Source organism: Candidatus Methylomirabilota bacterium (assembly GCA_036002485.1).
Taxonomy (GTDB): domain Bacteria; phylum Methylomirabilota; class Methylomirabilia; order Rokubacteriales; family CSP1-6; genus AR37.
Genome location: DASYTI010000014.1, coordinates 1 through 48,364 on the forward strand (window position 1 = coordinate 1; position 48,364 = coordinate 48,364).

The following is a 48,364-nucleotide window of genomic DNA, read 5'->3' on the forward strand; positions in this document are numbered from 1 at the left end:
GACGTGGTGCCGGCGGAAGCCGAGATCTACCAGGGCCTCGTCGAGGCCTTCCGGGCGCGACGCATCGGCGTGCCCGTCAGCGCGCACGAGGTCAGGCTTCTCGAAGCCGCCGTCTCGCGCTAGGCAGGCGGCTCAAAAAGGTCCAGATGCGAGGCATCGCCCCGCTGTTCGAGTTGAGCGGCGGCCCCTGGCCGTCGCGAGACGAGAGCTGAGTTGATCCGCAGGTGAGGCGTACTTTCCGTACGTTGAACCTGCGGTCGAGGGCGCCGTCTTATGATTGCGTGGACGTGGCTGACACCGCCCAGCGGTCGGGTCTCTTCGCGCAAGCGCTCATCGCCGCAGATGGGCCTTTTTCAGCCGCCTGCTCTCACTCCACGATTCTGCGCGTCACCGACCGCGTGGCGCCAAAGGTCGGGATGAAGGCCGAGTGCTTGCCCGCGCCGCCCGCCACGATGACCATGATGTCCCGCCAGTCGCGGGCGATTCGCAGCAACGCATCGGAAGACCTGTCCGTGAAGCCCTCCGGGTATATCGCCTCGAAGCGCGTGAGGTTCTCGGAGGTGAAGCGTCCTCGCGGCACGCCGGCCGCTTCCCACACGGCCCGTCTGAAGTCGTCCTTCTTCCAGCCCGTGGACGCCACGGTCGCCGCGTGCTCGGGCCCCAGGACAATCAGCGGCTCGCCGCCCAGATAGATGTTGTTGGATCCCGTGGTCGCCGCGGTGCCCACCACGGTGGCCACGATCCCCTCGGGCGTGACGGTGCCATGATCGTTGATATTGTGGGGCGCCTCCGATCCGCACACGGTCACCGTGCTGTCATCGGGGGAGAAGCCGCGCTCGACCGAGAGCGGTTCCCATGGCGAGGCCGCCTCGTTCTCGCCGACGCAGTAGGCGTACTTGCCCGGGTGCCCGTGGGTCGCCCGGTCCTCCTTGCCGGGGCGCGCGCCGCCCACGTTCTGGAGCGTCAGCCTCACCGCCCGACCGATGGCGGCATTGGCCCGCGCGCCCTGTCCGAGGGCATTGCCCGCGGCATTGATCCCGAGCCGACGCATGATGGGACCATTGACGATGAGGAGGGGCGAGCAGGGATGGGTCGTGGTCTGAACGGCCTGCAGATTGAAAGACGGGTCCGCCAGGGCTTCGAGCGCCGCCAGGATCACCGGCATGTGCTCAGGCAGCGCTCCCGCCATGACGGCATTGGCCGCGACGGCTTCCATGGTCGCCCTCCCGAGCCTCGGCACGAGAACGGCCACCACCTCATCGGGCTTGCGTCGCGTCAGGGCGAGCATCCGCTTCACGCGCTCCGCCGTGGGCGGAATGGCGGGCAGGCCATCGCCCCATCCCCGCTCCATCAGCCAGCTCTGAAACTCATCGAGATCAGAGGGCGCCCCATGGATGCCGTCAGGGCCGGCGCCCGCCGCCGCGGTGGCGAGTGGCGGAGAGGTCAGCGCGCGAAGAACGCTCGGGGCCACGGGCTCCGCCTTGGCCGCGGCCGCGCCCGGTAAGATGCCGCCTATGGGATGCGGCACCGTGACCACGGGAAGCTCCGGCAGCCCTCGCGCCGCGGACTGAGCCCGAGCCAGCGGAAGGAATTCATCGGTGCCCACCACGACGCAGGCCACGCCCCTCGCCTCCAGCTCCGCGGCGTCGTGGACACTCCACGACGTGCACGACCCTCAGTCGGCCGAGGCCGTGAGGGCGACGCGCGAGCTGCTCGCGATCTCCTCGAGGACGGAAGTCGCGGCGCTGATCGATGAGCCGGGCTTGCTCCACACGCGCACGGCGCGGGCGCCACCCTGGGCGGCGAGCAGCGCGCCCAGGCGCTCGAGCAAGACCCTCGCATTGGGCTTCGAATTGTCGAGCAGCGCGATGGTCACGCCTTCGAGCGAGCCCGGGCGCACGGCCAGGTTCCGCGCGGTGGCGGCGGAGGAGCCGGCGGGATCGACGATGTCCATGTCAGGTCACCATGACGGGCGACGGTAGAGCCCTGTCTCACGGGTGAAGGCGGCCGGGAAGCTACCGATCATGTCCAGCATCTTGCCCATGATCACGGGCATGAGCAAGCTCTCCGCGACGCGGAAGGTATTGACGGCCAGGCAGAAGGGCGATGAGGGCCGCGCTCGCGCAGACGAAGGCCGCGGCGTCGAACGTGAAGCGGAAGGCGGGCAGAAAGCCGAGGGTCGCCGAGCGCGCGCCAAAGAGCCACGCGGCGCTCTGCACACCGATCACCACGCCGAGGGTACGGGAAAGAAAAGCAAAGCCGCCGGCCGCCCCCTGCTGGCGCGCCGGGAATGCGGCCATGGCCTGCGCGATGTTCGGTACCTGAAAGACGCCGAGGCCGAAGCCCACGAGAGCAAGCGCCGCGCCCACCAGCGGGAGCGGAGTGGTGGCGCCACAGCGCGCGACCATCGCGAGGCCGGCCGCCTCGACGATCAGGCCCAGGACCATGGGCCCGCGCCGCCCCCAGCCATCGGTGGCGCGCCCACTCACGGGCGCCGCCACGGCCGTGGCGAGCGGGGTCAACATGAAGAGAAGTCCCCCCACCGCGGGCGAGACTCCGCGCTCGGTCACGAGATAGAACGGCGCCAGGAGCCAGACCGCGAACTGGGCGAAGTTGGCGAGAAAGGCCAGCAGGCCCGCGTGGATGACGGGCCAGCGGAAGATGTCAGCGGGGGCGACCATCCGCCACGTCGCCGCCGAGGCGCGGCGAGGCTCGCGTGTCCACGCGGCGAGGGCGACGATGGCCGCCGCGACGGGCACGCGATAAAGAAAGACGCCCTTCCAGCCGAACGCATCGACGAGAAAGCCTCCGATGAGCGGGCTCACGCCGAGGCCCAAGCCCAGACCGAAGCTTGCCCAGCCCAGCCCCCAGCCGTGTCGCGAGGAGGGCAGGGCCAGCGTCACCAGCGCCGGCGCGGCGCCGTAAATGAGCCCCCCGCTCACGCCCTGGAGCACGCGGACGACGAGGAGCACCCCGAAGGAAGGCACGATGGCGAAGCCGAGGAAGGAGAGGAGGGACAGGAGCAAGCCCGCGCGCACGACGCGCCCGGCCCCGAGCCGGTCGGCGAGCACGCCGGCGGCGAAGGCCGTCACCGAATACGTCCCGACATAGCAGATGATGACCCAGCGGATGGTGGTGGGGCCGACCTCGAAGGCGGCCGCCATGGCGGGAAACGCGATGTTGAGGGAGCCGTCGAGCCCGACGAGCAGAAAGCCTGCCGCGGCCAGGAGGACGGGCATGCGACCGAGTATACGGTTGCCGCCGGCGCCGCGTTGCCAGAGTCGAGATGCTCCCGCGCAGGGAAATGCTACGATGGGACGATTTGCATCGGACAGACCTTCACCGCTGGCATGACGACCATCCGAAAGGGGATCGGCCAATGCGTCAAATCTGGTTCCTCGCATTACTCGCGGGTCTTGTTTTCGTTGTCGCTACCCCGGGGGCGGCCGAGCTCGTACCTCTGGGGACGCTCCGGGCCATGGATCCGAAAGACTCCGCGGCCGTGACCGTCGAGTGCGAGAAGAGCGCCGACGGCAGCCAGATGACGTGCGGATTCGTCCACGTGAAAGTGTCTCGGGTGAAGACCCCGGAAGCGGCGCGGGCTGAGCTCGAGAAAAACCTCAAGCAGCAGCCGCTCGAGGCAACCACCAAGGCGGTGTGCGGCAACGAAAAGGAATTCACCACCCAGTACAGGGACCTGGCCGCCTCCCCCCGCGTGGGCGAGAACCAGAAGGCCTTCATGACCCAGACCATGCAGCGCATGAGGACCTTCTGCGCCAAGCCTTCCCTGCAGAGCCTTCGAGAGTTCAGCTGGTTCATGCTGAGCAAGGACACGAGGACCTGTAAGCTCCGGACCAGCTCGTGGCGGGAGACCTTCATCCAGAACGCCTCTCGCGTGTGGGTGAGCAATCGCGGACCCGCCGGAGCCTGCGGGGTCATCAGCGTGTCGACTCTGGAAGAGAGACCGATGGATCCGAATGCCAAGAGCAAGGCGGCCTCCTGGATCTACGAGGCACAGAAGATCCTGACCACGAAGACGGGCGCCTGCAATCAGGCCGACGATGAAGGCAAGGTTCGCTATTCCATCAGTGGCCTCAACCCAACCTTCGGGTGTGAGTTCATGGAGTTCTGAGACGGTTTGCCAATGCCCGATACGGCCGAGTGATTGACGCGGCCGCGGGAGTCGGGTAGAAGAGAGGCGCCATGGCCCTCACGCCCGGCCTCACCGGCGAGTTCGAGCAGCTCGTCATGCCTGAGCTGACCGCGGACGCCCTCGGCAACAAGGGCGTGCAGGTCTTCGCCACGCCCTTCGTGATCAATCTCATGGAGCTCACCTGCAATGCGGCGATGAAGCCTCACCTGCCCACGGGAGCTTCCTCCGTCGGCACCATGGTGGAGATGAAGCATCTGGCCGCCTCGCCCGTGGGCATGAAGGTCCGGGCCAAGGCGACGCTGCTCGAGACGGACGGCAAGCGCTGCCGCTTCGAGGTCACGGTGTGGGACGAGACGGAGAAGATCGGGGAAGGGCGACACGAGCGATTTGTCGTCCCAAACCTCGAGAAGTTCCTGTCGCGGGCCATGAGCAAGCGAGGCGCCTGATGCCCATCCAGATCAATCATGGCGTCAAGGGCAAGGAGTATCCGCCCTATGCCGTCACCGTGGAGCGCGGCAAGATCAAGGAGTTCGCCCGCGCCATTGGCGACGAGTCACCCTTCTATCTGGACGACGAGGTCGGCCGCGGGTCACCATGGGGCGACATCATCGCGCCGCCCACCTTTCCCGTCACCTTCCGCAACGACAGGGCGGGCACGGAGACGCTGCTCCATGATCTCGGCGTCGACATCGGGCGCATCCTCCACGGCGAGCAGGAGTTCGAGCACTTCAAGCCCATCCTGCCCGGACGCACCTATCTCTGCCGGGGCCGCATCACCGACATCTACGAGAAGACGGGGAAGTCCGGGCCCATGGCCTTCGTGGTGCGCGAGACCACCATCACCGACGGCGACAACGACATCGTGTGCGTGATGCGACACATCACTGTGGTGCGCCTGTGAAATACGCCAAGGTCTACGCAGAGGACATCCAGATCGGCACGGAGATGCCGCCGCTCGTCAAGCCGCCCGTCCAGCAGATCCAGCTCACCCGCTATGCCGGCGCCTCGGGAGACTTCAACCCCATCCACCAGGACGCGGCCTTCGCCAAGGCCTCCGGCATGGGCGACGTCTTCGCCCACGGCATGCTGTCCATGGGCTTCGTGGCGCAGTCAGTCACCGACTGGCTCGGCGTGGGCACGGTCCGCAAGATCGGCGTGCGCTTCGCGGCCCTCGTACGTCTGGGCGACGTCATCACCTGCCGCGGCCGCGTGGTCGCCAAGCGCCCACCGAAAGAAGACGACGGTCCCCACCTCGTGGATCTGGAGCTCTGGGCCGAGAATCAGAAGGGCGAGAAGGTCATCACCGGCAAGGCCACCGCCACCCTCTCCTCACGCGGGTAGAGATCAGCGGCTTCTGGTTCGGTGTAATCTAGTGTATCTAAGGGTGAACATTGACGGCACCTGGCCATCGCCGTCAACATCTCGAATGTGACGCGGGAAGCATGGAGCACGGAACAATGCCGACGCGAGCGGTCCTGACCTACAGCGACTATGCGGCCCTTCCCGCCGACGGGCGGCACTACGAGCTGCATCGGGGCGAGCTGTCGGTGACGCCGGCGCCGGGCACCCGCCATCAGGAAGCCGTCATCTCGCTCGGTTCGAAGCTATATGAGCACGTGAGGTCGCGAGGCCTCGGTAAGGTCTTCGTGGCGCCGACGGACTGCATCCTGAGCAGCGTGACCGTGGTGCAACCAGATATCCTGTACGTGGCCTCCGAGCGGTTGTCGATCGTCAGCGAGCGTGGGATCGAAGGCGCGCCGACCTTGGTGATCGAGGTGCTCTCTCCGTCGACGGCCAGCCTCGATCGCGAACGAAAGGTCAGGTTGTACGCCGAGCATGGCGTTCCGTACTACTGGATCGCGGATCCGGACAGCCGATCGGTGGAGGCGTACGCGCTCGCCGGGGCGGACTACGCGCTCGCTCGTCGCGTGACGACCGACCCGGCCGCCCTGCCGCCGCTCAGCGGCCTGACCCTCGATCCTGCCTCGATCTGGTCCTGACCTCGCGTCATGCACATAGGTTTGAGCGTCGTCAGCTCTCCCTAACAAATTCGGTTGGTGCCGATCATCGGTCTCGATCGATCGTGGCCGGACAATGGGCGTTCTGCGCCCTCGCCGAATCGAGCAAACCCTCACGCCATTGCTCGCCGTTGTAGCTGCCCGAGGCAGGATCGGGGTCGGCCGCGCCCTCGCCGGCATAGAGACTGCTCACCTGGAGGCGGGTGATCGCTCCCAGGTACACGGTGGCCGCGATCTGGCGCGTGCGACCCGGGTGGAAGAGAAGGACGAGATAGCACGGCGGTGCCGTGCGGGTCCCGTTGAGCATGCCCGTCCGCCAGCCCGGTCCGAGCTGAGGTGACATGATTCGGACCCGCGCCTGCATGCGGGGGAGCGCGGGGACTGGGGTCTCCCCTTCAGGGAGGCGCTCGGCCATCCGGGCCGTCGAGCGGGCCAAGTCTCTCAACTGTTGCAGGTCGATCGATTTTTCTGAGAGCAGGCCCGAGCCGAGACACCGACTGGCCGTGACCACTCCGGGAGAGGCCGTGGCCGTTCCGAAAACGACGAACCGTTGCCCGATCCTCGGCTCCACCGGAGGCAAGAAGTATTCGCAATCGCTGGCCGAGATCGTCACGCGGACCTCGGCGCTCGGCGCACCCTTGAAGAATTCGATGACCCGAAATCGCGCCTCGGACAGCGGCGCAAAGGCGACTGTCTCGCCGACAAACACCAGGTCGCTCAGCTGGAGTCTTCGCGCGACGTCGAGCTGCATGCAATCACAGGCCAGCGCCGCACTGGAGCCGGCCATGAGCATGAGGCCGACGAGGGAAAGACCCAGGCAAAGATGTCTGGCCACGATGCCGAGAACTTCTAGCGCCGCGGGTCCTTGCCGTTCAGAAAGGCGCGGAGGGCCTCGGTGGTGGAGGGGAAGGCCAGCTCCCCCCACGGAATATCGCCAGGCGCCACCCACTCGACGCGGTCGTTCTCCCAGCACGTGCGCAGCTCGCCGCCGATCACGCGCGCGCGGTAGACGACGATGACGATGGGCGTGCCCGGATAGGAGTAGACGCCGAGGAGGCCGTCCAGGTCCACCTCGAGGCCCGTCTCCTCGCGCGTCTCGCGGACCGCCGCGGCTTCCACGGCCTCGCCCCAGTCGACGAAACCGCCCGGATAGGTCCACTTGCCCCGCGAGGGCTCGATGTTCCGCCGCGTCATGAGGACCCGGCCGTCCAGCTCGGGAATGGTCCCGGCCACCACCTTGTGGTTGAGATAGAAGATGAACGCGCAGCCGTCACAAACCATCTCATGCTTGCCTTCAGGGGGGACGGGCTGCCGCGCGAGCGCGCCGCCGCAGAGCGGGCAGAAGCGTATGCTCGAGGGAGACAGGCCGTGGTGATGATGCGTGTCGCTCATGGCTGCGCCCAGTCTATCACCGTGCTGCGGATACTGGCTCTTGCCCATCGGGCCTGCGTGCTGGAAAATGGTCGTCTCGTGCTGTCTGGGCCCGCACGAGAGCTTCTGGCGGACGACCGGCTCAAAAAGTCGCAGGCTGCTCAAAAGGGTCCAGATGCGAGGCGGCGCCCCGCAGTTCGAGTTGAGCGGCGGCCCTTGGCCGACGTGAGACGAGGGCTGAGTGGGTTCGAGTTGAGTGGCGGCGGTCTCTGGCCGTCGCGAGACGAGGGCTGGGTTGATTCGCAGGTGAGGCGTACTCTCTGTACGTTGAACCTGCGGTCGAGGGCGCCGCACTCCCGCAGATGGGCCCTTTTCAGCAGCCTGCCAGGAGGACTCGATGCAGATCAACCGCAAGCGGCTCGAAGAGAGCATGGCGGCGCTGGGGCGCATCGGGGAGACGCCCGCGGGCGGCCTCTCCCGGCTCGCCCTCACCGACGAAGACCGGCGCGGCCGCGATCTCCTCGTCCAGTGGATGCGCGCGGCCGGGCTCACGGTCACGGTCGACCGCATGGGCAATATCTTCGCCGAGCGCCCAGGCCGCGAGACCCTGCCCCCCGTCATGATGGGCTCGCATGCCGACTCGGTGCCCACCGGGGGCAAGTACGACGGCCCGCTCGGCGTCCTCTGTGCTCTCGAGACCATCCGCACCCTCAACGACAACAAGACAGCCACGCGGCACCCGGTGGCCATGGCCATCTTCACCAATGAGGAGGGCGCGCGCTTCCAGCCCGCCATGATCGGCTCCGGTGTCATGGCCGGCCAGATCGCCCTCGAAGACGCCTACAACGCGCGCGACCGGGATGGCATCCGGCTGGGCGACGAGCTCGAGCGCATCGGCTACCTCGGCCCCGAGCCCTGCATCCCCCGCCCCATCCGCGCGTACCTCGAGCTCCACATCGAGCAGGGGCCCATCCTGGAGGAGCAGCACCTCTCGGTGGGCGTGGTCGAGGGCATCGTGGCCATCTCCTGGTCCCGGCTCGTGCTCACGGGCGTGCAGGACCACGCGGGGCCCACGCCCATGCGGATCCGCAAGGACGCCCTCGTGGCGGCGGCGGACATCGTCCGCGGCGTGCGCGAGATCCCGCGGAAGATCGGCGGCGACATGGTCTCGACCGTCGGCCGGCTGGACGTCACCCCCAATATCCCGAACGCCATCCCCGGCAAGGTCATCATGTCCATCGATCTGCGCGCGCCCGACGAGCACCACGTCACGCGCGCCCTGGGGCTCCTCGACCGCCTCGTCAAGGACAGCGCCCGTGCCGAAGGCGTGCGGTACGAGCTCGACCACTACTGGCGCGTGCCCCGCACCCACTTCGACATCGAGGTCGTGGACACGATCGAGCGGGCGGCCAAGGATACGGGCGCCCGCTATCGCCGCTTGCTCTCGGGGGCCGGCCACGACGCTCAGTACATGGCGGCCATCTGTCCCACCGGCATGATCTTCGTGCCCTCGAAGGACGGCCGCAGCCACTGCGAGCAGGAGTTCACGCCGATGGACGACATCGAGGAGGGCGCCAATACGCTGCTCCTCGCCGCCTCCCGGCTGGCCGGCGCCGACTGAGGACCATGCCGACACGGCCTCGCGAGGCCCTGCTTGCCTCGGTGCGCGAGTTCGTGGCCAAGGAGGTCATCCCGGCCGCGCCGGCCCTCGAGCACGCCGATATCTATCCCCATGAGCTGGTGGCGCGCATGCGCGAGCTTGGGCTCTTCGGTGCCCTCGTCCCCGCGGAGCATGGTGGGCTCGGGCTCGACGTCACCACCTATGCCCGGGTCATCGAGGAGATCTGCCGGGGCTTCATGTCGCTGGCGGGGGTCCTCAACAGCCACACCATGGCCGCCCTCATCGTGCTCCACCACGGCACCGACGAGCAGCGCGGGCGCCTGCTCCCGCGCTTCGCGAGCGGCGAGGCGCGCGGCGGCCTCTGCCTGACCGAGCCCCATGCCGGCTCCGATGTCCAGGCCATCCGCACGGTGGCCCGGCGCGATGGCGATGGCTATCGCATCTCCGGCTCCAAGATGTTCGTCACCAACGGCCGCGAGGGCAATACCTTCGCCCTCCTGGCCCTGACGGATCCCTCGGCCCGGCCGCCTCACAAAGGCATGTCCTGCTTCATCGTCGAGAAGGGAGAGCCCGGCCTTCACGTGGTCAAGTCGATCGCCAAGCTCGGCTACAAGGGCGTGGACACGGCCGAGCTCCTCTTCGAGGACTTCCCCGTTCCCGCCTCCAACCTCGTCGGTGGCGTGCCCGGCCGCGGCTTCAAGCACGTCATGTCGGGGCTCGAGACGGGGCGGATCAATATCGCCGCGCGCGCGGTGGGCGTGGCCCAGGCCGCGCTCGACGAGGCGGCGCGGGAGGCCTCGGCAGCGGGGGCGACGCTGCCCGAACTCGCCGAGATCGCCACACGGGTCGAGGCGGCGCGGCTCCTGACCTACTGGGCGGCGGGCATGAAGGACCGGAACGAGCGCTGCGATCTCGAAGCGGGCATGGCCAAGCTCTACGCGTCGGAAAGCGCCCAGGACGTGGCCGTCCTGAGCATGAAGCTCCTGGGGCCGACGGCGCAGGCTCCGAGCCGCGTCGCCGAGCGGCTCTATCGCGACACACCGCTCATGATCATCGGCGAGGGCACCAACGAGATCCAGCGGACCATCATCTGCAAGAACCTGCTCCAGCGCTATGGCGAGCGGCCGGGCGCCCTCGTCTCCCGAGATGGCCTCCCCACCGAGCAGAAACAAATGGTCCTCCTCGTTCGCCAGGCGGTCGAGAAGGAAGTCATCCCGGCCGTCAATGACTACGAGCCGTCGGGCGCCTTTCCCGCGCCCATCATCGAGAAGCTCGGCGAGCTCGGCATCCTCGGCATGCTCGTCCCCGCCGAGTACGGAGGCCTCGGCCTCGATATCGTGACGTTCGCCATGATCGTGGAAGAGCTGGCGCGCGGCTGGACCACGGTGGCCGGACTCATCGCCAGCCACGCTGCCGCCGCCCACGCCATTGCCCGCATGGAAGCGGCGGACCTGAGCGAACGCTGGCTGCCCGCCCTCACCCGCGGCGCGCGCTGGGCCTGTCTCATCGCGCCCCTGGATGTGACAGCGGAGCACATGAAGGGCGGCTGGGCTCTGAGCGGCGGCGGCGTGTTCGTGGATTCTGGCGGGCGTGCCGACGTACACGTCGTGCTGGCCCACCGGCCCGACAAGCGGCTCGCGGCCTTCGTCGTCGAGCAGGGCGCGCGCGGGTTTTCCCTCGATGTCACTCACGAGACACTCGGCGCCCGGGGACTCGCTCTCCATCTTGTCAGGCTCGACGAGGTGCCTGCTCAGGGCGGCTCACCTATCGGCGCCTCCACCCTCGGGCTCGCCCGGATCGCCGCTGCCGCCACCGCGGTGGGCCTGGCTCAGGCCGCCTTCGAGGCCGCCCTGCGCTACTCGCAGCAGCGCTCGGCCTTCGGCGTACCCATCTGCCAGCACCAGGCCATACAGCTCAAGCTCGCCGACATGGCGACGCGGATCACCGCGGGCCGCCTCCTGACCCATCGAGCCGCCGAGCGACTCGATGTGGAGGCCGGCGACGATGCCGGGAGTATCATGGCTAGGCTGGACACAGCAGAGACCGCCTATGCGGTCACCCTCGAGGCCATGCGCATTCACGGCGGCTACGGCTATACCAAGGAGTTCCCCGTCGAGCGCTACTACCGGGACGCCTCGCGCTTCCTGACGGCAGCGGTCGAGCTGGAGATTGACCGCCGCCAGCTCGCTCGGCACCTCGTGGGGGCGCCGGCATGAGCTACGGGCGCTACTTCGAGGAATTCGCGGTCGGGCAGAGCTTCAAGCACTGGCCCGGGCGCACCATCACCGAGGCCGACTGCACGTGGTTCGCGCTCCTGACCATGAACCAGCACCCTCTGCACTCCGATGCCCACTACGCGGAGACATATACCCAGCACAAGCAGCGCGTGGTGATGGGCCCGCTCGTTTTCAGCATGGTCATCGGCATGAGCGTGGCCGATATCTCGGGGCGCGCCATCGCCAATCTCGAAGTGAATGCGCTCAAGCACGAGAAGCCCACCTTCATCGGCGATACCCTCTATGCCCAGAGCCGCGTGCTCGAGCTTCACGAATCGCGGCAGGGCGACCGGGGGGTGGTGACCGTGGAGACCACGGGGCTCAATCAGCGCGGCGAGCAGGTATGCTCGTATACGCGCAAGGTGCTCGTGCCGAAGCGGAACCACCCCACGCTGGGCGAAGGAAAGCTTCCCTACTGACATGAGTACGGATCCTCACCCGCTCGGTTCGACCCCCTCACCCCGGCCCTCTCCTCTGAGGGGAGAGGGAGACTTTCTGGAACCCTCGCCCCCGTCGAGGGGGAGAGGGCCGCAGTTCGAGCCGAGGCGCTCCCCGCTGTTCGAGCTGAGCGGCGGCCCCTGGCCGACGCGAGACGAGGGCTGAATGAATCCCGTAGGTGAGGAGAGCGACGAGGTGAGGGCTGAGACAGGTGAGGGGGCCACTGGGACTCGGAGACCACCGCTCGAAGGCGTGCGCATCCTGGCCGTCTCGCAATTCGGCGCAGGCCCTTTCGGCACCCAGGTGCTCGCGGACCTGGGCGCCGAGATCATCAAGATCGAGGACCCGGGAGTGGGCGGAGACATCTCTCGCTATGTCCCGCCCTTCCAGCACGAGCGGGACTCGCTGTACTTTCAGTCCTTCAACCGTGGCAAGAAATCGCTCACCCTCAACCTCCGGCATCCCGCGGGCCAGGCAGTGCTCCAGGATCTCGCCAAGGTTTCCGACGCGGTCTTCAACAACCTGCGCGGCGATCTGCCGGCCAAGCTCGGTCTGACCTACGAGACCGTCAAGGCCGTCAATCCACGCATCGTCTGCTGCTCGCTCACGGGCTTCGGCACCACGGGACCCCGCGCGGCCGAGCCCGCCTACGATTATCTGATCCAGGGCTATGCCGGCTACATGGCGGTGACGGGTGAGCCGGACGGCCCCCCCGGCAAGTGCGGCGTGTCCGTCATCGATTTCGCGGGAGGCTATGCCGCCATGGTCGGGCTCATGGTCGGTCTCTTCGACGCCCAGCGTACCGGGATAGGGCGCGATGTCGACGTCTCGCTCCTCGACACCGCCGTGAGCATGCTCTCCTATTTCGCCATCTGGACCCTCAACCGCGAGTGGCAGCCCGAGCGGGTGGCCGACTCCGGGCACCAGACACTGGTGCCGGCGCAGAACTTCCCGACACAGGACGGCTGGATCGTCATCTTCTGCAACAAGGACAAGTTCTGGCAGAGCCTGGTCGAGAAGATGGGCCTGGCGGCGCTCGGGCGGGATCCGCGCTTCACCGGTTTCGCCGATCGCCTGAGCCACAAGGCCGAGCTCGTCCAGATCCTGGCCAATCGGTTCAAGGAGAGGACCACGGCCGCCTGGCTCGATCTTCTGCGCGGCCATGTCCCCTGCGCGCCCGTCAACACGGTGGCCCAGGCGCTCGAGGACGCCCAGGTGCGGGCCCGCGAGATGATCCTCGAAGTGGAGCACCCGCAGTGGGGCACGATCCGCGAGGTGGCGAGCCCCGTCAAGACCGAGGGGGCCATCCGCAACCCGGCGCCGGCGCCCGAGCTCGGTCAGCACACGGAGGCGATTCTCGCGGATATCCTGGGGTACGGCAGCCAGACCATCGCCCGGCTTCGCGCGGATGGGGTCATAGGCAAGTGAACGACGAGCGTTTCAAGGCCATCGGCATGGACGACATGACCATGCCCGGGGGCTGGTCCGTCTCCGACGGGCAGACCTTTCTCTACACGCCGGCCGAGCGGGAGCTCATGCACCAGGCGCGGGCCTTCGCCCAGAAGGACATCCTGCCGCGCGCGGCGGCCGCCCATCAGGAGGTCAAGCAGATCAAGGCGCGCTTCGAGGGCCGGGAGCGCCGAGGCAAGCTGCGCGCGATCGCCCAGGCCTATCTCAAGCAGCTCGGCGATGCCGGCATCACGGGGGCCCTCTTCCCCGAGGAGTACGGCGGCAATGGGCGCGGGGTCGTGGCCGAGTGCATCATCGACGAGGAGCTGAGCGCGGCCGGCCACCCTGCCGATACCATCCGCTCGGTCTCCCTCACCCTCGGCACCATCTCCATCCTCCGCTACGGCACCCCGGAGCAGAAGGAGCGCCACATTCCCCCTCGCCTGCGCGGCGAGGAGCTGGCCGCCCTCGCCATCACCGAGCCCCAGATCGGCTCGGACACCTCGCGCATGCAGACGCGCGCCACCTTGAAGGGGGACCGCTGGGTCATCAACGGTCAGAAGCGGTTCATCACCGGGGGCGGCCTCGCCGACCACCTCACCCTCTTCGCCATCACGGAGGACGGCGTCCATCCGCACAAGGGGATGTCCACCTTCATCGTGCCCATGGACCATCCGGGCGTCACCATCCGGCGCCAGCTCGACGAGGTCATCATGGCGGACTGGATGGACAATGCCTGGATCGACTTCAACGACGTGGACATCCCGAAGGCCAACCTGCTCGGGCCCCTCCACGGCGGCTATCACGTGCTCATGGACGAGCTCGACACGGAGCGCGTCACGTACTGCATGGCCGCCCTCGGCTCCGCTCGCCGGGCGCTGGAGATCGCCGCCGAGTACTCGACCAAGCGCATCCAGTTCAAGCAGCCCATCGCCATGTTCGAGGGCGTCTCCTTCAAGCTCGCCGAGATGTACACGGCCCTGGACGCCGCGCGCCAGCTCGTCTACCGCACGGCCAAGATGGTCGAGGCCGGAGTGCCTGCGCAGCGAGAATCGGCGGTGACCAAGCTCTTCGTGGCCGAGTCGGTGTGGAAGATCGTCGACCACGCCATGCAGGTTCTGGGCGGCATCGGCTACACGACGGACTTCCCCATCCAGGCCATCTTCCGCAACGCCCGCCTGCTCAGGATCGGGGCAGGGTCGGACGAGATCATGAAGTTCCTCATCGCGCGCGAGGTGCTCAAGGAGATCAAGGGGTGAGCGTGCCACGGGCTCCCTACGGCCCCTCAGGCGTGGAGACAACACCTGAGGTCGAAGAGACCGAGGGTACCGAGGTCGCCCTGGCCCCGCCCTGGGTCACCATCCTGCACAACTGCGACTGCCATACCTTCGAGGACGTGGTCCGGCAGCTCATCAAGGCCATCAGCTGCTCGGAGGACCGGGCCTGGGAGATAGCCTGGGAGGTCCACGACACGGGGAAGTCCGTGGTCAAGGTCGGGCCCGAGACCGAGTGCGTCCGGGTTGGCAATATTCTGGGCGCCATCGGCCTCATCGTTACCGTCGCGCAGTCCTAGTTCGCTCCTGATTCGCTCCTCGGGCCTCGCTTTGCGTCGCCCGTCCTTCCGAATTTGGTCGCCTTTCCCACTGTCAGCCCTGAAACACGTAGCCGAGATAAGCGAATCTCAAACGCTTCAGCGTCGGTCTGTCGATGGCATCGGGCTTGCTATTTCATAGAGCGAGTCGCGATAGAGGCGACCAAAAGCCGGGCTGGGATGAGCCGGCATCACCGATAGCACTGAGGGGAGCAAGAGATGATCCGGCAACCGTGGTACCTGCGGCAGGACTTCTGGATGTGGATGGGAGTGATCTTCGTGCCGTTCTTCTGGGTCCTGCCGCTCAGTCGCCTGGCTCTCGCTCGCGTGACGGTGCGCCTTAACCGCCGGTTTTAATCCCGCCAACTCATCCCATGAGCCCCGGCGGACACCTGGTCACCACAGTCCTGGCCTGTGGTGCCGTCTACGGTGTAACGGGCTCAGCCCCACTGACCGCTGGCCTGGCAGCGGGCGGTTTTTTCATCGACGTCGACCACGTTCTGGACTATGTCCTCTTCGAGCGCCGCTTCCATTTCTCTCCCCGCGCCTTCCTCCGTCACTACCTCGAGGGTCGGGCGCGCCGGCTCGTGCTCGTGCTCCACTCCTGGGAGCTCATGGGCCTGCTCGCCCTTGCCGCCCTGGTGACGGGCTCGGTCTGGCTCTGGGGATATGTGCTCGGGATGGCCCTGCATCTGCCCCTGGACGTGAAGTTCAACGGACGCCTGACCAATCAGGGCCTCGTGCCCTTCTATAGCTTCGTCTATCGCTGGCGGCGAGGCTTCCTTGGCTCACGCATGATCGAGCAGAAGCCGCTGGCGCGGCTCCACGAGGGCTTCTGGGTGATCTTCTTCCGCGGGGCCCGCCTGAGGAATCCGCAAGTCCACGCGGTGCACCAGCCCCCTCTGGCCGAGCGCGTGCTGCGGAGCCCGGCCTCGCCTACGACTGCGCGGGAGGCGGGCCGCTTACCAGCGTCCAGTCATCCACGCCCGCGACGTCTGGAGGTTCGGCCGAAGTCGTCGTGAGGGTCCGCCCCTTGCTGGGCGAGAACCAGACCCACTCGAGAGACCCGTCACCGGCCACGGCTTCCCCCATTTCGGGGCCGGACGTTCCGGTCTCCTTCCGCTCGGCGCGGCGCGCCTTCTTGGCCTCCTGCTTCGCCTTGCGCGCGTCTTCCTTGCGCCGGCGATCTCCTCGGTACATCCCTGGGCGTCCTGCCATCATGCTCCTCTTATTTGGTCGTGGTGCTCATGATAACCGGGGCCTCAGGTCTCTGGCCCACAATTGTGCTTCGTACCGCCTGCCGTTGCTGCTTTCTCGCTTTCGCTGTGACAATTCTTAACCTTCGCTCGCCTCGCCTTCGGCCCTCTCTGCGCTTTCGCTGTGACAGTTTTTAACTTTCGCTCGCCTCGCCTTCGGCTCAGCTCGCACTACATTACCGGCCCGATGATCCACGGCGCAAACTCCTCTTCACCCACGCCCGACAGCTCGCTCTTCGAGCGCTTGCCCGAGGCCACGGCGATGATCTCCTCGAAGATCTGTCGGCCGACTTCAGGCAGCGGGGTGCCCTCGAGGATGACGCCGCAGTTGATGTCCATGTCCTCCTGCATGTGCCGGTACATGAGCGAGTTGGTGGCGAGCTTGATCGAGGGCACGGGCTTGCAGCCAAAGACCGAGCCGCGCCCGGTGGTGAAGCAGATCAGATTGCAGCCGCCCGCCACCAGCCCCGTGATGGACACCGGATCGTGACCCGGCGTGTCCATGAAGACGAAGCCGCGCGTGGTGATGGGCTCGCCGTAGAGGAACACGTCCATCATCGGCGTGGTGCCGCCCTTGGTAACCCCGCCCAGACTCTTCTCGAAGACGGTGGTGATGCCCCCCGCCTTGTTGCCGGGGGCGGGGTTGTTGTCCATGCGCTCGATGCCGCGGCAGTACCACTCCCACCACTTGTACCGGTCGATGAGCTTCTTGGCCACCGCCTCGCTGACGGCCCGGCGGATGAGCAGATGCTCGGCGCCATAGATCTCGGGCGTCTCGGCGAGCACTCCCGTGCCGCCGTAGCGGACCAGCTCGTCCACCGCCCAGCCGAGGGCGGGATTGGCGGTGATCCCGCTATTGCTGTCGGAGCCACCGCAGTTGGTCGCGAGCATGATCTCGGAGATGGGCTGCTTCGACCGCGTGGCCGCGTTGGCCATGGGCAGGAGCTTGGCGACCTCGGCCGCGGCCCTGTCGACCGTCTTTCTGATGCCCCCGGCCTCCTGGATATTGATAACCATGGGCTTGCGTTCGGGATGCCCGGGCGCGGCCATGCGCTGCTTGTCGACCATGACCGCCGCCTGATTGACCTCGCAGCCGAGGCCAACCAGGATATAGGCGGCGACGTTCGGATGCTTGGCATAGCCGGCGAGGACGCGCTGGAGGGCCATGTGATCCTCGCCAAAGAGCTCGGTGCCGCAGCCGGACTTGTGGGTGACGGCGAGCACCCCGTCGATGTTCGGATAGTCCCGGGACACGTCGCGGAACTTGTCCTTGACGAACTGGCTCACGCTGGCCGAGCAGTTGACCCCTGAGATGATGGCGACGTAGTTGCGCGTGCCGACGCGCCCGTCGTCCCGGAGATAGCCGTCGAAGTAGCGCATGCTCGCGGGAGGGTAGAAGTCGACTGGTCGCACGTCGGTCCCGATCTCGTACTCGCGCTGCAGATCGCCCACGGCCAGGTTCTGGGTGTGGACGTGATCGCCCACGGCGATGTCCGCTGTGGCGAATCCGATGACCTGCCCGTAGCGCCGCACCTCCTCGCCGCGGGCGCGCGCATGGCGCGCCACCTTGTGCCCCGGCCGGATGTCCTGACGGACCTCGATGCGCCCGCCCGCGTCCTCGAGCACGGTGCCGGCGGGAATCTCCTTCTTGGCGATGGCCACGTCATCGGCGGGGTTGAGCACGATGGCGACTTCGGTGATCGCGCAGGTTGCCATGAACGCCTCCCTGGGTCCGTCGGTCTGCCGCAGAATCTACAGGCCGCGCAGGATCTTTGCAACGACCTTCACCCGACACCCATCTCTCCCCATCACCGGAGCTGACAGCGTGCCTCTCCCTTTCCCCCTCTCCACCTCGGCCGGCCACCCCCCTTCCCTCTCCCCCATCGGGGGAGAGGGCCAGGGTGAGGGGGCAAGTCCCTACACCTTCTTCCCCGTCATCGAAATGCCCAATCGTCAGCGCACTTTTCTTAAGCATCTTGAGCCCCGGCGGCGTGGCCGCCCCGGTCACGGTACCCATTGTTTTCGCCGCCGCAAACAGCGCCCACGGCTATTTTCGTTTGGGCGAACGGGCAGGATAAGAGACACACCGCTACCGACTTGACCGCGGCCGCCTTGCCGTCCATATTCTCGGCACCGCCATGGCTTCAGGGCCCAAGACCCAGTACACGAAGAGCGGCGATCTCCACATCGCCTACCAGGTAACGGGGAGTGGTCCGCTCGACCTCGTCTTCGTCCCCGGCTTCGTGTCACACCTCGAGTGCCAGTGGGAGCATCCGTGGTCGGCCCGCTTCCTCGAGCGCTTAGGATCCTTCTCCCGTCTTATCCGCTTCGACAAGCGCGGCACGGGGCTCTCCGACCGGGTCGGCGGGATTCCCACCCTCGAGCAGCGGCTGGACGACGTGCGGGCCGTCATGGACGCCGTGGGTTCGGAGCGGGCGGCCCTCCTCGGTGTCTCCGAGGGCGGGCCGATGTCGCTACTCTTCGCTGCGACGTATCCCGAGCGCACGTCGGCGCTCGTGCTCTACGGCTCCTATGCGCGCCGCGCCTGGGCCCCGGAGCATACCTCCGGGCGCACCGAGCAGGAATGGCAGGCGATGATCGACTCTATTGAGAGGGGATGGGGCGACCCCGGAGGCCTCGATATCGACCTGTGGGCACCCAGCGCGGCCGGAGACGAAGGCTACCTGCAGTGGGCGTCCACGTACCGGAGGCTGGCGGCGAGCCCTGGCGCCGCGGTGACGGTGATGCAGATGAACAAGGAGATCGACGTCCGCGCCATCCTGCCCGCTGTCCGGGTGCCGACCCTGGTGCTGCATCGAACGGGCGATCGCGTGACCCGAACCGAGCAGTCACGGTACCTGGCCGAGCACGTGCCGGGCGCGCGGTTCGTCGAGCTTTCCGGCATCGACCATATCCCCTGGGTGGGCGACGCCGACGCCGTCGTGGACGAGATAGAGGAATTCCTCACCGGCACACGCCACGAGACCGAGATCGACCGGGTGCTGGCGACCGTGCTCTTCACCGACATCGTGGGCTCGACGGAGCGGGCGGCGGCGCTCGGCGACCGCAAGTGGCGGGATCTGCTCGACGGCTACTACGCGCTCGCCCGGCGGGAGCTGGCCCGCTTTCGCGGCCGCGAGGTGGACACGGCCGGCGACGGGTTCTTCGCAGCCTTCGACGGGCCGGCCCGCGGCATCAGATGCGCCCAGGCGATCAGCGCAGGAGTCCGCCCGCTCGGCATCGAGGTGCGAGCGGGGCTGCACACCGGCGAGTGCGAGGTCATCGGCCAGAAGGTCGGTGGCATCGCCGTCCATATCGGCGCCCGCGTGGCCGGGCTGGCCAAACCGGGCGAGGTCCTCGTCTCGAACACCGTGAAGGATCTCGTCGCCGGCTCGGGCCTGGCTTTCGAGGAGCGCGGCGCGCACACCCTCAAGGGCGTCCCCGGCGAGTGGCGTCTTTACGCACTGATGCGGGCCGCCTGATCCCAGCATCCGCTCCGTGCATCGTCCCACAAGGAGAAGCCATGAAGAAGAAGATCGCGAGCCCGCATGTGCCCGACCCGCCTCCCCAGACATGGTCCAACTGCCTCGTGGTCGGCAATCAGGTCTTTGTCGCCGGCATGGTCGCCCGCGACGGGAGCGGGGTGATCGGTGGGGACAGCATGTATGGCCAGGCCAAGGCCATCTTCGGCAAGATCAAGCACCTGATGGAAGCTGCGGGCGGGACCATGGATGACATCGTCAAGGTGCAGATCTTCGTGACGGACATCAAGCGGCGCGAGGAGGTCTGGAAGGCGCGGCGCGAGGTGTTTACCGGCGATTTTCCGGTGTCGACGTTGGTGGAGGTGAGCGCATTGGCGGCGCCCGAGCTTCTGGTCGAGGTCGAGGCGATTGGGGTGCTGGGCGCGGGGAAGTAGATCGCCGAGGTAGACCACCCCTCACCCTGCCCTCTCCCCTGAGGGGAGAGGGATGTGTTTGTCACCCAGCTCGCTCCGTTCAGGGGAGAGGGATGTGTTTGCCACCCTGCCCACTTCCCATGAGGGGAGAGATGTGGAGTTATCCGCGCGTAGCTTCTCTTATCCCTCTCCCCTATCGGGGGAGAGGGTAGGGTGAGGGGGCAAGAACCGCGGGCTCACTCGGCCCCTCACCCTGCCTTCTCCCCTGAGGGGAGAGGGATACAAAAGATGAGGGCTTACTTGGCGCGGAGCTTGCGAGCGGCCTCGGCGCGCATCTGCTGCATGGCGCGCGTCTCCTGGTCGGAGTAGCGCTCGTCCTTCCAGGGGTCGGCGTGCATGTGGTAGCCGTTGACCTCCCAGAAGCCGGGCGGATTCACGTCGAGGAACTCGAAGCCGCGCAGCCACTTGGCGCTCTTCCAGAAGTAGAGCTTGGGCACGACCAGCCGGAGGGGCCCGCCGTGATCAGGCGCGAGGTCCTGGCCGTCGTGCTTGAGGGCCAGGACCACGTCGTCGTCCACGAGATCGCCCAGGGGCAGGTTGGTCGTATAGTCGGGATCGGCGTGGATCATGACGAACTTCGCCTCGGGCTTGAGGCGCACCCGCTTCATGATCTCGCGGATGTGCACTCCCTCGAACCGATTGTCCAGGCGCGACCAGCGGGTCACGCAGTGAATGTCGCAGGCGACTTCCGTGCGCGGGAGCTCGAGGAACTCCTCCCAGGTCCAGGACACGTCCTCCTCGACCAGGCCGAAGCAGCGGAAGGTCCAGGTCCTGGGGTTGAATTTCGGCGTGAGCCCGTAGGTCAGCACGGGCCACTTGGTGGTCAGCACCTGGCCCGGTGGCGTGCGCTTGGCCAGTTCGTCCGCGGTCTCGCTCATGTCGGCTCCTCAGGCGTAGCATCCCATATCGCCCGGCACGCCGAGCGCGCTATTTCTCTGCCAGGAGCCTCCGGATCAGGGCTTCCGTCTCCGCATAGGCGCCCTCACCCACGTGGACGAATCGGACTATCCCACGCTTGTCGATCATGGCCATGGCCGGCCAGTACCGGTTCTTGAAGCGCTTCCAGATGACGAAGTCATTGTCCTGGACCACCGGATAGGCGACCTTGAGGTCGCGCGTCGCCTGCACGACCTTGTCCAAGGGCCGCTCCCAGGTGAATTCGGGGCAGTGCACGCCCACGATGGTCAGCCCCGCCTTCTCGTACTTCGCGTGCCAGTCCCGCAACTGCGGGATCACGTTCTTGCAGTTGTATCAGCCGAAAGTCCAGAACTCGACGATGACGACGCGCCCCCGGAGCTTCTCGAGGCTGAGAGGCTCGCTATTGATCCACGGGCCCCCCGTGATCTCCGGAGCCCGCTCACCGTCTCGCAACCCGATGGCCTGGGCCGCCCCCGGCCCCAACACTCCGGCCAGGAGCGCGGCCGCCAGCACCCACACGCCTGTTGCCTTCATGAACCGCCTCCTCCTGGGGGGCTCGAATCCCTCCCCGGTGCTCATCTTACAGGGGTCTGCCTTCCGGGTTGGACGTCTCCAGGGCCGTGGGCGGTTCGCGGGGCCCGGGCGAAGAGGTTGGATACCCCCGTCCGACCCCCTATAATAATGATGGCGAACGGGTGGGCATGGGCCCGCCCCGATTCACTGACGCCGTTGAGCATTACCCGAACAGGAAAGGCAATGGATGAGCGATGACAGGAAGCTGGCGATGTTCATGGATTTCGAGAACATCGTCCGGGGAGTGAAGGAAGCGCAGTACAAGCAGTTCGAGATCAAGCTGGTCCTGGAAAGACTGGTCGAGAAGGGCAAGATCATGGTCAAGCGGGCGTACGCGGACTGGAACCGCTACGCGGAGTACAAGCGCCCCTTCCACGAGCACGCCATCGAGCTGATCGACGTCCCCCAGAGCCGGTACAGCGGCAAGAACTCGGCGGACATCCGCATGGTCGTGGACGCCATGGACCTCGCGTACGCCAAGCAGCACGTGGACTGCTTCGCCCTGGTCTCCGGCGACTCGGACTTCTCGCCGTTGGTCTCCAAGCTCCGCGAGAACGACCGCTACGTGATCGGGCTCGGGGTCAAGTCCTCCTCGTCGGAGCTGCTCGTGGGCAACTGCGACGAGTTCATCTTCTACGAGGATCTGATCAGGGAGTCGAAGAAGACCACGGCCCTTCGGGGACTGCCGGAGAAGAAGATGGAGGCCATGACCCAGCTCATCGAGGCCATCCAGGCCCTGCAGCGCGAGAACAAGGACACCCTCTGGGGCTCCATGGTCAAGCAGACCATGCAGCGGAAGAATCCCGCCTTCAACGAGTCCTACTACGGGTACTCGACCTTCTCGAAGCTGCTCGAGGAGGCGGCTAAGCAGAAGATCGTGACGCTGGAGCGGGATGCGCGGAGCGGGACGTACATCATCACGTCGGTCGAGGAGGGTCGCGCGGCGTAGGGGTCATTTGAGCTTCGGGTCCAGAAAATCGCGTAGCGCGTCCCCGAACAGGTTCACGGCCAGGACCGTGATCGTGATGGCCACCCCGGGGAACACGACCATCCACCATGGGGGCTTGAAGGCCTCGGCGAGGACGCCGCCCAGCATGTTGCCCCAGCTCGGAGTCGGTGGAGGCACCCCGACCCCCACGAAGCTCAACGCCGCCTCGATGAAGATGGCCGCGCCCAGGTGACCGGTGGTGATGATCAGGAAGGGGGCCAGGCACTGGGGCGCGACGTGGCGGGCCATCACGCGTGCCCCCGAGGCTCCCAGCACCCTGGCCGCTTCCACGTAAGCGAGCTCCTTGACCGACAGGACCATCGACCTGACGACGCGGCTGCTCAGCGGCACCCGCGTGACCGCGATGGCCACGATGACCGTGGTCAGCCCGGCCCCCAGAGCGGCCATGAGCAGCAAGGCCAGGATGAGGGACGGCAGCGACATCAGGACGTCGAGGACGCGCTGACTGATCAGGTCCACCCGCCCACCCAGGTAGCCACTCGCCACGCCCCAGATGAACCCGATGGTGTCGCCGAGCAGCACCGAGCTGATCGCCACGAGCAGGGTCACGCGCGCGCCGAAGATGATCCGGCTCAGCACGTCGCGCCCCAGATGGTCGGTGCCCAAGACGTGCCGGGCCAGCGGCGGATCGCGGGTGACGGCGTAGTTCGCGGTCAGCGGGTTGTAGGGGGCCAGCCGGTCGGCCAGCACGGCCACCGACACCAGCAGCAGCAACAGCAGGGCGCAGACGCCGCCGAGCGGCGAGGCGCGGAAGAAGCGGGCCACGGCCATCGGCGCGCGTCTATTGGTAGCGGATGCGGGGGTCGAACCAGCCGTAGCTGATGTCGACCGCCAGGTTGATCAGGACGAAGATGACGCCGTAGAGCAAGACCAGGTTCTGGATGAGCATCCAGTCCCGCTCGGCGATCGCGAACACCAGTGCTAAGCCCAGCCCGGGCACCCCGAAGGCGCGCTCCACCGCCACCGAGCCGCCCAGGAGAGCGCCGAAGGCGGTGCCCGACACGGTGAGGATGGGCAACATCGCGTTCACCAGCGCGTGACGCCACACCACGATCCGCTCGCGGAGGCCCTTGGCGCGGGCGGTGCGCACGTAGTCCTCGCCCAGCACCTCCAGCACCGAGGAGCGCGTGATACGCGCCATCATCGCGGCCAGGGCGATCCCGAGTGCCAGGGCTGGTCCCGCGGTCATCTGTAAATTTCGGATAGGGTCGTCCCACAGGTACACGATTGTCAGGGGCGGTCGCCATGTGAAGGCCAGGACCAGGGAGAGGACGATCATCAGCCCCACCCAGAAGCTCGGGATGGCCATGAAGAGCACGACGACGAACCGGAAGACGTAGTCGGTCCATGAGTTTCGCCACACCGCCCCCACGAGGCCCACCGGCAAGCCGACGATCCAGGAGAGGATGACCGCCATCACCGCGATCTGGCCGGTGATGGGGCCCCGCCGAAAGACGAGCTCCCGGATGGGCTCGCCGCGCCAGAACGACTTTCCGAGATCTCCGCGGAGGATGTCCTTCAGCCAGTCCAGATACTGAACGGCGTACGGCCGATCCAGGCCCAGGCTGGCTCGCGCGGCCTGGAGCTGCTCCTGGCTGAGGACGTAGCTTCCCCCGCCCTCCCCGGAGATCGCCGCCAGGGGATCGCCAGGCAGCACGCGCATCGCGATGAAGATGAGCAGGGTGACGCCCAGAAGCGTCGGAACGGCAATGAGCAGCCGCTGGGCCAGGTACTTGCGCATGGTCCGCCCCTCGCGCGGTCAGGTTGCTGAGCAACCTGCGAGTTTTTCAACAGTCGGTCAGGCCTTCCTGGTTTGCCGTCCGGAGGGAAGGCTACCGGTCAAGCCAGAACGTGTCGACGCGTCCGAGCTCCGAGAAGACGCGGGCGTCGCTGGCGTGGCCCTTGACGGAGGTCCTCCACATGGGCAGATGGTCCGTGAACCCGATGAGGTAGAGCGGCGCCGTCTGATCGAGGAGCGCCATCCCCCGCGCGAAGAGCCGCTTGCGTTTGGAGCGATCCGTCTCGCTGTTGATCTGCTTCAGGAGTTGGTCGAACTCGGGGTTGGCGTAGCGGGAGAAGTTCAAGGACCCGCCCGTCTTCAGGCACATCTCCCAGCCCGGTCCCGGATCCGAGATGGGCGAGCGATACTCCGTGTGCACCATCATGTCGAAGGTGCCCTTCTTCAGCTCTTCGATGAGGAGTGCGCGCTCCATTACCCGGATCTTGGTCTCGATGCCCAGCGTGCGCCGGAGCTCTTCCTGGAAGGCCGGGGCCAGGATCTCGGCATGGGGCGCCACGGACGCCGATACGAGGTCAACCCCCTTGACGCCGTCGGGCATGCCGGCGGCGGCCATCAGCTTCTTGGCCTCCGCGATGTCGGCCGCCTTGTCCGCGCGGTACCCGGGAAGACCCTCCAGCTCCTTCATCGGGCTGGCGAACTCGCTGGCGTGAGTCATCCACCTGGTGAGCATGATCGGCTCCTGGGTGCCGAACGCCTTGATGAGGTTCTGACGGCTGACGGCCAGGTTGATGGCGCGCCGCACGCGGGGATCGGTGAACGGCTTGCGCTCGTTGTTGATGTGCACCTGATAGGAGTTGAACTCGCCCGGATACCGGACCGTCCCCACGATGTCCTTGCGCTTGAGCCCCTCCTGGTGCGTCTCGAGCGAGACGTTCGGGGAGTAGTCCGCCTGCCCGGTGAGCACCGCGGTGCCCCGGTCCGTCCACGCCGGGATGTGCAGCAGCTCCAGCCCGTCCAGATAGGGAATCTCGGGATCCCAGTAGTTGGGATTCCGCACCATCACCCACTTCTCGGCCACCTTTCGCTCCTTGAACATGAAAGCGCCGGTGCCGGGGGCGATGACCTTGCGGAGATCCTGGTTGTTCTCGTCCAGAGCCTTCTTGGAGTAGATGATCATCGACGACGGGGTGAACAGCTCGAGGAAGTACGGCCGGGGCTCCTTGAGGGTGAACTTCACCGTGAGGCGGTCGACGGCTTCCACCTTCTCGACCGCCGCGAACTGATCCTTGTAGATGCTGGCCATTCCGGCGGGCGGGAAGATGATGCGGGAGAACGTGGCCACCACGTCGGCCGAGCTGAACGGCGTCCCGTCGTGGAACTTCACTCCGTCCCGGAGGCGGAAGGTGTACGTCTTGCCGTCCGGGGAACCCCTCCAGCTCTCGGCGAGGTCGGGGATGATGGTCTTGAGCCCGTCGGCCGGATTGAACCGCACCAGGTTGTTGTGCATCTGGCCCAGCACGAACCGGAACGCCCCCTGGTGCACGTCGAAGTGCGCCACCTCCGCGGGACCGGCCCACTTGAGCACGCCCCCCCGCTTCGGGTTCGGCTCGGCGGCGCGGGCCCGGTCAGAGCGGACCGCCGCCCCCGCGGCCGCTGGACGCTTCAGCGACCACGCGGCCAGCGCGGCGCCCGCGGTCGTGCCGGCCGCAGTCTTGAGGAAACGCCTGCGGTTCACTTTCCCGCCGAGACGGGGCTGTTCCATGTCGCGATCCTCCTTGTGGTTGGTGCGCGGCTACCGTACGCGCGCGACCGCACGGTCGTCAACCACGACCTCGGGCGGCCGGACGACGTGGTAGGCCGCCTACTTCAGCGGGGGCTCCACGCCGGCGGGCAGCGGAACGCGCGCGATGTTCAGCACCATCGACACCAGGCTGTAGTAGCCTACCGCGCCCACCAGGTCGACCACGCCTCGCTCGCCGAAGGCGGCGTTCACCCGCTGAAAGGCCGCGTCCGAGACCTGGCCGGTCGCGAGCAGCTCGGAGACGAAGTCGTAAACGATCGTCTCGTCCTCCGCCATGCCGGGGGGACGCGTGCCGGCGGCGATGGCGTCGGCGATGGCGGGCTTCAGCCCGGCTTCGAGGGCCAGGCGGCGGTGCGCGTAGAACTCGTACTGCGCCGTCCACTTGCGGCCAGCCATGATGATCGCCAGCTCGTTGAGCCGCGACGGGATCGAGCTGCCGAACCGCACGAACGCCCCCACCCGCTGGACGAGGTCGCACAGCTCCGGGCTCCGCAGGAGCGCATTGAACGGCCCGCGGAGGCCGGCGCCGCGCGGGCCCGACTGGATGGCCTCCGCCACGCGCTTCTGCTCCGCCGTCATCGTCTCGGCGGTCAACGTCGTGAATCGTCCATCGCTCATCGCCATGTCTCCGCTGCTCGGGTGGCCGCCGCCGATCGCACGGGTGGATTGCTCAGGCCGGCTTGAACGCCACGGGCAACCGCTTGATGCCGCGGATGAAGTTCGAGCGGAGCTTCTCCGGCTCCGCGGTGGCCTCGATATCCGGCAACCGGCGGAACAGCTCGACGAACATCGCGGTGACCTCTCGACGCGCCAGGTGCGAGCCCAGGCAGAAGTGGGCGCCGCCCGTTCCGAATGCGCCTTGCTCGTTCGGCGTGCGCGCGATGTCGAAGCGATAGGGGTCGGCGAAGTATTTCTCGTCGCGGTTGGCGGAGATGTACCACATGGCGATCTTCTGGTTCCTCTGCATCGCGACGCCGGCGAACGTCGTGTCGCACGTGACGGTCCGCCGCATGTGCATCACCGGGCTCGCCCACCGGATGATCTCCTCGACGGCCGACGCGCTGAGCCCGTCGAGGTCGGCCAGCCACTTCCGCTTCTCGTGTGGGAATCGCGTGAAGGCCCACATGCCCTGACTGACGGCCGTGCGCGTGGTCTCGTTGCCCGCGGCGATGAGCAGGAGAAAGAACGGCCCGAGGTCCTCTGGCGGCATCGCCTCGCCGTCGACCTCGGCGTGCACGAGCACGGTCGTCAGGTCATTCTCCGGATGCTCGAGGCGCTTCTTGCCGAGCCAGAGCCCGTACTCGCGCAGCTCGCCCGCCGCCTGCAGGAGGGACTCGCGCGTGCCCCCGAACGCCTTGTCGCCGCCGGCCAGGAGCCGGTTGGTCAGGTCCAGAAGCTTCGCCCGGTCGCCCTCCGGCACGCCCATCATGTCGCAGATGATGGCGACGGGCAGCGCGTCGGCGACCTCGGTGACGAACTCCGCCTCGCCCTTCGGGGCGATCGCGTCGACGATCCGCCGGGCGCGCTCGCGGACCGCGTCTTCCGCCTTCGCGATCATCTTCGGGGTGAAGCCACGGTTCACCACGCCCCGGAGCTTGGTGTGCTTCGGGGGATCGGTGGAGATCATCGAGCGGATGGCGCCCATGTACTGCATGTCCCCGGGATCGATCATCACCTGGATCCCGTATGCGGAGCTGAACGTCTCCCAGTCACGGGTGGCGGCGGCGACGTCGTCGTAGCGGGTGATCGACCAGAAGCCCTGGCCGGAGTCCGGGTGCTCGTGCCAGGCGACCGGCCGCTCGTGCCGAAGCTTGGCCAGCGCGCCTTCCACGTCGTCGCGCAGCCAGAAGTCGAAGCTGGCCGGATTGATCTCATCCAGCGTCAGGGCGGTCGTCGGCGTGGGAACGGTGCTCATACGGGCCTCCTTGTTGCCGTCGATGTCGAGGTCAGTGTGGTCTATCGCATCGGCTACACTCTGTCAAGGCACACCGAGAGGAGGACGGCATGCGAGTGGTCGTGAACCGAACGCTTTGCGAGAGCAACGCCGTGTGCGCGCGGCTGGTGCCGGAAGTCTTCGTGGTGGACGACGACGACCAGCTACAGATCAAGCAGGAGGCACCGCCGGAGGCGTTGCGGGAGCGCGTGGCGCACGCGGTGCGGCGCTGCCCGAAGCTGGCGTTGTCGATCGTGGAGGACTGAGAGAGCAGCAAGAGCTCGGCAGCAGGTGGTGGCGGTCGGAGAGCTTACTCTATGTTCCTACGTGCGTTTGGTGATGACTACGACTTTGCCGCTGTCGCTGATGAGGGCGGTGAGGATCCAGCTGACCACGGTGACCACGATGGAGCCGAGGAGGGCGGAGCCGAAGCTCGCCACGTGAAAGCCCTTGACCAGGCTCGCCACCAGCCAGAAGCAGAAGGCGTTGAGGACGAGCAGGAAGAGACCGAGGGTGAGCAGGGTGATGGGCAGGGTGAGGATGAGCAATACCGGGCGCACGAAGGCATTGATCAGCCCCAGGACCAGGCCCGCGCCCAGCGCCGAGACGAAGCTGTCCACCTGGATGCCGGGAAGGATGGAGGCCGCGAAGATGATGGCGAGCGCATAAACCAGGACTCGGATCAGAAATCCCATTGCCGCCTCCGTGGCCGAGGAGCCATTCGTCCGTGGCGCGGCCTAGGTATACTGGCCGCGTCATGCCCCGTCATTATAGGCGACTCCGGCCGCTGTCTGCGGCCCGCTTGCCCTCGCCCAGGCCGCTCATGGTCCCCGCGCTGCTCGTGGTGTCCCTGCTCTTCGTCTTGTCGTTGGTCTGCTCCGCCCAGCCGGCCGGCCTCACCATCGATCCCGCCCTCATCCGCGGCCCGGCCGAGGCGCCCATCACCATCGTCGAGTTCGGCGACTTCCAGTGCCCGCTCTGCAAGCGCACGCAACCGGTGCTGGACCAGCTCCTGAAGGAATACCGGGGCAAGGTGCGGCTCGTCTTCAAGAACTTCCCATTGGCCTCGCACCCCGGCGCCCGCCCCACCGCCGAAGCGGCGCGCTGCGCGGCGGCTCGTGGCGTGTTCTGGGAATACCACGACCTGCTCTACCTCCCCGGCACCGACTTCTCGCGGGACGCCCTCGTCGGCTATGCGGGACGCCTGGCTCTCGACCGCGACGCCTTCGCCGCCTGTCTGGACGCGCGACAGTTTCGCGATCAGATCGACGCGGATGTGCGGGAAGGCCATGCCCTCGGCATACCCGGCACCCCGACCTTTCTGATCAACGGCAAGCCGCTAGTGGGCGCTCAACCCATCGAGGCTTTTCGCGAGGCCATCGCGGAAGCCCTGCAGGACGTCGGTCGCAAGTGATGGCCAGCACCGCTCGCCCCCTCACCCTACCCTCTCCCCCGATGGGGGAGAGGGATACAAGGAACGGCTACCACTCATGACGACACCCCCAGTGAGCAGCTTCGTCGAGGCCGAGAAGGTCCCGTGGGTGGAGCGACGTCCGGGCGTCTTCTGGAAGACGCTCTGGGAGGATGCCGACGGGCGCCACAAGGCCGTGCTCATGCGCTATGAGAAGGGCGCGGTGATTCCGCGTCATCGCCATCTCGGCGACGAGCAGATCTGGGTCCTCGAGGGCGCGGTGGCGGACGAGACGGGCGTCTGCACGGCGGGGAACTATGCGCGGCGGCCGCCCGGCTGCGTCCACACCGTCACGAGCCCTACCGGTGCCCTGGTTCTCGCCGTGATCTCCGGCCCCACCGAGCCCGTGTAGCTAGTTCTCCACGTGGCCGAGGTCTAGCGCCTCGGTCAGCGTCTTGAGAAGGCAGTAGAGGCTCGCCCGCACCGTCTCGTCATACTCTCCGGGCACGGCGCCGCCCGCATAGAAGGTCTCGAGGATATAGGCAGCCAGGCTCGCGTGCTCGGCCTGGCCGAGCGCCTCCAGCACCTCGACGGGCGGGGCGCCCTCCCACTGGCTGAGCCAGGCCTGCGTCTCGGCATAGGCCTCGAGGAGGCGCGGCTCGGCGAGCTCGGGAAACGGCCGGCCAAAGCTCGCCTCGAGGACCTTGAAGAGGAGAAAGGCCAGGCCAAGGGCGGCTTTCTGCACGGTGGGATCGAACTGGCGTGTCATCGACTGCGAGAAGGCGGCGGCGTGGGGCTGCAGATCGAGAAAGCCCTGCGCCTCACTGGCCACCCGCGCCGGCGCATACGCCGTAAGTTCGCGCCAGACTTCGTCTACAAGCGTCTTGTCGATGGCTCGCATCGCGAAATTCTCTTGCGGCCCTATGGGCTCTCCGGTAAGGTGAACAGCCGGGATTCTAGCATGCGTGAGCGCGCCGTCCGAGCGCTCCCTGACGCACAGACCGTCGAGTTATCGGGAGAAACCGAAGGGAAGAGACGATGACCACAGAGCACTTCTGGCTATCGGTGGGATTTCTCGGCCAGGCCTTCTTCTCGAGCCGCTTCCTCGTGCAATGGATCGCCTCGGAGCGCAAGAAGGAGAGCGTGGTCCCCGTCTCCTTCTGGTTCTTCTCGATCGGCGGTGGGACGACCCTGCTCATCTATGCCATTTATCGCCAGGACCCCGTGTTCATCCTGGGTCAGGGCGCCGGGCTCGTCATTTATCTACGCAATCTATACCTTATCCGGCGCAAGCAGCGCCGCCTCGCCGGGGCAGGCGCCTGAGCGCGCCCGGCGAGAGGAGAACTCACATGGAATCGAGCAAAACGGAACCGATCAAGTGGTCGGCAGCTCAGGCCTCACGGGAGATCCTGATGATCCCGGGGCCGACCGAGCTGCCCTTCCCGGTCATCCAGGCCATGAATCAGCCGCCCATGATCCAGTACGACCAGAACTTCGACGTCAACGTGCTGGAGCCGATCAACCTGGCCCTCAAGAAGGTCTTCCAGACCGAGCGCGGTGAGGTCATCACCATGCCCGGCTCGGGCAAGACCGCCCTGGAGTCGAGCGCGCTCTCCCTCGTCGAACCCGGCGATCGGGTCATGGTGATCGTCACCGGACGGTTCGGCATGCTCATGCAGGAGGTGATGACGAGGGTCGGCGCCGAGGTGACGGAGTTCAGCGTCGAGTGGGGGAAGCCCATCGACCTCGTCAAGCTCAGCAAGGAGATCGAGCGGGTCAAGCCCAAGATGGTCACCCTGGTCCACAACGAGACCTCCACGGGCACGACCTACCCGGCCGCGGAGATCGGCAAGATCGTCAAAGGCCACGACGCGCTCTTCCTGCTCGACACCGTGTCCTCACTCGCCGGCATCGACGTGCGCACGGACGAGTGGGGCGCGGATCTCAACATGACGGGCTCTCAGAAGTGTCTGGCCGCCCCCATCGGCATGGCCATCGTGGGCGTCACCCCGCCCGCCTGGGATGCCATGGAGCGCCGCAAGCACAAGGCCTCTTCCTGGGTGTACGACCTGCTGCGCTGGCGCGATGCGTGGATCCCGACCTCGCGCGGCGGCCGAGTGCCCGACGGGGCCCCGCGCAGCCAGCCGATCTCCATGCCCACCCACCTGACGCACGCGCTCGGGGTGGCGGTGCGGCTCGTGCTCGAGGAAGGTCTTCAGCAGCGCTTCCGCCGCCATGCCGTGGCGGGGCGCGCCTTCCGCGCCGGCATCGATGCCATGCGCCTGCAGATGTTCCCGGACAGCTCGATCCTGTCCGACACCGTCTCCTGTGTGAAGACTCCGCCCGGCATCGAGCCCGCGGCCGTGGTGAAGCACATGCGCCAGACCTTCGGCATCCTCATCGGCACCGGCCTCGACCAGACGCGCACGACGACGCTGCGGATCGGGCACATGGGCATCACCGCGAGCCCCCTCTACATCTTGCCGACCCTCTCGGCCATCGAGATGACCCTCCGCGAGCTCGGCTACAAGTGTGAAGCGGGGGCGGGGGTAGCCGCCGCCCAGGCCATCTTTGCGGGTGCCACGGCGTGATCGTCGTCCCTGACGACTTCCCCTCGGTCTTCGAGGGCAGCGTCGCGCACGATCGCCTGAAGAAGTCTGGCGACGTCGCGGTGTTCACCGAGCGCGGGGCCGACAATGAGCAGGAGCTGGTCCGTCGCATTGGCCGGGCGGAGGTCGCCATCAATATCCGCGCGCATGCCCGCTTCACCGACGGCGTCTTCGCGGCCTGTCCGGCTCTCAAGCTCGTGTCCGTCTGGGGCACGGGCACGGACAACATCGACCTCAACGCCGCGGGCATGCGTGGCGTCACCGTCTGCAATACGCCGGGCGTGAACGCCTTCGCGGTGGCGGAGCACGCCTTGACCCTGATGCTCGCGGTGGGACGCAAGATCACCACGCTGGACGCCGAGATGCGCAAGAACAAGTGGCCGCGTGAGCTGCTGACCCAGCTTCACGGCAAGACCCTCGGCGTCTTTGGCATGGGCACCATCGGCGCTCGCGTGGCCGCCCTCGGCAAAGCGATCGGCATGGAGGTGCTCGCCTGGTCGGCTCAGGGCGATCAGGGACGGATCCGCGCCGCCGGGGCGACCCCGGCCTCCAAGGAGGACATCCTGGCCCGGGCGGACGTGGTGAGCCTGCACATCCGGCTGAGCCCGGAGACCCGGGGCTTCCTTGGCCGGAAGGAGCTCGCCACGATGAAGCCCACGGCCATCCTGGTCAACACGGGCCGCGGCGCCCTTGTCGATCGCGAGGCCCTCCTGGGCGCGCTCAAAGAGCGGAAGATCATGGGCGCGGGGCTCGATGTCTTCCACCAGGAGCCGCTGGCCGCGGACGATCCCATCCTGTCGCTGCCCAACGTCATCGTCTCGCCGCACAATGCCGGGCAGACCGCCGAGGTCATCCGCGACGGCCTCCTGCGCGCCGTCGAGAACGTGGAGCACTTTCTCGCCGGCAAGCCCAAGGACCTGGTCGTCTCTCCGGCACGATAGACGGCCCAGGGACGAGGGAGACGGTATGAGGCGTTCGCTCGCGCTCGCTCTCCTCGCGGCCATCGCCCTCTCCATCGTGGGGGCGCCCTCGCCCGCTTCCTCGCAATCATCGGGACGTGTCTATCTCGTGCCCCTCGGCCCCGGCGTGCCCGTGCCCCTGCGCGAGCTGGCCGACCACTACCGGAAGACGTACAAGCTCAACGTCATCGTGCTGCCCGAGCTGGTCCTCGGAGATCCGCGCGTGCAGGACACCACGCGCTTCCAGCTCGTCGCCGACGAGCTCCTGGGCTACATGGTCCGCAAGAACCCCAAGCCCTCGAGCGAGCCGGGGGCGGCCGTCATCGGGGTCACCGCGCAGGACATGTATATCCGCGGGTTGACGTGGGACTGGGCCTTCGGTTATCGCGAGGGCGATCGCTTCGCGGTGGTCTCGACGGCGCGCATGGATCCCACGTGGTTCGCCGAGCCGGCGAATCCTGCGCTCCTCCGCACGCGGCTGCGCAAGGCGGTGACGCGGATGATCGGCTTCCAGCACTACGGCTATCGCGAGAGCACGAACCGGCGAAGCGTGCTCTTCGGTCTCGTCCGCGGCCTCGACGATCTCGACCGCCTGGCCGAGGACTTCTAGCCCAATCACATGGATAACCCACAGGAAGCCCGAAGTGGCTGAAGCGAAGTCGTGGCGGACGCCCGGTTCATCGTTGCCTGCTGATTGAATTCTCCAGGTTGCGCCAATGCTCCGGAAGGATCGCCTGAACATCCTTGATGCCACACTGCGCCGCCATCCACTGCTCGGCGTAGAGGCCGTCCTTGTAAGTCGATTCTTCGGATTCGTAGACCGTCACCTGGCCTCGAAGCGCGGTCACCAGCGGCGTCAGGGCGATGCGATCGAGCAGCATGCCCGGGGCGCCGGCCATCACGAGCGTGGTAGCCGTGACGCGCGGGGCGAATGCGCGCAGGTCGTAGTACGCGAGGGTCTCGCGCACGGCCTCGGCGCGCGTCGGGAATGTCCTGATGTAGTCGTTGATCTCTTCCAGAGGATACGCGTGAGTCTTCGGCGCGAGCTCCGCCGTGTGGTAGAAGAGCGCGGGCGCCGTCACCACATGCGTGGCTCCTTTCGTCAGTGCCGCCGTGATGAGGGCCAGGTCGTTGCCCACCACGACTACCCGCGCGGCGTCCAGCTCGCCTCGTGTGAGCAGAAATTGTAAGCCCCTGACGCTGTCGGCCACGACGTCCCGGAAGACATACGACGCGAAGTTATCGATGCGCTGGGTGAGCAGACCGGGAAACATCGCCGCATAGGGTGTGTCGCTGTTGCGTTGCCCGCGTCCAGCGAGTGAAAAAGTGATGTAGCGGCTCCGCTGCAGATTCGCCGTCCCCTGCGGAATGATCTCGAGGACGCTCTGATACTTGGGCGAATAGTAGATCGCCGGGAACGGCCCGGCGCCGGTCGGGATGCTCAGGTAACCGAACAGACGATAGGGGCCGACGCTCGTGAGCCGTACGCCATACAGCGTGGCAAACGGCGTGCTCCGGAGTGGAAGTACGTCGATCTCGGGACGCGCAGGAACGCCCTCCAGAACCTCGAACGTCTCCTGCCAGTACTCGTGAAATCCCGCGCGTGTCTGATCCATCACCCGCTCACCTCTCGCCCCAGAAGATGGTGCGCGAAGAACCGGTCGACGACGGCGCTGTGCTTCGCGCGTCCCGCATCGTGGCCATGGCCGTCGTAGAGATACAGGTGCTTGTCCTTGGCACCGATCCGCTCGAACAGCACATGGCCGGTCTCCGGCGGACAGACATTGTCTTGCCGCCCGATGTTCACGATGATCGGGCAGGAGATCTTGTCGGCGAAGTTGATTCCGTCGAAGTAGGCGACGGTGTCCTCCACCTCGGCGCGGCTCTCGGGGTGAAGGCGCAGGTAGTCGTTGATCTCCTCGTAGGGATAGGTGTGCGTCAGCTCGATCGCGTCGACGAAGCCACAGAGGTACGGAGCACCGGCGGCCGCTGCGCGCACCTCCGACCGCATCGCGGCCGTCGTGATCGTCAGGCCGCCGCCCTGACTGCTGCCCGTCACCCCGAGGCGCGTCGAATCGACCTCCGGGAGCGTCAGCAAGAAGTCGATGCCCCGCCAGGTGTCGACGTAGAAACCACGGTACGCGTAGGTATTCCGGTCGACGATGTTGTGGGTCAGCAGATTCGGATACCCGGGATTGAACTGGCTGTTGCTGCGGAGCTTGCCGCGCGGCGCGACCGACAGTGCGATGTAGCCTTTCCGCGCCCATTCCTTGGGAATCGGCGGGTCCATCTGATAGCCCGGCAGGAGCATGATCGCGGGCGTTCGCTCCGCCCGCCGCACCGGACGGCAATACCAGGCAGCCACGCGAACATGCTCGATACTCGTGTAGAAGACCTGAAACACTTCGACGTCTTCCGAGGTCCGGAGCGGGTCGGGCACGACCTCGGCCTCGAGTGGAATCCCCGACGCCTGCCGCAGCACATCGTCCCAGAACGCGTCGAAGTCATCCGGCTTGCGCACCTTGGACGGGTAATCAGCCGATACAGGTTTCGGCACGGCTTCTCCTCCCCCCCACGCCATCTCGGACGAGGCTTGCCTACGGCAGCAGATCAGGCGCGACCGACCGGCAGATCTTCCGGCTTCGCGCCTTTCAGCCGCGCGCCATCTCCTTCAGCGCGGCCAGGATGGCCCCCTTCGGCTGCGCCAGCTCTTCGAGGATCGAGAAGTGGTCGTGCGCCGGCACGGGAAGATAGCGACCGCGCAGGCGGTGCCCTTGCCACGCAGCCGCGAACTCCTCCGACTGGCACACCAGCTCGGGAAGCTCACCGAGACCGACCGTGATCACGAGCGGCGCCGCGTCGGCGGGCAGATGGCGCATCGGGCTGTTGCGCTCCGTCTCCGCGAGGTCGAGGCCGAGCTTCTCGTTCAAGTAGCTCAGACGGATCGGCTCGAGGTCGTAGAGCCCGCTGATGGCGACACCGCCTGCGAGCCGCGGCTCCGTCATCGCCATCGCAGTGAGGTGACCGCCCGCCGAGTGCCCTGACGCATAGACGCGGGCAGGATCGCCGCCGATCTCCTTCGCGTGGTCGATCACCCACGCGAGGGCGCGCCGGATCTCGGCGACGATCTGGTCCAGGCGCGCAGCCGGCGCCAGCGTGTACTCGATCAGCGCGAGGTTGAATCCGGCGGCCAGGAGCCCTTCCCCGAGGAAGGCATAGGGCTCCTTGTCGTTCATCTGCCAGTACCCGCCATGGATGTAGACGAGCGTCGGCGCCGCCGGCGTTCCGCACGGGAACGCGTCGAGGCGGTGGCGCGGTCCATCGGCGTAGCGAAGATCGAGGCGCGCGGAGGGCGCCTTGCGAATCACCTCGCTGCGTGTCGTCCACCCTGCCACGTACTGATCCCGCTTGGCCTGGCCGACGGCGGCGGTGTTGTTGTACGCGGCATCGAGGGCCCTACGATCCATCCCGCGGTAGAGCATGAGGACTCCTCTCACGCGACCGGCGTGAGCCCGGTCTTCGCGTACCCATCGTTGCCAGTTCGGCGCCGAGGGCGCGTCCGGAGCCGTGGGTGAATCACGGAGACAGAGCGAACGGCACCGCACCGCCGCACAGCCGGCGCGGCCTCAGACGCGTCGGCGATTGTCGTCGGGAAACGCATATTCCATGTGGCGCGCCGTCGCCCGGCCGACGGCGTCGCCGAAATAGCGGGCGACTACACGCAGCGCCATGTCGATGCCGGCCGAGATCCCGGCCGACGTCAACACATGGCCGTCCTCCACGACATGAAGCTTGTCTTCCACGGTAACAGCGGGAAAGGACTGGCGCATCCGGTCGAGGGAGCGCCAGTGGGTGGTCGCTCGCCGACCGTCAAGCAGACCGGCCTGTCCGAGCAGCATGGATCCCGTGCAGACCGATGTGAGCGTCTCGACCTCCTTCGCGCGCTCCGAGATCCACCTGAGCAGGCGCTGGTTGCTGATCTCCTTGCGCGTTCCCCAGCCGCCGGGCACGACGAGGATGTCGAGGGGCGGACAGGTCTCGAGCGTGACGTGGGGAATGACCCGCAGCCCTCCGGTTGCCACGACCGGCTCGGCGCTCTGGGCGACCAGAAGGACCTCGAAGGGCGAGGACTCCTCGCCGCGCCGATCCTCGTTGAGGCGGGTCACCGAGAACACTTCGTAAGGTCCGCAGAAGTCCAGTACCTCGACGGCGGGAAAGATCAGGATTCCGACGCGCTTGTCTGTCATCTCCGCTCCCGTTCGGCAAGCTTAGGCAATTCGGAAACGATGAGCGCGACAAGAAGTAGCGCTCAGCCATTTCTGAGATGTCGAGTGAGGAGAGAAGGGGTTGCTGGCTCCGATGCCGAGGTTTTGAACGTTCAACGTCTGGAACTTGCCGTAGTCGACCTTGCTGGCCGAAAGACAGCCGCCAGCCCTGTCCTTCCCAGTCGCCTCACGACCCTGGCCATCACTCGCTCCCCATTCGTCGCCGGACCGCGCACTCCTCGCACCGCCGGCGGACTCCGCTACGCGCGGTGCGGACAGTGGGTCGACGGTAGCGCTCACGACCCAGCCGGTCAAGAGGGCGTTTCCATGCCGCGACGACGGTCAGTTGTGACGACCCTCGCAGGAGGGAAGAGACAGGTTAGCCCCAAGGAGGCGCCTGCTGAATTTTCGGCGGGCTCTGGACGAAGGCGAGCGCGAGGTGGATGATGGTTCCTCCGGCGCGCCGATGGCAGGCCCCGAGGAGAGCAGTGCGGCACATCACAGGAGGTGCGGCATGGCGAAAGTGCTGAAGTGTGGCGATCTGATGCCCGGATGCAACTTCGTCGTGGAGGGCAAGGATGTGGCGGAAGTCATGGCCAAGGGCGCCGAACACGCCAAGACGGCGCATGGCATGGCGAGCATTCCGCCGGACGTCGCGGCCAAGGTCCAGGCCGCCATCAAAGACAAATAAGCCCCCACCCCTCACCCTGCCCTCTCCCCTCCGATGGAGGGGAGAGGGATAGGGAACGACCGTCGTAACTACAGAACGGAGCGTATCGCAGCGGTGATGTCGTCTCGCGAGGGAATGGTCGCCAGCTCGAGCTTGTCGTTGTAGGGCATGGGCACGTTGCGCGCGCCGAGGCGCACGATGGGCGCGTCGAGGAGGTCGAGCCCCTTCTCGCTGACGAGGGCCGCGATCTCCGCGCCGAAGCCTCCCCGCTTGACCGCTTCGTGCACGATGACGAGCCGGTTCGTCTTGGCCACCGACGAGAGAATGGCCTCCTCGTCGAGGGGGACCAGGGTGCGCGGATCCACCACCTCCACGGAAATGCCCTCCTGCTCGAGATCGCCCGCGACCTGGAGCGCCCGCTGGACCATCATCTGGGTTGCCACCACTGTCACGTCGGTGCCCACGCGCTTGATGTCCGCCTTGCCGATGGGAATGACGTAGTCGCCTTCCGGCACCTCGCCCTTGGTGGGATAGAGCATCTTGTGCTCGAGGAAGATGACGGGATTGTCATCGCGGATGGCCGCGGCCAGGAGCCCCTTGGCGTCGTACGGCGTGGAGGGGGCCATGACCACGAGGCCGGGCACGTGAGCGAACCAGGCCTCCAGGCTCTGCGAATGCTGGGCGGCCAGGCGAATGCCCCCACCCTGAGGGCCGCGAATGACGAGGGGCACCGTGGGCCGCCCGCCCAGCATGTAACGGATCTTCGCTGCCTGGTTGACGATCTGATCCATGGTCATGGCCACGAAGTCCCAGATCTGGAGCTCCACGATGGGCCGCATGCCCGCCACCGCCGACCCCACCCCCATACCGACGAAGGAAGGCTCCGAGATCGGCGTGTCTCGCACCCGGTCCTCGCCGAACTTGTCGCGAAGTCCCTTGGAGACTTGGAAGATGCCGCCGATCAGGCCCACGTCCTCGCCCATGAGAAAGACCCGCTCGTCGCGAGCCATCTCCTGGTGCAGCGCCGTGTTGAGGGCCTCGGCGAAGGTCATCTCGCGGCCGGCCCGACTCGCGGGCTCCGTCACGCGCGCATGGGGCGCGTAGACCGCGGCCTCCATGATCTCCACCGTCGGCTCGGGGCTCTCGATCCCGTACGCCACCGCCGCGTCGAGCTCGCCTTCCACGCGCTGTCTGAGCTCCTTGAGCCGGAGCTCGCCCACCCCCATATCGGTCAGGCGCCGCTCGACGCGGGCGACCGGGTCCTTCTCCATCCACTCGAGCTCTTCTTGCTTGGTGCGGTAGTCGGGAAGGTTGGCGCGCATGCTGTGGCCGCCCCAGCGATAGGTCACCGCCTCCACGCAGCTCGGGCCCTCGCCGCGCCGCGCCCGCGCCACCGCCTCGCCCACGGCCTCGTACACGGCGAGCAGATCGTTGCCGTCCACGCGAGCGGCCGGGATGCCGTAGGCGCGCGCGCGCACGCACACCCCTTCGCCCGCCGTGGTGCGCGACTGATCGGTGGAGAGCGCGTATTTGTTGTTCTCGCACACGAAGATGAAGGGCAGCTTCCAGACCGCGGCCAGGTTCATGGTCTCGTGGACCACGCCCTGGTTGGCGCCGCCGTCGCCAAAGAAGGAGATGACGACGCGGTCCTCCTTCCGCAGCTTGTTGGCGAGGGCGGCCCCGGCCCCGATGGGCACGCCTGCGGCCACGACGCCATTGGCGCCCAGGATATTGAGATCGAGAGCCGCGATGTGCATGGAGCCGCCGAGGCCGCGGCAATAGCCTGCCTCCCGGCCCATGAGCTCGGCCATCATGAGGTCGAGCTTGGCCCCCTTGGCGATGCAGTGGCCGTGCCCCCGGTGATTGCTGATGACGGAGTCGGCGTTCGTCAGGTGGGCGCAGGCGCCCGCAGCCACCGCCTCCTGCCCGACATAGCTATGGGCGGTGCCCTTGACGTGGCCGGCATTGAAGAGCTCCACCGTCTTCTCGTCGAAGCGGCGGATGCGGACCATGACTTGATACAGGCTTTCGAGCGACTCGACGTTGAGCGGCATGATCGATCTCCCGTGGTGGCCGGGCCAGCGCCCGAAGCCTCAGATCTGAAGCGACTCCCGCAGCGCCTCGGCAGGGTGCTTGGCCCTGCGGCCGGCCAGATGCTCGATCTGCTGGCGGCAGGAGATGCCGGGGGCGATGACTTCGGTGCCCGGCGGAGCTGATGTCACGGCCGGCGCGAGACGCCGGCCACCGAGGGCGACCGAGATGTCGTAGTGTTCCTTCTCGAAGCCGAACGAGCCCGCCATGCCGCAGCAACCGGAATCCACCTCGCTGACTTCGTAGCCCGCCCACTTGAGGGCGGCCACCGTGGGCGCCGTGCCGACCAGGGCCTTCTGATGGCAGTGACCGTGGAGGAGCGCCGATCGCGTTCCCGCCTTGAAGGCGAGGGTCAGGCCTCGCGCCCGCTCGCGCAGGAGGAATTCCTCGAGGAGAAAGCTCGACCGCGCCACCTGCCGGGCCTCCTCGCTGCGCACCAGCTCCACCCATTCGTCGCGCAGGGTGAGCAGACACGAGGGCTCGAGCCCCACGATGGCCACCCCGCGGGCGACCCAGGGCGCGAGGCGCTCGATATTGAAGCGCGCGTGCTCGCGGGCCTCCTCCAGCATTCCCTTGGAGATGAGCGGCCGGCCGCAACATTTCCGGTCGACGAGCTCGACGCGGTATCCGGCCGTCTCCAGCAGCTCGACGGCGGCGCGGCCGATGCCCGGGGCATTGTAGGTGACGAAGGTGTCATGGAAGAGGACGACGGGGCCGCGCGGGGCGGAGACGGGCGGCCGGCGGCGGTCGAACCAGTCCGTGAAGGTCTCGCGCGCGAAGGCTGGCAGCGGGCGGCGGCGGTCGATGCCCGCGAGCTTTTCCATGAGCCAGCGATTCGGGGCCGAGGCGACGATCCAGTTCGAGAAGGGGGCGAGCCGCGAGCCCCACCACGAGAGCCGGCCGATGTGGCCGAAGAGCCGATTGCGGAGGGGCACCCCGTTGGCCTTGTAGTAGTGGTGGAGGAACTCGTACTTCATCTTGGCCATGTCCACGTTGGACGGGCACTCGGCCTTGCAGCCCTTGCACTCGAGGCAGAGATCCATCACTTCGTAGAGGCGCCGGCCCGTGAAGTCGGCGGCGGGCACCTGGCCCGAGAGCACGGCGCGGAGGGCATTGGCCCGCCCGCGCGTCGAGTGCTCTTCGTCCTTGGTGGCCATGTAGGAGGGGCACATGGTGCCCTCGAGCTTCTTGCGGCATACGCCGACGCCATTGCACATCTCCACCGCCGCCGCGAACCCGCCCTGGGCGGAGAAGTCGAGCATGGTCGCGGGCTCCCAGGTCTTGTACTCGGGGCCGTAGCGCAGATGGTCGGTGACGGAGGGGCTGGCCACGATGTTGCCCGGGTTCATCAGGTTCTTGGGATCGAAGGCGCCCTTGAGCTCTCGGAAAGCCTGCATGATGACCGGGCCGAAGACGCGCTCGAGGAAGGGGCTGCGGGCGCGCCCGTCGCCGTGCTCGCTGGAGATCGCCCCCTCGTACTCGAGCACCAGGTCGAAGATCTCCGCGGCCATGCCTCGCACCTGCTCGAGGCCGCGGGCCGTCTTGAGATTGATGAGGGGTCGGATATGCAGGCATCCCACCGAGCAGTGGCCGTAGTACGCGCCCTCGGCGCCGTGCTTGGCCATGATGTCGCGGAAGCGGGGAACGAAGACGGGCAGGTGCTTCGGATCCACCGCGGTGTCCTCGATGAAGGCGATGGGCTTGGCCTCGCCTTTGGTGCCGAGCAAGAGACCGAGCCCGGCCTTGCGGAGCTTCCAGATCGACTGCTGCTCGGCCGGATCGAGGGCGATGTGCGCCGCGTAGCCGAAGCGCCCGGCCGCGCGCCGCACCTCGAGCGACTCGACCTTGTTCTTGACCTCGGCCGCGGTGTCGCCCGCGTACTCGACGATCAAGATGGCCGCGGGATCGCCCTGGACAAAGCCCATGCGCTGCGACTGCTCGATATTGCCGCGCGCCAGGTCGAGGATCATCTTGTCCGTGAGCTCCACGGCGTAGGGGCCGGTCTCGAGAATGGCCTGCGAGGACTCCAGCGCCTCCTGCATATCGTGGTAGTGGATGACGTCGACGGCCGTCGCCTTGGGCCGCTGCACCAGGCGCATCTTGGCCTCGAGGATGGTGAGCAGGGTGCCTTCCGAGCCCACGATGACGCGGGCCATGTTCAGCGGCCGGTCCTTGACGAGCTCGTCGAGGTTGTAGCCGCAGACGCGTCGCCAGTGCTTGGGGTAGCGCGCGCGGATCTCCCCGGCGTACTGGTCGCGCAGCCGCGCCACCTCGCGGTAGATCTGCCCTTCGAGACCCGAAGCCCGCAGCTTGGTGCGGAACCCCTCGGGCGTCACCTCGCCGAAGACGACCCGGCTGCCGTCCGCCAGGAGCGCCGTCAGCTCGATCACGTGCTCCACCGTGAGCCCGTAGGCGATCGAGTGCGAGCCGCCCGAATTGTTGCCGAGCATGCCGCCGATGGTGGCGCGGTTGGAGGTCGAGGTGTCGGGACCGAAGAGGAGGCCCAGGGGGCGGACGTGGTGGTTGAGCTCGTCCTGCACGAGGCCGGGCTGCACCCGTGCCCACATTTCTTCCTGATTGACCTCGAGCACATTGCTCATGAAGCGCGAGAAGTCCATGACCACGGCGCGATTGACGGTCTGGCCGGTCAGCGAGGTGCCGCCGCCCCGCGGAAGCACGGCGACATTGCCGCGGTTGGCGATCTCGAGCACGGCCTGCACATCGCCGGCGTGGCGCGGCACGACGACGCCGATCGGTTCCATCTGGTACATCGAGGCATCGGTGGAGTAGAGCAGCCGGGAGTAGGTGTCGAAGCGAACATCGCCCTCGACGGCGCGCCGCAGCTCTTGCTCGAGGTCCGTCATGGCCGCGATTATGGCATGCCTCTTCGTAACCCGGCAATCCGTCGGGTCATTCCTGTCGCGGCGGGTTTTCGACCGCGCCCGCCCTCCCAATCGGTGTCGGGGTGGCTTACATTCCAGCCAGTCAGAGATTCTGGTGTCGCCGTAGACGGTGAGAAGAACAGGACTTCGGGAAGTGGCGGCTGCCTTGCATCGTGGCCTCAACTCGACCATGACGTACGGGCATCGGAACACCGCTCCTGTCCACCCGCTGACGGCATCAGCGCCATGGCTCATGCCCTCAAGGCAAAAAGCCGGGCAACCGCAGGGCGACTATACTATGCGTCGTGAGCTTTCTCGTCGCGTTGGCCCTCGCCCTGCTGATGGTCCACGTGCCGCCCGTGGCCGCCGCCCCCGCGGCGCCCGCGATCCGGGTGCGCCTCCTCGACGGCGGCGAGACCTTCGACTCGCGCCTCCTCATCGGCAAGAAGGTGCTGGTCGTACGCTTCCAGGCCTCGTGGTGCAAAACGTGTGCGGTCCAGGCGGCCGGGGTCCAGCGCGTCTACGAGCGCTACCAGGCCCGCGACGTCGAGGTGCTGGCCCTGCACGTGAAAGACACGGAGCGGGACGCTCGGCGCTTCCTTCGCTCCCACAAAACCACGTATCCTACCGCCCTCGATCCCGACGTACGCATCGCCGATCGCTTCGGCTTCACGCGGGCGCCCTTTACCGTGGTGATCAGCAAGCGCGGCGAGATCGTCGCGCGCCTGGATGCCGCGACGGACGAGGCGCGCCTGGCCACGGCAATCGACACCGCGCTCAAGCCGCCGCCAAGGAAAGGGCTGCCCCGGGCTTCCTGACCGCGCCCTTGACGTGCCGCGCGTTGAGGCTTAGCCTCTCTGCCACGCGGACCATCCCGACCTGCCAGAGGCCACTGTGACAGAAGCTCTGAGGCAGCCAGCCACGCGACTTGCCAGCGCAGTCCTCGGGGTCGCCCTCTTCGCGGCGAGCTTCGCCGTATTCCGCCTGGTCGATAGTCCGCCCGAAGGGGCGTGGGCCCTCACGCTGGAAGTGGCGGGCTGGCTCGGCATGTTCCTCGCCGCCCGGATCATGACGGGCGGCTGGCTCGCCCCGAGCCTGGTCGTCTCGGCCTGGCTGCTCCTTTTCGTGGGCAACGAGATGGGCGCGCGGTTGCTCCGGCGTGGGCATGACCGCGGGCTCCAGCTGGGCTTCAACTACGTGATGGCCCTCATCACCCTGGAAACAGGCGCCTGGCTGGTCGTCGCCGTCATGATGCTCGACGGCGCCGCCAAGCTCTGGCGCGAGGACTCGAAGCGGGCGCGCGTCCCCGTAGTCGACGACTAGCCCGAACTATTCACGAGGCAGGCTCTCTCGTCGTCCGGCCCTCTCACCCTGACCTAAACTCCTCGCCGCGCTGCTCTCTTCATTCAGATCCCTCTCCCCCATTGGGGGAGAGGGCAGGGTGAGGGGGTCAGGTGTTCGCGCATAATCCAGGCTAAGGTTTGAGCATGACCTTGATGGCCTGGTCTTCCTTGCGATCGAAGATCGCGTAACCGCGCGGGGCGTCGTCGAGGGGGATCGTGTGGGTGATGATCCGGGTGGGCGCGAGCCGGCCCGCCTGGATCAGTCCCAGCAAGGGCACGATGTAGTTCCGCGCATTGCAGATGCCCATCTTGAGCGTCAGGTCCTTGAAAAACGCCTCGCGCACGGGAAACCCGATGGACGGCTCGACATAGACGCCCACCGACGAGACCGTGCCGCCGGGCCTGACCGCCTGGATGGACTGGGCGAAAGGTGTCTCGTGCCCCACGCACTCCAGCACGGCGTCCGGTCCGCGGCCGGCCGTCAACGCCCGGAGCTGCTCGGCGGGATGGCCTCGGTCCAGGTTGACGGGGATGCCGCCGAGCTCCTCGGCGAGCTTGAGCCGATAGCCTACCCGATCCACCACGAAGATCTTCGCGGGGCCGAAGAGGTGGGCCGACTGTAGCGCCAGCAACCCTACCGGCCCGGCGCCGAAGATGGCCACGCTATCGCCCGGACGGATCCCCGCGTTCTCGGCGCAGCAATACCCGGTGGAAAGGATATCGCCCAGGAAGAACACCTCTTCGTCCGCCATGCCCGGCGGCACCGTCTCGCACATGTGATCGGCGAAAGGCACGCGGATCCTCTCGGCCTGCCCGCCCGGATACTGCTTGCCGAAGCGGCCGCCGAAGACGGCCCGTCCCGTGGCCGCGCACTGGGTGGGCAGCCGCATGCGGCACCACTCGCATTGCCCGCAGGAGATCGAGAAAGGGGCGACGACCCGGTCGCCCTTCTTCACGCGAGCGACGGCGGGGCCGACTTCCTCCACCACTCCCATGAACTCGTGGCCCATCACGGAGCCGGGTTCGACGAGCGGCGGGGCGCCGGGGGTGGCCCCGCGGCCATGGTACTGATGCAGATCGGAGCCGCAGATCGCGCTCGTGGTGATGCGGACGACGACGTCCGTGGGATCCACGATCCTGGGGTCCGCCACAGACTCTACCCGCACATCCCCGACTCCGTGCAGCGTGATGGCTTTCATGGCGCGCCTGCCCTCCGTCGCATGATTTCGTAGTGGACGAGCGCGGCCCCGCCGCGCACGGTGGATCTCTTGCTCTGGGGCACGATCTCGATGCGCGTCGACTCGAGGGCCCGCCCGAAGGCGTACCGCTCGAGCTGCGCGCGGATCCGGTGCGCGAGCGGCTTGAGCGACTCGGCGACCCCACCCGTCACGATCAGACGCTCGGGGTTGAGGCCATTGACGATCACCGCGAGGCCAGCGCCGAGCGCGCGGCACACCTCGCCCACGATCTCCTGGCACGTGGGATCGCCCTCGCCGGCCATGCGGAAGACATCGGCGGCCGAGACGTCGCGCTTGAGGCGCTCCGTGCCCATGAGCCCGATGTCCGTGCCCGACACATAGGCCTTGAGGCAGCCCTGACCCCCGCAGATGCACGCCCGCCCATCGAAGTTGATCGGCACGTGGCCGAGCTCGCCGCCGAAGCCGCCCTGGCCGCGCAGCAGCCGCCCGTCCTGGACGATGCCCCCGCCCACCCCCGTGCCGATGGCGAGCACGACGAGAGAGCGCGCACCCTGCCCGGCCCCGAACTTCCACTCGCCGAGCGCGAGCACGTTGACGTCATTGTCGACGTAGACGGGGAGGCCCAGCTGGCCGGTCACGGTGGCGGCGAGCGGAGCCCCCGCGAGCTCGGGCACGTAGTGGATGTCCTGCCCGATGACGCCGCGCTCGGCATCCACCGTGCCGGGCACGCCGATGCCGATGCCCTCGACGATGACGCCGAGCGCGCGCGCCCCATGATAGGCGCGCTCGATGACGTCGAGGATGGTGCAGACCGCGGTGCCGGGTCCACGCTTGCGCGTCGGCTCCTGCGACTGCGCGAGCACTTCACCGTCGGCGGTGACGAGTCCGGCCGCGACGACGGAGCCGCCCAGATCCACCCCGATCACGGCCCGCCGCGCCATCAGAGGCTCCCGAAATGGGCGAGCCGGATGCCGTGACGCGCGATGGCCTCCCTCACCTCGGGGCCGGTGAGGCCGGCCATCTCCGTCTCCCGCTGCTTGCCGTAGCGGCTATAGGCGAGGTCCTCGTCGAAGTAGCCGGGATGGGTCATGAACTCCGACACACCGGCGGGGAGCGATGCCAGGTGCGCCAGGGTCCGCTCGCGGGACCAGTAGGGCTCGGGGCCCGACTCGCCCATGAAGTGATCGGGCGTCCGGAGGCCGCGTTCGCGCGCGGCCGCACGGACGAGATCATCCTGGCTCCGCACGGGCACCTTGAGGGCCCGAGCGAAATCCAGGACGAGGTCGAGGATGGGCGGGTGCCGGCCCACATGGTGGTGGGTATCGAGGTGTGTCGGGAACCGTCCCATGATGGCCCGAAAGGCATCGATCTGGGTGCCCAGCTCGATGCGCGCCTCGTCAGCCTTGGCGCGCGCGGAGGCCTCGCGCGCATCGCGGATGAACCTGCCCTCCGCGTCCACGAGCGACGGCACGCGCTTCGCGCTGGCCACGGGGCCGCCGAGGGTCAGGTTCAGATGCACCCCCACCCCGAGATCCGAGGACAGGAGCTCCTCGACGAGGGCGGGCGGGATCTCGCGGTTGACGATGAGGGTCGTGCTGGTGACGATGCCGGTGCGATGCGCCTGGAGAATGCCGCGTGACACGCCCGCGGTGAGCCCGAAATCGTCGGCGTTGACGATGAGGACCTTGACCGGGGCGGGGGCCTGGCTCGCGGGCGCCGCCGTCATCGCGACTTCATCCCCTGCATCACGAGACGCTCCACGGAGGTCGGCATCTTGGCGACGGGCAGCGCGCCTTCCGTGTCGAGGCCGCGGATGTGCTCGAGACGCTCGTATCCGATGCGGGGAAACGCCTGCGGCTCGCGCGCGAGGATCGAGGGCTCGAGGCCGGCCGCCTCGAGTCGCGCGTACGCACCACGGGGTCCCAGGAATGCGAAGAGCGTGAAGACGAGCCGCCCGCCGGGCCGGAGGTGAGCCGGGGCGCCCGCGATGAGCCGATCGAGGATATCCCAGCCGTCCACGCCGCCATTGTCGGCGGCGGCCGCCGCATCGTCGCGTTCGCGCCCGGGCGGTGTCGGCATCTGGGGTGGGCTCGCGCAGATGAGATGGAAGCGCCGGCCGGCCACGGGCTCATAGCAGTCGCCCTGGAGCACCTCGACGCGATCGCCGACCCCGTTGCGCGCGGCATTGGCCCGCGCGCAGGCGACGGCCTCCGGCACCACGTCGGTGGCGACCACGCGGCATCCGGCCCGGGCGGCCAGGACGGCGGCCAGTCCCGTGCCGGCGCCGATCTCGAGCACGTCCTCCCCGTCCCGAAAGTGGAGATGACGGCAGAAGAGAAGGGAGCCGGCCTTGGGCGGCTGCACGCCGTCGGCCACGGCGAACTCGCAGCCGCGGTAGCGGAAGACAAGCTCGCCGTCTTCATCCAGCCCTCGCCTCACCGCTCTCCTCGCCTCCGGGACCAATCCAGCTCTCGCCTCGCGGCAGCCACAAGCCGCCGCTCAGCTCGAACAGCGGGCAGCGTTTCAGGCGACAATGTCGGCATACCCGGGCACCGGGCGATCAAGGCCGGTCGTTTGTCCACGAGGCCGTTGTGGACCTTTCGCACTTCCTCGTAGGCGGTGTCCGTCGGCTGAACCACGTGTCCGGTAAATCTCCGGCTGATCTCAGTCACCGCTGCTGATACGGATGACACCGTTTTCATGGGCTGCGAGCGCAACCAAGTCCTCCGACCAGGGACCGAACATCGTCGGAACGAGGTAGCGTTCATACAGCTCGTCAGCGTTGCCCTCCAGCTGCCCGCGCGTTTGCCGACTCACCCCGGCCTCCTCATC

The 48,364-nt window shown here is 67.3% G+C and carries 52 protein-coding genes; 26 read left to right on the top strand and 26 right to left on the bottom strand.

Annotated features, from left to right (window positions below; all coding sequences use genetic code 11):
- Positions 1 to 367: 367 nt before the first annotated feature.
- The 3 genes from VGT00_01645 to VGT00_01655 all read right to left on the bottom strand — a co-directional run bounded on the left by VGT00_01645 (position 368) and on the right by VGT00_01655 (position 3,239).
- Positions 368 to 1,621 carry a hypothetical protein gene (locus tag VGT00_01645; protein HEV8530100.1) on the bottom strand — a complete coding sequence of 418 codons (1,254 nt, stop codon included), beginning with the start codon at positions 1,619 to 1,621 and terminating at the stop codon, positions 368 to 370.
- 54 nt (positions 1,622 to 1,675) lie between these two features.
- Entirely contained in the window at positions 1,676 to 1,954 is a 279-nt protein-coding gene (locus tag VGT00_01650; GenBank protein ID HEV8530101.1) for a hypothetical protein, read from the bottom strand.
- 61 nt (positions 1,955 to 2,015) lie between these two features.
- Positions 2,016 to 3,239 (bottom strand): MFS transporter, encoded by a 1,224-nt coding sequence (locus VGT00_01655; protein HEV8530102.1) that lies wholly within the window; start codon positions 3,237 to 3,239, stop codon positions 2,016 to 2,018.
- 239 nt (positions 3,240 to 3,478) lie between these two features.
- On the opposite strand from VGT00_01655, the gene VGT00_01660 reads away from it, so the two are divergent.
- The 5 genes from VGT00_01660 (at position 3,479) to VGT00_01680 (ending at position 6,153) form a co-directional block, all read left to right on the top strand.
- Positions 3,479 to 4,132, top strand: a complete 654-nt coding sequence (locus VGT00_01660; GenBank protein ID HEV8530103.1) for a hypothetical protein — start codon at positions 3,479 to 3,481, stop codon at positions 4,130 to 4,132.
- Positions 4,133 to 4,203: 71 nt separating this feature from the next.
- A complete protein-coding gene (locus tag VGT00_01665) occupies positions 4,204 to 4,599 on the top strand; it encodes a thioesterase family protein (protein HEV8530104.1) in 396 nt (131 codons plus the stop codon).
- Positions 4,599 to 5,054 carry a MaoC family dehydratase N-terminal domain-containing protein gene (locus VGT00_01670; protein HEV8530105.1) on the top strand — a complete coding sequence of 152 codons (456 nt, stop codon included), beginning with the start codon at positions 4,599 to 4,601 and terminating at the stop codon, positions 5,052 to 5,054. Before VGT00_01665 ends, VGT00_01670 begins: the two co-directional genes overlap by 1 nt.
- Positions 5,051 to 5,494: a MaoC/PaaZ C-terminal domain-containing protein gene (locus tag VGT00_01675; GenBank protein ID HEV8530106.1), complete on the top strand. Its 444-nt coding sequence runs from the start codon at positions 5,051 to 5,053 to the stop codon at positions 5,492 to 5,494. The genes VGT00_01670 and VGT00_01675 overlap by 4 nt, the downstream gene beginning before the upstream one ends.
- Before the next feature lie 116 nt (positions 5,495 to 5,610).
- Complete coding sequence (locus VGT00_01680) at positions 5,611 to 6,153, top strand: Uma2 family endonuclease (GenBank protein ID HEV8530107.1); 543 nt, start codon at positions 5,611 to 5,613, stop codon at positions 6,151 to 6,153.
- A gap of 64 nt (positions 6,154 to 6,217) precedes the next feature.
- Here the strand turns inward: VGT00_01680 and VGT00_01685 are convergent, their stop codons facing one another.
- Both VGT00_01685 and VGT00_01690 read right to left on the bottom strand, forming a co-directional pair.
- Positions 6,218 to 7,006, bottom strand: coding sequence for a hypothetical protein (locus VGT00_01685; protein ID HEV8530108.1), 789 nt, complete (start codon positions 7,004 to 7,006; stop codon positions 6,218 to 6,220).
- 14 nt (positions 7,007 to 7,020) lie between these two features.
- Complete coding sequence (locus VGT00_01690; protein ID HEV8530109.1) at positions 7,021 to 7,563, bottom strand: NUDIX hydrolase; 543 nt, start codon at positions 7,561 to 7,563, stop codon at positions 7,021 to 7,023.
- 376 nt (positions 7,564 to 7,939) lie between these two features.
- On the opposite strand from VGT00_01690, the gene VGT00_01695 reads away from it, so the two are divergent.
- The 8 genes from VGT00_01695 to VGT00_01730 all read left to right on the top strand — a co-directional run bounded on the left by VGT00_01695 (position 7,940) and on the right by VGT00_01730 (position 15,939).
- Positions 7,940 to 9,163, top strand: a complete 1,224-nt coding sequence (locus tag VGT00_01695; protein ID HEV8530110.1) for a Zn-dependent hydrolase — start codon at positions 7,940 to 7,942, stop codon at positions 9,161 to 9,163.
- Between the two features lie 5 nt (positions 9,164 to 9,168).
- Positions 9,169 to 11,379, top strand: coding sequence for an acyl-CoA dehydrogenase family protein (locus VGT00_01700; GenBank protein HEV8530111.1), 2,211 nt, complete (start codon positions 9,169 to 9,171; stop codon positions 11,377 to 11,379).
- Positions 11,376 to 11,858, top strand: a complete 483-nt coding sequence (locus VGT00_01705; GenBank protein HEV8530112.1) for a MaoC family dehydratase — start codon at positions 11,376 to 11,378, stop codon at positions 11,856 to 11,858. Before VGT00_01700 ends, VGT00_01705 begins: the two co-directional genes overlap by 4 nt.
- A gap of 214 nt (positions 11,859 to 12,072) precedes the next feature.
- Positions 12,073 to 13,305, top strand: a complete 1,233-nt coding sequence (locus VGT00_01710; GenBank protein ID HEV8530113.1) for a CoA transferase — start codon at positions 12,073 to 12,075, stop codon at positions 13,303 to 13,305.
- Positions 13,302 to 14,585, top strand: a complete 1,284-nt coding sequence (locus VGT00_01715; protein HEV8530114.1) for an acyl-CoA dehydrogenase family protein — start codon at positions 13,302 to 13,304, stop codon at positions 14,583 to 14,585. The genes VGT00_01710 and VGT00_01715 overlap by 4 nt, the downstream gene beginning before the upstream one ends.
- Positions 14,582 to 14,899 carry an ATP-dependent Clp protease adaptor ClpS gene (locus tag VGT00_01720; GenBank protein HEV8530115.1) on the top strand — a complete coding sequence of 106 codons (318 nt, stop codon included), beginning with the start codon at positions 14,582 to 14,584 and terminating at the stop codon, positions 14,897 to 14,899. Before VGT00_01715 ends, VGT00_01720 begins: the two co-directional genes overlap by 4 nt.
- A 237-nt stretch (positions 14,900 to 15,136) precedes the next feature.
- Entirely contained in the window at positions 15,137 to 15,274 is a 138-nt protein-coding gene (locus VGT00_01725) for a hypothetical protein (protein HEV8530116.1), read from the top strand.
- A gap of 17 nt (positions 15,275 to 15,291) precedes the next feature.
- The gene (locus tag VGT00_01730; GenBank protein ID HEV8530117.1) at positions 15,292 to 15,939 is read left to right on the top strand and encodes a hypothetical protein; all 648 of its coding nucleotides are present in this window, start codon (positions 15,292 to 15,294) and stop codon (positions 15,937 to 15,939) included.
- Positions 15,940 to 16,344: 405 nt separating this feature from the next.
- Here VGT00_01730 and VGT00_01735 read toward each other — a convergent pair whose 3' ends face one another.
- The gene (locus VGT00_01735; GenBank protein HEV8530118.1) at positions 16,345 to 17,889 is read right to left on the bottom strand and encodes an altronate dehydratase family protein; all 1,545 of its coding nucleotides are present in this window, start codon (positions 17,887 to 17,889) and stop codon (positions 16,345 to 16,347) included.
- A gap of 422 nt (positions 17,890 to 18,311) precedes the next feature.
- Here VGT00_01735 and VGT00_01740 point away from each other — a divergent pair, with 422 nt between their 5' ends.
- Both VGT00_01740 and VGT00_01745 read left to right on the top strand, forming a co-directional pair.
- Entirely contained in the window at positions 18,312 to 19,655 is a 1,344-nt protein-coding gene (locus VGT00_01740; protein ID HEV8530119.1) for an alpha/beta fold hydrolase, read from the top strand.
- Between the two features lie 41 nt (positions 19,656 to 19,696).
- On the top strand, positions 19,697 to 20,089 hold the full coding sequence (locus VGT00_01745; GenBank protein ID HEV8530120.1) for a Rid family hydrolase: 393 nt from the start codon (positions 19,697 to 19,699) through the stop codon (positions 20,087 to 20,089).
- Between the two features lie 275 nt (positions 20,090 to 20,364).
- Here VGT00_01745 and VGT00_01750 read toward each other — a convergent pair whose 3' ends face one another.
- The 3 genes from VGT00_01750 to VGT00_01760 are packed head-to-tail and all read right to left on the bottom strand — an operon-like array spanning position 20,365 to position 21,580.
- Complete coding sequence (locus tag VGT00_01750; protein HEV8530121.1) at positions 20,365 to 21,006, bottom strand: sulfite oxidase-like oxidoreductase; 642 nt, start codon at positions 21,004 to 21,006, stop codon at positions 20,365 to 20,367.
- A 49-nt stretch (positions 21,007 to 21,055) separates the two neighbouring features.
- Positions 21,056 to 21,364, bottom strand: a complete 309-nt coding sequence (locus VGT00_01755) for a hypothetical protein (GenBank protein ID HEV8530122.1) — start codon at positions 21,362 to 21,364, stop codon at positions 21,056 to 21,058.
- Between the two features lie 15 nt (positions 21,365 to 21,379).
- The gene (locus tag VGT00_01760; GenBank protein ID HEV8530123.1) at positions 21,380 to 21,580 is read right to left on the bottom strand and encodes a hypothetical protein; all 201 of its coding nucleotides are present in this window, start codon (positions 21,578 to 21,580) and stop codon (positions 21,380 to 21,382) included.
- A 226-nt stretch (positions 21,581 to 21,806) separates the two neighbouring features.
- Between VGT00_01760 and VGT00_01765 the strand changes: the two genes are divergently transcribed.
- Entirely contained in the window at positions 21,807 to 22,568 is a 762-nt protein-coding gene (locus VGT00_01765; protein ID HEV8530124.1) for an NYN domain-containing protein, read from the top strand.
- 3 nt (positions 22,569 to 22,571) lie between these two features.
- Here VGT00_01765 and VGT00_01770 read toward each other — a convergent pair whose 3' ends face one another.
- The 5 genes from VGT00_01770 to VGT00_01790 all read right to left on the bottom strand — a co-directional run bounded on the left by VGT00_01770 (position 22,572) and on the right by VGT00_01790 (position 28,085).
- Positions 22,572 to 23,399, bottom strand: coding sequence for an ABC transporter permease (locus VGT00_01770; protein HEV8530125.1), 828 nt, complete (start codon positions 23,397 to 23,399; stop codon positions 22,572 to 22,574).
- 10 nt (positions 23,400 to 23,409) lie between these two features.
- Positions 23,410 to 24,369, bottom strand: a complete 960-nt coding sequence (locus VGT00_01775; GenBank protein ID HEV8530126.1) for an ABC transporter permease — start codon at positions 24,367 to 24,369, stop codon at positions 23,410 to 23,412.
- Positions 24,370 to 24,460: 91 nt separating this feature from the next.
- Positions 24,461 to 26,131, bottom strand: a complete 1,671-nt coding sequence (locus tag VGT00_01780; protein HEV8530127.1) for an ABC transporter substrate-binding protein — start codon at positions 26,129 to 26,131, stop codon at positions 24,461 to 24,463.
- Between the two features lie 99 nt (positions 26,132 to 26,230).
- Positions 26,231 to 26,788 (bottom strand): carboxymuconolactone decarboxylase family protein, encoded by a 558-nt coding sequence (locus VGT00_01785; GenBank protein ID HEV8530128.1) that lies wholly within the window; start codon positions 26,786 to 26,788, stop codon positions 26,231 to 26,233.
- 52 nt (positions 26,789 to 26,840) lie between these two features.
- On the bottom strand, positions 26,841 to 28,085 hold the full coding sequence (locus VGT00_01790) for a cytochrome P450 (protein HEV8530129.1): 1,245 nt from the start codon (positions 28,083 to 28,085) through the stop codon (positions 26,841 to 26,843).
- Between the two features lie 89 nt (positions 28,086 to 28,174).
- Between VGT00_01790 and VGT00_01795 the strand changes: the two genes are divergently transcribed.
- Positions 28,175 to 28,369, top strand: a complete 195-nt coding sequence (locus VGT00_01795; protein ID HEV8530130.1) for a ferredoxin — start codon at positions 28,175 to 28,177, stop codon at positions 28,367 to 28,369.
- A gap of 57 nt (positions 28,370 to 28,426) precedes the next feature.
- Here the strand turns inward: VGT00_01795 and VGT00_01800 are convergent, their stop codons facing one another.
- Positions 28,427 to 28,798, bottom strand: coding sequence for a phage holin family protein (locus VGT00_01800; protein ID HEV8530131.1), 372 nt, complete (start codon positions 28,796 to 28,798; stop codon positions 28,427 to 28,429).
- Between the two features lie 62 nt (positions 28,799 to 28,860).
- Here VGT00_01800 and VGT00_01805 point away from each other — a divergent pair, with 62 nt between their 5' ends.
- Positions 28,861 to 29,517, top strand: a complete 657-nt coding sequence (locus VGT00_01805; protein ID HEV8530132.1) for a thioredoxin domain-containing protein — start codon at positions 28,861 to 28,863, stop codon at positions 29,515 to 29,517.
- Positions 29,518 to 29,593: 76 nt separating this feature from the next.
- Positions 29,594 to 29,926 (top strand): cupin domain-containing protein, encoded by a 333-nt coding sequence (locus VGT00_01810; protein ID HEV8530133.1) that lies wholly within the window; start codon positions 29,594 to 29,596, stop codon positions 29,924 to 29,926.
- Here the strand turns inward: VGT00_01810 and VGT00_01815 are convergent, their stop codons facing one another.
- A complete protein-coding gene (locus tag VGT00_01815) occupies positions 29,927 to 30,415 on the bottom strand; it encodes a hypothetical protein (GenBank protein ID HEV8530134.1) in 489 nt (162 codons plus the stop codon).
- 137 nt (positions 30,416 to 30,552) lie between these two features.
- On the opposite strand from VGT00_01815, the gene VGT00_01820 reads away from it, so the two are divergent.
- From VGT00_01820 to VGT00_01835, 4 genes are read left to right on the top strand one after another with little or no spacing between them, the layout of a single operon-like run.
- Positions 30,553 to 30,837 carry a lipid-A-disaccharide synthase N-terminal domain-containing protein gene (locus VGT00_01820; GenBank protein ID HEV8530135.1) on the top strand — a complete coding sequence of 95 codons (285 nt, stop codon included), beginning with the start codon at positions 30,553 to 30,555 and terminating at the stop codon, positions 30,835 to 30,837.
- 26 nt (positions 30,838 to 30,863) lie between these two features.
- A complete protein-coding gene (locus VGT00_01825; protein HEV8530136.1) occupies positions 30,864 to 32,105 on the top strand; it encodes an alanine--glyoxylate aminotransferase family protein in 1,242 nt (413 codons plus the stop codon).
- A complete protein-coding gene (locus VGT00_01830) occupies positions 32,102 to 33,064 on the top strand; it encodes an NAD(P)-dependent oxidoreductase (GenBank protein ID HEV8530137.1) in 963 nt (320 codons plus the stop codon). Before VGT00_01825 ends, VGT00_01830 begins: the two co-directional genes overlap by 4 nt.
- Positions 33,065 to 33,089: 25 nt before the next feature.
- Complete coding sequence (locus VGT00_01835; protein HEV8530138.1) at positions 33,090 to 33,692, top strand: hypothetical protein; 603 nt, start codon at positions 33,090 to 33,092, stop codon at positions 33,690 to 33,692.
- Between the two features lie 67 nt (positions 33,693 to 33,759).
- Here VGT00_01835 and VGT00_01840 read toward each other — a convergent pair whose 3' ends face one another.
- The 4 genes from VGT00_01840 to VGT00_01855 form a co-directional block, all read right to left on the bottom strand.
- Positions 33,760 to 34,698 (bottom strand): acetylxylan esterase, encoded by a 939-nt coding sequence (locus VGT00_01840; protein HEV8530139.1) that lies wholly within the window; start codon positions 34,696 to 34,698, stop codon positions 33,760 to 33,762.
- Entirely contained in the window at positions 34,698 to 35,639 is a 942-nt protein-coding gene (locus VGT00_01845) for an acetylxylan esterase (protein ID HEV8530140.1), read from the bottom strand. The genes VGT00_01840 and VGT00_01845 overlap by 1 nt, the downstream gene beginning before the upstream one ends.
- A gap of 94 nt (positions 35,640 to 35,733) precedes the next feature.
- Positions 35,734 to 36,564 carry an alpha/beta hydrolase gene (locus VGT00_01850; protein HEV8530141.1) on the bottom strand — a complete coding sequence of 277 codons (831 nt, stop codon included), beginning with the start codon at positions 36,562 to 36,564 and terminating at the stop codon, positions 35,734 to 35,736.
- Positions 36,565 to 36,708: 144 nt separating this feature from the next.
- Complete coding sequence (locus VGT00_01855) at positions 36,709 to 37,329, bottom strand: DJ-1/PfpI family protein (GenBank protein ID HEV8530142.1); 621 nt, start codon at positions 37,327 to 37,329, stop codon at positions 36,709 to 36,711.
- A gap of 532 nt (positions 37,330 to 37,861) precedes the next feature.
- Here VGT00_01855 and VGT00_01860 point away from each other — a divergent pair.
- Positions 37,862 to 38,038, top strand: a complete 177-nt coding sequence (locus tag VGT00_01860) for a DUF1059 domain-containing protein (protein HEV8530143.1) — start codon at positions 37,862 to 37,864, stop codon at positions 38,036 to 38,038.
- 68 nt (positions 38,039 to 38,106) lie between these two features.
- Here the strand turns inward: VGT00_01860 and VGT00_01865 are convergent, their stop codons facing one another.
- Positions 38,107 to 40,071 carry a dehydrogenase E1 component subunit alpha/beta gene (locus tag VGT00_01865; GenBank protein ID HEV8530144.1) on the bottom strand — a complete coding sequence of 655 codons (1,965 nt, stop codon included), beginning with the start codon at positions 40,069 to 40,071 and terminating at the stop codon, positions 38,107 to 38,109.
- 39 nt (positions 40,072 to 40,110) lie between these two features.
- A complete protein-coding gene (locus VGT00_01870) occupies positions 40,111 to 42,972 on the bottom strand; it encodes an FAD-linked oxidase C-terminal domain-containing protein (GenBank protein HEV8530145.1) in 2,862 nt (953 codons plus the stop codon).
- A 323-nt stretch (positions 42,973 to 43,295) separates the two neighbouring features.
- Between VGT00_01870 and VGT00_01875 the strand changes: the two genes are divergently transcribed.
- Both VGT00_01875 and VGT00_01880 read left to right on the top strand, forming a co-directional pair.
- A complete protein-coding gene (locus tag VGT00_01875; protein HEV8530146.1) occupies positions 43,296 to 43,808 on the top strand; it encodes a TlpA disulfide reductase family protein in 513 nt (170 codons plus the stop codon).
- Positions 43,809 to 43,884: 76 nt separating this feature from the next.
- Positions 43,885 to 44,313: a hypothetical protein gene (locus VGT00_01880; GenBank protein ID HEV8530147.1), complete on the top strand. Its 429-nt coding sequence runs from the start codon at positions 43,885 to 43,887 to the stop codon at positions 44,311 to 44,313.
- A gap of 151 nt (positions 44,314 to 44,464) precedes the next feature.
- On the opposite strand, the gene VGT00_01885 is transcribed toward VGT00_01880, so the two are convergent.
- From VGT00_01885 to VGT00_01900, 4 genes are read right to left on the bottom strand one after another with little or no spacing between them, the layout of a single operon-like run.
- On the bottom strand, positions 44,465 to 45,532 hold the full coding sequence (locus VGT00_01885; protein HEV8530148.1) for an alcohol dehydrogenase catalytic domain-containing protein: 1,068 nt from the start codon (positions 45,530 to 45,532) through the stop codon (positions 44,465 to 44,467).
- Positions 45,529 to 46,473, bottom strand: a complete 945-nt coding sequence (locus VGT00_01890; GenBank protein HEV8530149.1) for an ROK family protein — start codon at positions 46,471 to 46,473, stop codon at positions 45,529 to 45,531. Before VGT00_01890 ends, VGT00_01885 begins: the two co-directional genes overlap by 4 nt.
- A complete protein-coding gene (locus VGT00_01895) occupies positions 46,473 to 47,258 on the bottom strand; it encodes a ChbG/HpnK family deacetylase (GenBank protein ID HEV8530150.1) in 786 nt (261 codons plus the stop codon). Before VGT00_01895 ends, VGT00_01890 begins: the two co-directional genes overlap by 1 nt.
- The gene (locus tag VGT00_01900) at positions 47,255 to 47,971 is read right to left on the bottom strand and encodes a HemK2/MTQ2 family protein methyltransferase (protein ID HEV8530151.1); all 717 of its coding nucleotides are present in this window, start codon (positions 47,969 to 47,971) and stop codon (positions 47,255 to 47,257) included. Before VGT00_01900 ends, VGT00_01895 begins: the two co-directional genes overlap by 4 nt.
- Between the last annotated feature and the right edge of the window lie 393 nt (positions 47,972 to 48,364).

Excerpts from the sequence above, each read along its gene's own strand:
- VGT00_01650 (HEV8530101.1), bottom strand. The coding sequence starts at position 1,954 with ATGGACATCGTCGATCCCGCCGGCTCCTCCGCCGCCACCGCGCGGAAC.
- VGT00_01655 (HEV8530102.1), bottom strand. The coding sequence starts at position 3,239 with ATGCCCGTCCTCCTGGCCGCGGCAGGCTTTCTGCTCGTCGGGCTCGAC.
- VGT00_01660 (HEV8530103.1), top strand. The coding sequence starts at position 3,479 with ATGGATCCGAAAGACTCCGCGGCCGTGACCGTCGAGTGCGAGAAGAGC.
- VGT00_01665 (HEV8530104.1), top strand. The coding sequence starts at position 4,204 with ATGGCCCTCACGCCCGGCCTCACCGGCGAGTTCGAGCAGCTCGTCATG.
- VGT00_01670 (HEV8530105.1), top strand. The coding sequence starts at position 4,599 with ATGCCCATCCAGATCAATCATGGCGTCAAGGGCAAGGAGTATCCGCCC.
- VGT00_01680 (HEV8530107.1), top strand. The coding sequence starts at position 5,611 with ATGCCGACGCGAGCGGTCCTGACCTACAGCGACTATGCGGCCCTTCCC.
- VGT00_01690 (HEV8530109.1), bottom strand. The coding sequence starts at position 7,563 with ATGAGCGACACGCATCATCACCACGGCCTGTCTCCCTCGAGCATACGC.
- VGT00_01695 (HEV8530110.1), top strand. The coding sequence starts at position 7,940 with ATGCAGATCAACCGCAAGCGGCTCGAAGAGAGCATGGCGGCGCTGGGG.
- VGT00_01700 (HEV8530111.1), top strand. The coding sequence starts at position 9,169 with ATGCCGACACGGCCTCGCGAGGCCCTGCTTGCCTCGGTGCGCGAGTTC.
- VGT00_01705 (HEV8530112.1), top strand. The coding sequence starts at position 11,376 with ATGAGCTACGGGCGCTACTTCGAGGAATTCGCGGTCGGGCAGAGCTTC.
- VGT00_01725 (HEV8530116.1), top strand. The coding sequence starts at position 15,137 with ATGATCCGGCAACCGTGGTACCTGCGGCAGGACTTCTGGATGTGGATG.
- VGT00_01730 (HEV8530117.1), top strand. The coding sequence starts at position 15,292 with ATGAGCCCCGGCGGACACCTGGTCACCACAGTCCTGGCCTGTGGTGCC.
- VGT00_01735 (HEV8530118.1), bottom strand. The coding sequence starts at position 17,889 with ATGGCAACCTGCGCGATCACCGAAGTCGCCATCGTGCTCAACCCCGCC.
- VGT00_01740 (HEV8530119.1), top strand. The coding sequence starts at position 18,312 with ATGGCTTCAGGGCCCAAGACCCAGTACACGAAGAGCGGCGATCTCCAC.
- VGT00_01745 (HEV8530120.1), top strand. The coding sequence starts at position 19,697 with ATGAAGAAGAAGATCGCGAGCCCGCATGTGCCCGACCCGCCTCCCCAG.
- VGT00_01750 (HEV8530121.1), bottom strand. The coding sequence starts at position 21,006 with ATGAGCGAGACCGCGGACGAACTGGCCAAGCGCACGCCACCGGGCCAG.
- VGT00_01760 (HEV8530123.1), bottom strand. The coding sequence starts at position 21,580 with ATGAAGGCAACAGGCGTGTGGGTGCTGGCGGCCGCGCTCCTGGCCGGA.
- VGT00_01765 (HEV8530124.1), top strand. The coding sequence starts at position 21,807 with ATGAGCGATGACAGGAAGCTGGCGATGTTCATGGATTTCGAGAACATC.
- VGT00_01770 (HEV8530125.1), bottom strand. The coding sequence starts at position 23,399 with ATGGCCGTGGCCCGCTTCTTCCGCGCCTCGCCGCTCGGCGGCGTCTGC.
- VGT00_01775 (HEV8530126.1), bottom strand. The coding sequence starts at position 24,369 with ATGCGCAAGTACCTGGCCCAGCGGCTGCTCATTGCCGTTCCGACGCTT.
- VGT00_01780 (HEV8530127.1), bottom strand. The coding sequence starts at position 26,131 with ATGGAACAGCCCCGTCTCGGCGGGAAAGTGAACCGCAGGCGTTTCCTC.
- VGT00_01785 (HEV8530128.1), bottom strand. The coding sequence starts at position 26,788 with ATGAGCGATGGACGATTCACGACGTTGACCGCCGAGACGATGACGGCG.
- VGT00_01790 (HEV8530129.1), bottom strand. The coding sequence starts at position 28,085 with ATGAGCACCGTTCCCACGCCGACGACCGCCCTGACGCTGGATGAGATC.
- VGT00_01795 (HEV8530130.1), top strand. The coding sequence starts at position 28,175 with ATGCGAGTGGTCGTGAACCGAACGCTTTGCGAGAGCAACGCCGTGTGC.
- VGT00_01800 (HEV8530131.1), bottom strand. The coding sequence starts at position 28,798 with ATGGGATTTCTGATCCGAGTCCTGGTTTATGCGCTCGCCATCATCTTC.
- VGT00_01805 (HEV8530132.1), top strand. The coding sequence starts at position 28,861 with ATGCCCCGTCATTATAGGCGACTCCGGCCGCTGTCTGCGGCCCGCTTG.
- VGT00_01810 (HEV8530133.1), top strand. The coding sequence starts at position 29,594 with ATGACGACACCCCCAGTGAGCAGCTTCGTCGAGGCCGAGAAGGTCCCG.
- VGT00_01815 (HEV8530134.1), bottom strand. The coding sequence starts at position 30,415 with ATGCGAGCCATCGACAAGACGCTTGTAGACGAAGTCTGGCGCGAACTT.
- VGT00_01820 (HEV8530135.1), top strand. The coding sequence starts at position 30,553 with ATGACCACAGAGCACTTCTGGCTATCGGTGGGATTTCTCGGCCAGGCC.
- VGT00_01825 (HEV8530136.1), top strand. The coding sequence starts at position 30,864 with ATGGAATCGAGCAAAACGGAACCGATCAAGTGGTCGGCAGCTCAGGCC.
- VGT00_01835 (HEV8530138.1), top strand. The coding sequence starts at position 33,090 with ATGAGGCGTTCGCTCGCGCTCGCTCTCCTCGCGGCCATCGCCCTCTCC.
- VGT00_01840 (HEV8530139.1), bottom strand. The coding sequence starts at position 34,698 with ATGGATCAGACACGCGCGGGATTTCACGAGTACTGGCAGGAGACGTTC.
- VGT00_01850 (HEV8530141.1), bottom strand. The coding sequence starts at position 36,564 with ATGCTCTACCGCGGGATGGATCGTAGGGCCCTCGATGCCGCGTACAAC.
- VGT00_01855 (HEV8530142.1), bottom strand. The coding sequence starts at position 37,329 with ATGACAGACAAGCGCGTCGGAATCCTGATCTTTCCCGCCGTCGAGGTA.
- VGT00_01860 (HEV8530143.1), top strand. The coding sequence starts at position 37,862 with ATGGCGAAAGTGCTGAAGTGTGGCGATCTGATGCCCGGATGCAACTTC.
- VGT00_01865 (HEV8530144.1), bottom strand. The coding sequence starts at position 40,071 with ATGCCGCTCAACGTCGAGTCGCTCGAAAGCCTGTATCAAGTCATGGTC.
- VGT00_01870 (HEV8530145.1), bottom strand. The coding sequence starts at position 42,972 with ATGACGGACCTCGAGCAAGAGCTGCGGCGCGCCGTCGAGGGCGATGTT.
- VGT00_01885 (HEV8530148.1), bottom strand. The coding sequence starts at position 45,532 with ATGAAAGCCATCACGCTGCACGGAGTCGGGGATGTGCGGGTAGAGTCT.
- VGT00_01890 (HEV8530149.1), bottom strand. The coding sequence starts at position 46,473 with ATGGCGCGGCGGGCCGTGATCGGGGTGGATCTGGGCGGCTCCGTCGTC.
- VGT00_01895 (HEV8530150.1), bottom strand. The coding sequence starts at position 47,258 with ATGACGGCGGCGCCCGCGAGCCAGGCCCCCGCCCCGGTCAAGGTCCTC.